The organism is Micromonospora sp. LOL_025, assembly GCF_048060285.1.
Taxonomy (GTDB): domain Bacteria; phylum Actinomycetota; class Actinomycetes; order Mycobacteriales; family Micromonosporaceae; genus Micromonospora.
Map to the genome: position 1 here is coordinate 115,343 of NZ_JBHMIR010000013.1, position 41,950 is coordinate 157,292.

At 68.0% G+C, this 41,950-nt stretch carries 28 protein-coding genes and 2 pseudogenes (1 of these 30 only partly in view); 18 read left to right on the forward strand and 12 right to left on the reverse strand.

What is annotated here, in order from left to right:
- The 5 genes from ACFHW0_RS18100 to ACFHW0_RS18120 all read left to right on the forward strand — a co-directional run.
- Positions 1 to 134: the final stretch of a hypothetical protein gene (locus ACFHW0_RS18100; protein WP_416609115.1), read on the forward strand. 748 nt of this gene lie to the left of the window's left edge; the window shows 134 of its 882 coding nt (coding positions 749–882); its start codon lies beyond the left edge, outside the window; it ends in the stop codon at positions 132 to 134.
- 150 nt (positions 135 to 284) lie between these two features.
- Positions 285 to 884, forward strand: coding sequence for an endonuclease domain-containing protein (locus ACFHW0_RS18105; protein WP_416609118.1), 600 nt, complete (start codon positions 285 to 287; stop codon positions 882 to 884).
- A 525-nt stretch (positions 885 to 1,409) separates the two neighbouring features.
- Entirely contained in the window at positions 1,410 to 2,681 is a 1,272-nt protein-coding gene (locus tag ACFHW0_RS18110; RefSeq protein ID WP_416609120.1) for an HsdM family class I SAM-dependent methyltransferase, read from the forward strand.
- A 6-nt stretch (positions 2,682 to 2,687) separates the two neighbouring features.
- Positions 2,688 to 3,851 (forward strand): hypothetical protein, encoded by a 1,164-nt coding sequence (locus ACFHW0_RS18115; RefSeq protein ID WP_416609123.1) that lies wholly within the window; start codon positions 2,688 to 2,690, stop codon positions 3,849 to 3,851.
- A complete protein-coding gene (locus tag ACFHW0_RS18120) occupies positions 3,839 to 4,795 on the forward strand; it encodes a hypothetical protein (RefSeq protein ID WP_416609125.1) in 957 nt (318 codons plus the stop codon). Before ACFHW0_RS18115 ends, ACFHW0_RS18120 begins: the two co-directional genes overlap by 13 nt.
- Before the next feature lie 260 nt (positions 4,796 to 5,055).
- Here ACFHW0_RS18120 and ACFHW0_RS18125 read toward each other — a convergent pair whose 3' ends face one another.
- Positions 5,056 to 9,705: a sacsin N-terminal ATP-binding-like domain-containing protein gene (locus tag ACFHW0_RS18125; RefSeq protein ID WP_416609126.1), complete on the reverse strand. Its 4,650-nt coding sequence runs from the start codon at positions 9,703 to 9,705 to the stop codon at positions 5,056 to 5,058.
- Between the two features lie 149 nt (positions 9,706 to 9,854).
- Between ACFHW0_RS18125 and ACFHW0_RS18130 the strand changes: the two genes are divergently transcribed.
- The 5 genes from ACFHW0_RS18130 to uppS all read left to right on the forward strand — a co-directional run bounded on the left by ACFHW0_RS18130 (position 9,855) and on the right by uppS (position 19,439).
- Entirely contained in the window at positions 9,855 to 12,584 is a 2,730-nt protein-coding gene (locus tag ACFHW0_RS18130; RefSeq protein ID WP_416609166.1) for a zinc-ribbon domain-containing protein, read from the forward strand.
- Between the two features lie 560 nt (positions 12,585 to 13,144).
- Positions 13,145 to 17,056: a hypothetical protein gene (locus ACFHW0_RS18135; RefSeq protein ID WP_416609128.1), complete on the forward strand. Its 3,912-nt coding sequence runs from the start codon at positions 13,145 to 13,147 to the stop codon at positions 17,054 to 17,056.
- A gap of 17 nt (positions 17,057 to 17,073) precedes the next feature.
- On the forward strand, positions 17,074 to 17,328 hold the full coding sequence (locus ACFHW0_RS18140) for a DUF2326 domain-containing protein (RefSeq protein WP_363898747.1): 255 nt from the start codon (positions 17,074 to 17,076) through the stop codon (positions 17,326 to 17,328).
- A gap of 96 nt (positions 17,329 to 17,424) precedes the next feature.
- Positions 17,425 to 18,399 (forward strand): hypothetical protein, encoded by a 975-nt coding sequence (locus ACFHW0_RS18145; protein WP_416609130.1) that lies wholly within the window; start codon positions 17,425 to 17,427, stop codon positions 18,397 to 18,399.
- 260 nt (positions 18,400 to 18,659) lie between these two features.
- Positions 18,660 to 19,439: a polyprenyl diphosphate synthase gene (gene uppS / locus ACFHW0_RS18150; RefSeq protein ID WP_416609168.1), complete on the forward strand. Its 780-nt coding sequence runs from the start codon at positions 18,660 to 18,662 to the stop codon at positions 19,437 to 19,439.
- A 268-nt stretch (positions 19,440 to 19,707) separates the two neighbouring features.
- Here uppS and ACFHW0_RS18155 read toward each other — a convergent pair whose 3' ends face one another.
- Positions 19,708 to 19,878 carry a hypothetical protein gene (locus ACFHW0_RS18155; protein WP_363898753.1) on the reverse strand — a complete coding sequence of 57 codons (171 nt, stop codon included), beginning with the start codon at positions 19,876 to 19,878 and terminating at the stop codon, positions 19,708 to 19,710.
- Positions 19,879 to 20,050: 172 nt separating this feature from the next.
- On the opposite strand from ACFHW0_RS18155, the pseudogene ACFHW0_RS18160 reads away from it, so the two are divergent.
- Together ACFHW0_RS18160 and ACFHW0_RS18165 are read left to right on the forward strand one after the other, a co-directional pair.
- Positions 20,051 to 20,415 (forward strand): annotated as a pseudogene (locus tag ACFHW0_RS18160) (transposase); the annotation flags it as partial.
- Between the two features lie 1,284 nt (positions 20,416 to 21,699).
- Positions 21,700 to 21,951, forward strand: a complete 252-nt coding sequence (locus ACFHW0_RS18165; RefSeq protein WP_416609132.1) for a hypothetical protein — start codon at positions 21,700 to 21,702, stop codon at positions 21,949 to 21,951.
- Positions 21,952 to 22,304: 353 nt separating this feature from the next.
- Here ACFHW0_RS18165 and ACFHW0_RS18170 read toward each other — a convergent pair whose 3' ends face one another.
- From ACFHW0_RS18170 to rhaI, 8 genes and pseudogenes are all read right to left on the reverse strand, one after another.
- A complete protein-coding gene (locus ACFHW0_RS18170) occupies positions 22,305 to 22,934 on the reverse strand; it encodes a recombinase family protein (protein WP_416609134.1) in 630 nt (209 codons plus the stop codon).
- A gap of 266 nt (positions 22,935 to 23,200) precedes the next feature.
- A pseudogene (locus ACFHW0_RS18175) lies at positions 23,201 to 23,581 on the reverse strand (recombinase family protein); the annotation flags it as partial.
- Between the two features lie 486 nt (positions 23,582 to 24,067).
- Positions 24,068 to 24,577 carry a LutC/YkgG family protein gene (locus ACFHW0_RS18180; RefSeq protein WP_416609137.1) on the reverse strand — a complete coding sequence of 170 codons (510 nt, stop codon included), beginning with the start codon at positions 24,575 to 24,577 and terminating at the stop codon, positions 24,068 to 24,070.
- Between the two features lie 104 nt (positions 24,578 to 24,681).
- The gene (locus ACFHW0_RS18185; protein ID WP_416609170.1) at positions 24,682 to 26,091 is read right to left on the reverse strand and encodes a LutB/LldF family L-lactate oxidation iron-sulfur protein; all 1,410 of its coding nucleotides are present in this window, start codon (positions 26,089 to 26,091) and stop codon (positions 24,682 to 24,684) included.
- A 79-nt stretch (positions 26,092 to 26,170) separates the two neighbouring features.
- Positions 26,171 to 26,899, reverse strand: coding sequence for a (Fe-S)-binding protein (locus ACFHW0_RS18190; protein ID WP_416609139.1), 729 nt, complete (start codon positions 26,897 to 26,899; stop codon positions 26,171 to 26,173).
- Between the two features lies 1 nt (position 26,900).
- On the reverse strand, positions 26,901 to 28,298 hold the full coding sequence (locus tag ACFHW0_RS18195; RefSeq protein ID WP_416609140.1) for a rhamnulokinase: 1,398 nt from the start codon (positions 28,296 to 28,298) through the stop codon (positions 26,901 to 26,903).
- Entirely contained in the window at positions 28,295 to 30,361 is a 2,067-nt protein-coding gene (locus ACFHW0_RS18200; RefSeq protein ID WP_416609142.1) for a bifunctional aldolase/short-chain dehydrogenase, read from the reverse strand. Before ACFHW0_RS18200 ends, ACFHW0_RS18195 begins: the two co-directional genes overlap by 4 nt.
- Complete coding sequence (gene rhaI, locus ACFHW0_RS18205) at positions 30,318 to 31,493, reverse strand: L-rhamnose isomerase (RefSeq protein WP_416609144.1); 1,176 nt, start codon at positions 31,491 to 31,493, stop codon at positions 30,318 to 30,320. The genes ACFHW0_RS18200 and rhaI overlap by 44 nt, the downstream gene beginning before the upstream one ends.
- Before the next feature lie 107 nt (positions 31,494 to 31,600).
- Between rhaI and ACFHW0_RS18210 the strand changes: the two genes are divergently transcribed.
- From ACFHW0_RS18210 to ACFHW0_RS18235, 6 genes are all read left to right on the forward strand, one after another.
- A complete protein-coding gene (locus ACFHW0_RS18210) occupies positions 31,601 to 32,596 on the forward strand; it encodes a LacI family DNA-binding transcriptional regulator (protein WP_416609172.1) in 996 nt (331 codons plus the stop codon).
- A 190-nt stretch (positions 32,597 to 32,786) separates the two neighbouring features.
- On the forward strand, positions 32,787 to 33,920 hold the full coding sequence (locus ACFHW0_RS18215; protein WP_416609146.1) for an FAD-dependent monooxygenase: 1,134 nt from the start codon (positions 32,787 to 32,789) through the stop codon (positions 33,918 to 33,920).
- Between the two features lie 70 nt (positions 33,921 to 33,990).
- Entirely contained in the window at positions 33,991 to 34,929 is a 939-nt protein-coding gene (locus ACFHW0_RS18220) for a VOC family protein (protein ID WP_416609148.1), read from the forward strand.
- Positions 34,839 to 35,843, forward strand: a complete 1,005-nt coding sequence (locus ACFHW0_RS18225) for a fumarylacetoacetate hydrolase family protein (RefSeq protein ID WP_416609150.1) — start codon at positions 34,839 to 34,841, stop codon at positions 35,841 to 35,843. The genes ACFHW0_RS18220 and ACFHW0_RS18225 overlap by 91 nt, the downstream gene beginning before the upstream one ends.
- 97 nt (positions 35,844 to 35,940) lie before the next feature.
- Entirely contained in the window at positions 35,941 to 37,086 is a 1,146-nt protein-coding gene (locus ACFHW0_RS18230; protein WP_416609152.1) for an alpha/beta hydrolase family protein, read from the forward strand.
- Positions 37,083 to 38,042, forward strand: a complete 960-nt coding sequence (locus tag ACFHW0_RS18235; protein WP_416609154.1) for a cyclase family protein — start codon at positions 37,083 to 37,085, stop codon at positions 38,040 to 38,042. Before ACFHW0_RS18230 ends, ACFHW0_RS18235 begins: the two co-directional genes overlap by 4 nt.
- Before the next feature lie 41 nt (positions 38,043 to 38,083).
- Here ACFHW0_RS18235 and ACFHW0_RS18240 read toward each other — a convergent pair whose 3' ends face one another.
- Positions 38,084 to 39,103 carry a LacI family DNA-binding transcriptional regulator gene (locus ACFHW0_RS18240; RefSeq protein WP_416609156.1) on the reverse strand — a complete coding sequence of 340 codons (1,020 nt, stop codon included), beginning with the start codon at positions 39,101 to 39,103 and terminating at the stop codon, positions 38,084 to 38,086.
- Positions 39,104 to 39,176: 73 nt separating this feature from the next.
- The gene (locus tag ACFHW0_RS18245) at positions 39,177 to 41,699 is read right to left on the reverse strand and encodes a glycoside hydrolase family 78 protein (RefSeq protein WP_416609158.1); all 2,523 of its coding nucleotides are present in this window, start codon (positions 41,697 to 41,699) and stop codon (positions 39,177 to 39,179) included.
- Positions 41,700 to 41,950 lie beyond the last annotated feature (251 nt).

Genomic DNA, 41,950 nt, shown 5'->3' on the forward strand with positions numbered 1-41,950 from the left:
TCCTGGACCCGGTGGCCCACTCCTCCGAGCTCGGTTCAGGCGACGGCCTGGTCATCGGCGGGCTGGCCGGCCTGCTGGTGGGCTCGGCGCTCGGCCTCGCCGCGGCGTTCCGCCTTCGCCGCCGGACGCCGTAGCAGCGTCAGGCTGAGTTGACCCGGGGGCGTCCTGTGCGGGGCGCCCCCCTTTTACCCGCGGCAAGCGGGCCGCGTACGACGTGCCGGACGTCGGCGCGCAGCTACGCGCCGAACGGCGGGGCTGCCACCTCCACTGCCAGAATCCGGCGTGTGGCCCTTGTCGACGCCCGTCTACTCGGGTTGGTTGCCCCTCACAGCACCTTCGATGTGTGCTGCCTAGACACCCCGAAGAAGGCGCTGCAGCGGCACCGCATCACTGCGGCTCGGTATCGGGAGTTGCTGCGGGCGCAGGGCGGCGGGTGCGGAGTCTGCGGCACGTCGGCGTGGCGCCACCCGGTCGGGTTGGTGCCCCTTCCAGTTGACCATGATCACTTGTGCTGCTCGGGCCGTGATTCGTGCGGCCGGTGCGTACGGGGACTGTTGTGTGCCGGCTGCAACGGGTTCCTCGGCCTGGTCGAGCTCCACGGCAACGCGATGCTGCGGCCGAGGACGTGGATCGAATCTGCCCGCGCTTACCTGACCTACGCCGGCGTTGAGCCGTGGGAGATGGACCGGTTCGTCACCAAGGGGCGCATCCACCGAGACCGGCGAATCAGAGCTGGGATGGACTGCGGCTGCTACCACTGCACCGGTGATCCCAAGGGAGCGGGTGGATGGATCGCTGCGGCGATCGCCGCCGGTGAACCGGTGTGGGACGAGATCATCCGGCGATCCGCGCGGCAGCAAGCGAGAGCCCGCGCCTCGGGTTGACCTTTGCCGACGACGACCTGTGAGCCGCCTCCGCTATCCCCACCTGGCTGACCGGGACATTCGTTGTCGCGGATCTTCGCTCCTACCCGGTCGCCTCTTCCCCACGATGCGGAGGTGAGGAGTGTTCACACTCGGCGGGCGGTGAGTCCGGCCCGGCGCCGGGCCAGCGCGGCCGCGGACCCGGTGCTGCGCCGGCCGGTCGCGCCGATGCTCGCCATGCCAGTCGAACAGGTGTCCGAGGACCCCGACCTATCCACGAGCCGGTCGTATCGGTCAGCACCGTCTTCGACCGGATCCTGTCGCGGATGCTGCCCCGCCGGCGCCAGCCCGATCGTGTTTCCCGTAGCCGAGGTGTTCGGTTATCTCCTCGTTAGGCGCCATCACCCTCCGACGGGCCGAGGTTGCGTCGCATGTGCGTGATGGACTCCCCAAGGCGGAACTCAGCCCCCATGATCTCCGTTGCCGAGCGGCAGATGTGCCGTGATACGATCCCCGGCTTGCTTGAGCCGGGAGGAGGGGGATCGGATGGCTAAGGAACGGGGAGGTCGTACCGACATCCGCGCCAAGCTGCAGGCTGCTGGCTATCGGCTGGTCCAGCTCGATCCCAAGATCGACCGTTACTCGAACCGCCGCCTTGACGCTCTCGCGTACGCCGCGAACGCTGACGGCGACCTCGTCCCGTGGCTCGCTGTTGAGGTTAAGAACGGCGCAAACATCAAGCCGGCGGTGATGCTCTCACAGCTGCGCAAGTGGCGTGAGCTGCTCGGCACGGTGGAGCACTATGGGGTTATCAACGGCCAGTGGTTCCGTGCCGACCGCAGTATGCGTTCGATGGATCCGGTGGATGGTCCGGTAAATCCCGCCTACGGTGACTTTGGGTTCCTGACGGATCCTTCACTGGCCACCTCACTCTTAATGGATCGTCTGTGGTTCGAGGCGGAGAAGGCCCGCGACAAGGGTCATCCCGTCGGCTTCTTCTTCCCGCCGGCCGACTTGCTGGCGCAGACACCGGTGCCCGGGATCGAAACCGCCAGCGGCGATTTCCTTCCGGTCCGTCACGACGTGCTTTGGAAGGCTCGGCGCCGAGCACTCGCGTCGTTCGCGCTGAGGGCGCCACACCCCGGCGAGCACACGACCGCTCCGGTGATCGCCGACGCTGTCGGTAGCCTCACAGGCAAGAAGCTCGGCGGCACAGTCCTTGATCCCTTCTGCGGTACAGGCAACTTTCTCTGGGCCGCGATGGATCGCGCACGGGAACTGGATGGCCCGGTCGAATTTGTTGGGCAGGAGATCAACACTCAGCTGGCCGAGCTTGCCGAGCAGATCGCTCGGACTGCGCCGGCGCGGGCCAGGATCACCACTGGTGACTCCTACAACATGAAGCTCCCCGAGGCGGACATCATCGTGACGGCCCCGCCATTCGGACGCCTTCAGCAGCCGTGGACCTTGCTGACAGGGGTGCCCGCGCGCGATTTTGAGGTTGCTGCGATCGACCTGTGCCTGCGCAAGCTGCGCCCCGGTGGTCGCGCGGTGTTCCTGCTGCCCAACAACATCACCTTCAGCCAGTCGCTGGAGTCGTATCGCCGATACCTTGCGAGCGAGTACCGCGTCGGTGCCTTGATCGGCCTCCCGGCGGGTGCGCTCGAGGGCACCATCATCCGCGTTGTGCTGCTGGTGATCGACCGTGCCGAGCCAGGGGAGACGTTTGTCGCCCAGCTTGGCGAGGACTGGGCGGCTCAGCTTTTTGAGACTGGCGCGGCCATGAACGCGGCGCTTGAGCACTTGGACGGCGAGTAGATCGCCATGTTCACCAGTGTGGTTCTCGATTTGCGGCTCGAGCGGAGCTGGGAGCCCGGTCGCCTCACCGCCGAGGCGTTCCGCTGGCCCACCTCTGATCGGGCGGTTCCGCTCTGCGACGTCGCGACCCGTCTCGCCCCCCGGTCATTTGCGGCCTCCGGATCACCGGTGGTGACCCCTGCGAGCCTTGACGCCGAGAGCGGCGGCATCCGGCGACGAAGCAGGAAGTACCAGGGCTCGGTCTTCCAGGTCGGTGCCGAGCTACGTGCCGGAGACGTGTTGGTGCCTCGCGTCGGCCTGGGCCCGGCCGTGCTGGTCTCTGAACACCTCCGCGGCGCACTAGTTTCCGCGCGCTTCACAGCACTGCGTCCGCTCGACTCGGAACTCGGCTTGTGGCTCTGGGGCGTGCTGAGCAGCGAGAGCGGGCGTCGCCTGCGGGCAAGTCTTTCGCAGGGTGCCGCCATCGCTGCTGTCGAACCGTCGTCGCTTCTTGATGCCATCGTCCCAGTCCCGCCAGTCGAACGATTGCGCCGGGTCAACGGCCCCCTCCGTGCCGTCGAGGACTCGACCCACGTCGATGAGGAAGAGGCGGTCGAGACCTGGTGGCAGACGACGGATCTGCGCACGACCGATTGGCGCATCGCGCTCGCGACGCCAGACCCGTCGATCCTGACCGCAGGCGAGCCGCTGGCCAACTTTTGCGGCGAGATCGTGCACGGCAGGAACACCCGCGGGCTCGCTATTGAGGAGGAGGCACCAGGCTACTTGCCCGTCGCCGACGTTTCGATGCTTGGCGGAAAGGCTCCACGTCGGTGGGTGCCGGAGGACCAGGGGAACGCGACCGTCGCGCAGCCGGGCGATCTCCTGGTGGCGGCCCTCGGGAATCTGCCGCACGCTCGCATTGCCGATGCTCGTGCGGTCGCTGACACCAACGTCCTGGTACTCCGGCTGCGAAATCCCTCGTTCGGCCCCGCGTTGGCGCACTACCTCAACGGGCAGGATGCGTACCGGGTGCGACAGGTGTTCACCGTCGGGGCGACGGTCCCGTCGATTTCTGCGACCGACCTTGGGCGCATCCCGGTGCCCGCGGCGGCTCTGGAGCCGGTCGAAGCGCCGGCAGTCGTCCTTCCGCTGGCCCAGCGTCTGGAGCTGCTCCTGTGGGAGAGCTGACCTGCCAGCTCTCGCCGCTGGTTTTCGCCGAGCTCTATTACCTGCTGTTAGCGAACGGCGACCTTGGCGGCGAGCTCGGCGAACGCCTCGGGGAGATCGGATGCGACCTGGAGTGGCTCGAGGCCCGGGCACAGGACTACGACGCCAAGTGGTGCTTCGATGCGCCCTCGCTCGAGACGGAGACCGCCGATGACTTGGCCTTGCCCGTGGAGCACTCCGTACTCGCCACCTGGCTGCTCGCCGGCCTCCGGAACACCGGGTTCTCCGATGAGCTCTCCTCAAATCTGGTAGACGCGGTCCAGCGGCGCATGGACACCGATGCACCCCAGCTGGACGTTCGTCCCCAGTCACTCTCACCAATCATTCGCGGGTGGACGCTCGGCATGGTGGCCGGCACGCTCGATCCGGCACTGCCGATGGTGCTGGCCTGGTATCCGGCGGACCCGCACATCAGAGCGGCCTATAAGGGACTTGTTGAGCAGGTTCTACACCTTCAGGACATCCCCGAGCCCTGGCCGGAGCTGGCAGGCACCGCGCTCTACGTGCGGACCGGTGGCCTCGCCGAGGCTCTCCGGCCCGCCCCCGAACCGGCCTTGGGCGGGCGAAAGCGTGGCCTCCAGTATTCCATCGACCTACTTATGGTCGAGGCCAAGCCGCAAGCGCCGCCCCATGTGTGGGACCGCCTCCGCGGCAACTGGATGAACTGGGTCAGCCGGCGGAACATTCTCACGCACGTCAAATCAAGCGAGGACTCCACCACGACGTTCGAGGACCACGCGGCTCAGGTGCGTACCTGGTATGAGATTTACCCAACGGTTCTCGGGATCACGCAGTTCACCTGTCAGGAGGTCTCGCTCGAGCTCCAGGAGGCCGTCCCGCCCAGTCTGCGCACCAACGACCCGTGGGAGTACCTGCAATACGACGTGAAGACCAAGTGGGACTGACAGGCGGATTCTGGCGGACGCGGCGGATCCATCTCACCGCTCGGTGAGGGTATGCTGACGGCCCGCCATTCAGGTCACTTCGGGGCGTGCGCCCAGACAACCTGTACATGCCTCTAGCACGCCGGGGTGCCCGGTCAGCGGCTATGAGAGTAGGCGAGGTCGGGTATCTGCCTACGACTTGCGCTTACTCCTCTACGGCCGCGATCACGCCGCAACGAAGCTGCCGTTGGTTCGCGGCCTCGGTGCTTCTCACCCGTCCATCACGACTCGAACGTGAAGCGCAGCGCCTTGGCGTCGCGGATGCCTCCCAGGTTAACGGAGCCCTGCGGAAGTACGCTGAGGTGGTTGAGCGGATCCGTGATGATCCGGACCTCCGGGGCCTTGCCGCCTTCCTCAACGTTTCCGACCACGACGAGGAAGAACTGCTCGGTCTCCTGCGCACGGCGGAACTCGGAGCTGGTCAGCGAGATTGTCTCGGGGATCTGCCCGGCATAGACCTTGAGCTCGAAGAAGTTCTTCAGATCGTCGATCGCGTCAGCGCCGACGTTGCGCTGGTGCCGGATGTCGACAATCTGTTCCTCGTCGCCGCCGAGCACACGCCGTACCAACGCTAGCCCGGCAGATTCGCGCTCGAACTCGGTGTAATTCTTGGGACCTCGTCCGCCATCCACCGATGGCTTTTTAGGGTTTGAGGCGTCGGGGTCGCGAGGCTTACCGGACGACGTCGTCGACCTTTTGCCAGTGGGTTCACCGTCTCCGGCAGGCGCCCCACCGATGATCTCGCCGTCCTCGTTCTTCAGCTTCAGGCTGTCGGGGTCGACCAACTGTCTGGTCGTCTTCGGCTTGGCCTCGGTAGCCTTGGTCGCGGTAGCCGCCTTGCTGCCCTTGGCGTCTGAAGCGCCCTTGCTTTTCGAGCGTCGGTTCTTGCCCTGCTCGGCCAACTCCCGCAGGAGTTCCTCACTGCGCTCGTCGCGTTCCTTCTTACGCTCGGCGTCCAAGCGCGCCGCCGTCGTGACTTCTTCCTCGCGGTGCCCTTCGAGGGCGACCGACCAGGCGGCTACCCAGTCGTGAGCGATGCGACGGGCGTCGCCGTCGAAGACGGATGCGATGGCGTAGGCACCCGAACTCGGGGAGCCAATCGCCCCTTCGTCAGCGACGTAGAATACGCCGGCGGGTAGGTCGAGCCAGGTGTCAAGCTCGACGGTTTCGTCGAGGCCGTAGGTTGGCTCGACCAACCGGACCCGGAGCCGAGGCGACTGCTTGATGCTGACTGCCTCCAGCTCGCCCCACGAGACGTGCAGGCTCTGCTCAGCCTTGGGGTCGCTCAGCGCAAGGTCGGCCCGGAGATTGGCGACAGCGCGGGAGAAGACCTGCGTGAGTTCAGCCTGGTAGGTCGCACCGTCCGGGTCGAGCACCTGCCCGTGGGGAGCGTCGAGTCGCGCCAGCTTGTATGCGTCAACCAGCGGATCAAGCTGGGCCAGTGACCCGCCGGGGCTCCAGATCGGCACTCGGCCCTTGAGCACCTGAGCGATCAGCGCATTGCGCGTCGCGTAGACCGGTCGCTTTCGCTCCCACCGATCACCGACCCAGACAGCCGCCTTCCTAAACTTGGCCAGTTCGCTCTCAGGCACTCCGATTAGCAATCGAAGTGCTTCGAGCATGATCAGCTTTTCATCGGGCTTCAGCGACTTCTTGCGGGCAAGTTCGCCAAGTACGCCGCGCGCGTCCTGAGCGGTTGGTCGTTGGATGGCAAGCAGCGCCCAGAGCGCGTCAGTGCCCGAGACTGATGGCACGAAGTCGCGCATGTCGCCGAAGATTGGAGGACCAGCAAGCACCACGCTCGGTCGGCGCCAGCCGGCCCGGGTTGCGATCAGGCCGTCGCCGCGACCGAAGGCGTTCCGGGCTGCGATTGCCGGCTGCCCGCCGAGTCGCTGGCCGCGGACCTGGGCAGCGAGCGCCTGGTAGAGCGGTGCCGCGAGGTCCTCAGCGGTCTTGGGCGTCGAGTTGGTCTCGGCGCGTACTTCCTCGAGCTTCTGGATCAGTTCGGTCACGGCCGGATCGCAGGCGACGCCGAGGCGAGCGAGAATTTCGCGGTAGGCCTCGTTGTCGAGGGCCGGGCTCAGGTACCGCTCCGGGTCGTCACCGTAGAGCGCCATGGTCGCCGAGCTCTTGATTCGGAGCTGTTCGGGCGCCGTCGCCCTGCCTTTCTCGGACGGCAGCCACGCGATTGAGGCGGCGCTGTTGATCCACCAGGCATCGACCACGCCCTGGTTCTCCCAACCGTAGTAGGGCGTGGCCGCTATGACGCGCGAGTGTTCGCGCAGACGATCCCAGGCCCGCGCGAGGGCGCCGAGCACAGCGCCCGCTCGCCGGCGCCGTTGGCGTGGGTCCTTCTCCGTCGCAATGCTCTTCAGGACCGCATCGAGGTCCGGTGCGATCCAGTCCTCAAGGGTGTAGGTCGCCTGCAGCTGCCGCAGTGCCTCGCGACGGCGTGCCGGTGACCCGGTAGCCGAGGCAGGTACGCCGGGGCTGTAGTTCGCATACCGCCATTGGTTGGCCGGGTGGCTCTTGATGCGTGGCGCTACCTCTGCACCGAGCAGGCGGAACAAGCGCTGGGCGCCGATGCCATCACGGCCGCCGTCGGTCCGGATCTTGTCCGAGTAGCGCCGGTCAATCCAGATCAGGCCCGGCGTCTTCCCGGCAGCCACGATCCAGGTGTTGACCTCGCGCTCGATAAAGTAGGCATCGCACGGACGGGCATGGGTGCCCTGCCGCTGACCATTCGCGTCGTGCACGACAGCATCGACCTTCACCGCCCGGCCAAGGCCAGCGCCGAGGGCTGGGCGCTCGGCCTCTGGGATCGCTTCGAGTGCCCGACGAAGCCCGTCGACCTGCGCATCGGTCAAGGGCCGTTCCAGCGCGGTTCCCGCCTTGCCAGCGCCGGCCAGGACGAACAGCGCGTCCGCACTCGTCGCCGAAGACCGCAGCCACTTCCTCTCCTGGAGCCAGTCGCGGATCACGGCCCAGTGCGGCCGACCCATGAACGCCGGGTGTAGCCGTGCCCCGATTCCCAGCAGCTCCCACACCGCATCGGGCTCCGCCGGGAGCAGGACCGCCAGGCCCTTGCGACTCGCTGGTGGCACGCGGACGCCGCTGTCAAGGACCAGACAAGCTCGTGAATCGAGGGCGGTGCCAAGGCCCGCTTCGACCGCGACTGCCAGCAGATCGGCGACGAACTGTGGCGATCTCTGACCGTCATCCAGCAGGACGCTCGCGTCCTCAACCCTCACGAATGTCGGCGTAGTGGTTCCTACGGCACGAAGGTCGTCAAGTACCTCGCGCCAGCGGTCGTCACTCGATCGCGCCGACTGGGCCAGCACGCCTGGCTGTCCTGACACCAAGCGAACATCCTCGGGCGAGAGGACCGCAGTGAGTTCGGCCGCCTCGTAGGCGAGTTCGTCCAGCCTGTGCGTGGTCCCTGCGTGGGTGAGGGTCAGGGTTGCAGCGAACTCGATGCGAGCCCGGCGTAGTAGATGCTCCTTGAGGCAGGCCCCGAGCCGACCGGTGGTTCGTTCGTCTGCCTCGAACTCGGCCGTCGTCGGGACGATCGCCCAGCCCTGCGCCGGCGCCAGTTGGAAGACGTCGAGCGCCGCGTCGCGCCAGAGATCGCTGAGCAATGGGACGAGAGCCAGGTTCCAGTCGGTGTCGGCGATGTCGCGACGAGAAGGTTGGGGATCGAACTGCGCGAGAAGGCGGAAGGGCAGGCCGATTGGCCGAACTGGCAAGCCGACGTGGATGTGCCCGGTGTCGCCTTCGTGTAAGGCGAACGCGAAGGCCAGTGGTGTACGAGCGCCTTGCGCCTTCCCCACCCGCTCCACCTCGGCGGGTGAAGCGGCACTGCGGCTGTAGACCAGCCACTGACGGCCGTCGGCGGCCGCGACGCGGCGCCGAGACGTGCGACCGCCGGGAAGCTCCAGTGCGTCCTCAGCGCCGTACTCAAGCTGCATTCGAACAATCTCGCGCTCCGACTCGTCGACCAGCCGGACCGTCGAGAGGTGGCGGAGGAAGACCAGGCCCGCGTCATCCCAGTGCCTGAGCCACTTCGCGGCGTCGTCGCTCTCGATAGCGCCAGAGAGGAAGGGGACAGCGAACGTAGTCAACGAAATGTCGGCCCGCGGCCAGGCGATGTGCTCGTTCAGCGGCCGAATCGTGTCGGCACCGAACCGCACGCGGAAGTGGCCTTGGTAGACCTCGAGGACGTCCGAGAGCGAGTGGAGCGTCTTGAGCCCGATGCCGAATCGGCCGAGCTTCTCTTCGTCGGCGGCCTTGAGGCTGAGCCACGGGATGGCCAGAGCCCAGACGTCATGCAGGGTGAGTGCGGCGCCGTTGTGCGAGAACAGCAGCCGTGAACCGAGGCTGTCGACCGCGATAGTGGCCTCGGTTGCGCCGAGGTCGTCCGCGTTTTGAATGAGCTCAGCCAGCCCCTGAAGGCGGTCATCGCTGAGGTAGGCGGCACTGTCGCCCGCCCGCCTCAGGGCGGACCGGATCGACTTCGGCAGGCTGTGTAGGCGCTCAACCAGCGCGATGACGCCCGCGTCGGCCGCCGACTCGTCCTCGGGCAGGAGAGCGGCCGTGCGCGGCGTCTCGGGGTCATGATCGGCAACGAGGTGGGCCACCTCGGACGCTTCGTGGGCAGCGAAGATGCGCGGCGTCAGCTCACTCGCCATATTCGCTCCCCATTCACGTTGGTCCAGCGGTGCCTCCTCATCCTCTCGCACCGTACCGACAAGGAGATGGGCCTTACGGGTACGGATGACCACGTCAATGGCACGGCAAGCCTCGCTCGGGTTCTTTGTCCGATCTGGCGACGAACTCGCCCGCAAGGTGAGGTTGATGAAGGCGAGCTCCACTCGGTGATCAGTCTGGGCCAGCGGGGCGGCGTCAGCCGCTGAAGCATCGGAAGGGTGTCGTACTCGGCTGGGATGGTGCCGGCGTGGCTACAAAGACCCGGGAGACGGTGGCGAGCGCCCATCCGGAACTCCTGCCGGAACTGCTCGAGGTGAAAGGTTGGACGGGGGCTTTGGGCGACCTTCCCCGGGGCTCGAACCGTGAGGCGCGGTGGAGGTGCGCGACCTGTGAGCACGAGTGGTGGCAGGCCGCCGCCGTGCGGGTGCGAGCGGCACCCGGTTGCAAGGCTTGCCGGAGCCGTCTGCGGCGCAAGGCCGAGACGCCGGAGCCCGGCCGTAGCCTGGCGGACGTCATGCCGGAGCTGGCCGCGGAGTGGCTAGAGTGCATCACCTACCCCACCGCCACACCCGAGACCATCAGCGCCCAGTCCTCGGCCGAGGTGCGGTGGCGCTGCTCGGCCTGCGGCCACTGCTGGGTGGGGCCGATCGTCCGGCGGACCCGGTCCGGGGGCGGCGGTTGCAAGCCGTGCGCGAGCAAGCGCCGCTCCGAGGCCAACTCCCGGCGAGTGGCCAACCGGGTCGGCGACGCGCGCCCGGAGATCGTCGAGTTTTTCCTGCGCTGGGAGGACCCGGCTGAGCAGGCGCCGGTGGCAGAGGTGAGCGTCCGCTCCGACAAAGTGGCCTGGTGGCGCTGCGCCTGCGGCAACGCCTGGCACACGAGAGTTCGGCTCCGGGCCGCCGGAAGCGTCTGCCCACGGTGCCGGGCCGCGAACCGTCGGCCGCGTACCACAGCGCCATTGCGCAGCACCCACCCCAGGGTCGCCGACATGTTTGTCCGCAACCTCACCCATCCGCAACGCACCCCCGACTCCATGCCGAAATCCGCGACTGATCGGTGCCGATGGCGGTGCAGCGCCTGCGATCACGAGTGGGAGCAAACGGTGTTGAACGTGGTCGGCGCCGGCCGGCCCTGCCCTCGATGCGCCGTCTTGATGGTCGGCGCGCCGCGGCCCGGCCGATCGCTCGCTGACCTGTACCCCGAGATCGCGGCCCAGTTCGTCGCCAACCAGCGGCGTCCCGAGCGCGGCCCCGCCCTTCTGCGTCCGAGCTCGGTCGACCGGTGCTTATGGCGCTGCGGCGACTGTGCGCACGAGTGGGTGTCCACCGTGACGAATCGGACCGCTGGCCGCGGCTGCCCGCCCTGCGGGCGCCGACGAGCGGGTGAGCTGCTGCGGGATCCTGGTGAAGCCGCTTCGTTCAGCAGCACGCATCCCGAGCAGGCCGCCACGTTCGTCGCCAACAAGTCCCACCCTGGCCGGGGCCCGCAGAGCTTCACCGCAGGGACCAACGACATCTGCGTCTGGCGCTGCCCAGAGTGTTCCCGGCACTTCGAACGCTCGGTCGCCACCCATGCAACCCGGCTGCTCTGCGCCACATGCGCGTACCTGGCTCTGGGCGCCGCCAAGCGGATCGCCCCTCAGAAGAAATCGCTCGCCACGCTCATGCCGGAGGCCGCTTCGTCCTTCGTGGCGAACCTCTCCTGGCCCGGGGAGGGACCGGCGACGCTGTACCCGCGAGCCGGCGCCCTCTGCTCTTGGCGCTGCCGGTGCGGTGCGCTCTTCGAGGCGCGCGTGCGCGATCGCGCGAAATCGCCCGACTACGGCTGCGGCCGGTGCCGCCGCCGTGGCCGAAGCCTCCTCGAACTGGAGCTCGCCCACCTGCTGGCGGCCGCTACGGGCGAGGAGGTGGAAGTTGACGTCCGCATCGACGGCGGCCGGCGCTCGGCGGAGCGGCTTGACCTCTTCCTGCCCAAAGCCGAGATCTACATCGACCTGGACCCGGCCCAGTGGCACGCCGGCACTGCCGCTCACGCCCGGGACCTGCGCAAATCGGAGGTCATGGCCAAGCTGGGTGTGCGCTATGTGCGGGTTCGGCAGCCCGGCACTCCGCCGGTTTTAGGAGAGACCGTGGTCGCGGGCACCAAGGACGCAACGGAATGGTTTCTGGTCCTCGCAAAATGGCTGCAGACGCAGTCCGTTCCGTGTCCGCCCCTGTCCGCCGACCGGATCGCCGCATGCCTCGCCGCAGCGCGCGAGGAGTGGAAGGCTTTCCAGATCACCCCACCCAGCGAGAGCCTGGCCGCCGTGCTTCCCGAGCTGGCGAGCGAACTGGTCGAGAACCTGACTCGTCCGGAGATGGGCGCGCAGTGGCTGCTTCCCGGCTCCGCGGACCGGTGCGTCTGGCGGTGCCGAACCTGCCAGCACGTCTGGCGCACCCAGGTGGTCAGCCGGACCCGCAACAAAACCGGCTGCCCGAAATGCTCCCGGCGGGAACACTCCTACCAGGCACGCCTGAGCCGGGCCAAACTCCGGGTCCGTGACGTCGCTCCCGAACTGCTCACCCAGGCCGTGCGCATCCTCGACGTCGAAAAGGCCCGCGACATCGAGCTGCTCGACCTGGCCCGCGGGTCGACCATCCGCGTGCTCTGGCGATGCCCCGACTGTGCACACGAGTGGGTGGCCCCGGTCGTAAGCCGCACCTCCGGGCGCGGTTGCCAGCCGTGTGGCATCCGCCGGCGCACCGCGTCCCGCCGAGAGCCGCCGCCCGGTGGATCGCTGACCGACCTACATCCCGAGATCGCGCGCACCTTCCTGGCGAACCTGGACCATCCTGATCGGGGGCCAGATCGGCTCCGCCCAGGATCCCACGACCGTTGCCGGTGGCACTGCCCCTGCTGTGGATCGACGGAATGGGTGACAACGGTCTCAGCCCGAATCCAGCGGCAGGGCTGCGGAGGGTGCCGCGGTCTGAGGACCGGCAGGCGGAGCGTCATCGCCAGCAAGGACGAAAAGCTGCAGTTCGATGCGCTTCTACTGTTCTGATGGCGGCCGGTCGCGCAGTTTCGCAGCACCCGTGCGATGCCGAAACCGGTTACAAACACTGGTTGACGAAATTGCTCCCGCCCCGTCCGGTACCTCGATCTCAAGAACACGCACGTACCGCTCGATGTCCACCCGCCCGGCAGCCAGCGGGTCGAGACCCTAGCCGGTACACGAGCGTAGGAAGATCCGCAGGTCGCATGCGGAAGCAGGAACGGCAGCCATACAGCACCGTGCGTCACCAGCGGCGATGAACGCCAGCCCACCCAGAGCGGCATGAGCGGATACGCCGCGGTCAGCGTTAGCCACCAGCGTGGCGACGGGTCGGGAGCAGTCGTGACGCGGACGCAGCGCCGCGACGGCGACAACGTGCCGTCTGGATGCCGTAGTGCGAGGAAGGCGAGCGCCGCCCGGCTTGTCACACGCGGGTGCTACGACTGCCCTGTGACCCACAGCCTCGGCCTCATCGATGCGCTCTGGTTCGTGCTGCCGGCATTCGGGTCCCCAAATCCCGAGACGCCACCAAGGTGCTCGCCCAATCTCGAGACGGTACGGGAGGTCCGATGACCGAGTTGCTGACCGCGACCGATCTAGAACAGTGGTCGGAGCGCAACGACTCGCGCGAGCACCTGCCGACGCTGGTCCGGCGCCTCATCCTCGCGGTGGCCGCTCCTGACACACTCCGCATGCCCGCCGCCGAAGCCGTCGGGCTGCCCGGCCTTGACGGCGAGGTCACGAGCTCATCCGGCGCTCCGCCGTTCCTGCCGCCGGGCCGCTCGGTGTGGGAGCTGGGAACGGGGCGCGAACCCCAGGACAAGGCTCAGCGCGACTACCGCAAGCGGGTCGACGGGTCGACCCGGGACGAGCGCGCAGGCGTCGTCTTCGTGTTCGTGACGAGCCGACGGTGGCCCGGCTCGCAGGATTGGGTCGATCGCCGCATGGAAGACGACGATGGCTGGGCGGGTATCCGGGTGCTCGACGCGGAGGACCTCGCTGCGTGGCTCGCCCTGTGCCCTGGAGTGCACCGGTGGCTGGCGTCCGAGCAGCTCGGGCGGGATCCGCACGGCGTGATCGGTCTTCGCGACTGGTATCGGAACTGGGCCGAGCGCACTCAGCCGGCTATCCCGGCAGCGCTGCTACTGGCGGGCCGCGACGACCAAGTTCGCCGCCTTCGGGGCCACCTCCGGGCCGAGCCGGGCGAGCAGGTGGTGGCTTCGGCGAGCCGGGATGAGTCCGTGGCCTTCGTTGCGGCCAGTTTGATGGCGGAGCCGCCGCAGGACGCGACCACGACACCGCGCCAGACGTCAGAAGATCCGCCGGTGGACGCGCCCAGCGGGTCGGAGGTACCGGTCGGGGCTGTTGCGGATGCGGAACCGACCGAGCCCCTCGGATCATCCGCCGCAGAGGAGGGCGACGCCGCAGCAGGGCTCGCGCGCGCCACCGGCGCACCGGCCGAACTCGAAGCGCTCCTCGAACGGGCTCTCGTCGTCGAGGACCTGCGGGCATGGCGGCGAGTGGCCGCTCACGAGAGCCCGATGGTGCTCGTGCCTGTGTTCGCCGAGCCTGAGATCGGCGACGCTCTCCGCGCCGGTCACCACGTCGTGCTGCCCCACGCCGGCCGGCCCGCCGACGACCGGCTCCCACGGCTGCACCGGCACCTCGCACGGGAGGTCTGGATCGCCGCCGGGCTCGACCGTGACCGTGCCGACGAGTACGCACGGGCGGCGAGACGGAGCTTGACATCGCTGCGTCGGCGCATCGGCCGGTCCGGCTGGCTTCGCCAGCCGCCGTGGGCCTCGGACACCACGGCGAACCTGCTCGCTCCGCTGTTGCTCGCCGGTGCCTGGGCCGACGACGTTCAGGGCGACCTAGAGGCGCTGCAGAGCTTGACCGACCGCGGCTGGCGGGCGACGGCCCGGGACCTGAGCACGCTGACGTCAGGCGAGGACGCACCGCTGCTCTTGAGGGACCGCCGGTGGGAGTTCGCCGATCCGGTGGATGCATGGGACGCCCTCAACCACGCGCTGACGGCTGAGGATCTGGATGCGTTCCAGTCACTGGCGCCGGGCGTGCTGGGCGAGAGCGACCCCGCTTCAGGGCTAACCACACGAGACCGCATCGCTGCCTCGCTCAGCGAGACCGGCGCGCCGCGTCGACGGCACTCCAGCACGCTTCGCCGCGGGATGGCCACGACCACGGCGATCCTCGGCGCGGTCGTCGGCGACCGTGAACTCCCCGGCGGTCTCACCGGTCAGCAGCGTGCGTCCCGAGTCGTCCGCGAGTTGCTCCATGACGCCGACGCCGCACGCTGGCACGCGGTCGCTGATCTGCTGCCGCTGCTGGCTGAGGCCTCGCCCGAGGGCTTCCTCGCGTGCGTCGAGCGGTCCCTCGACGGAACCGACCCGCCGGTGATGTCGCTGTTCGCCGAGACGCCCGACGACTTCGGGCTGGGCAGCCACAGCGCCCACTCCCCGCTGCTGTGGGCACTGGAGAGCCTCGCCTGGTCTCCGGCACTGCTGTCTCGGGTAGCTGTCGTGCTCGGCCGCCTCGCCGATCGGGACCCGGGCGGGCGGCTCGCCAACCGGCCCAGCGCCTCTCTCGCTGCCGCCCTGCACCTGCGCATCCCGCAAGGCGCGGGCGACGCGGCGACACGTATCGCTGCGTTCGACGCCGTCCGGACCGTCGCGCCGATGGCAGCTTGGCGGCTCGCGCTCGACCTCGTTAGCCACGCCAACCGAGGGATGATCCTAGTCAGCGGCCCGAAGTTCCGAGATTGGCCTCGGCCGCCGCACGCCACCGTCAACGACATCGTCGACGCACTGGACGCCCTGGCCCGACGCATCGCCGATGATGCCGGCGCCGACCCGGACCGGCTCGCCGCCGCACTCGCTCTCATCGATCGGTTTCGAGAGCCCGGCAGGCTCGCGCTACTCAACGCAGCCCAGACCGCATTACAGGAGCTGCAGGAGGAGGGCCGTCGCACCGTCCTCGCCAGCCTCGCGGAGAGGGTTGCGATGCACCGCCGGCACCCGGATGCGGGCTGGGCGCTGCTCGACCAAGCCCTCCAGCCCCTTGAGGCGTTCCTGGACGCCCACGCCCTCCCGGGGAGCCACCCCGACGATGCCGAGCTGTTCTCGTGGCTGCCTTTTCGACGCGGTCTCAACCTAGAATGCGAGGACCCCGACCCAGAGGCGCTCGCGTCCGCGAGGGCCGAAGCGGTCCGACGTTGCCTCAACGACGGGCTCCTAGGGGTCCTACGCCTGGCCGAGGCGTCCGAGAACCCGGCAGCCGTCGGCGACGCCCTGGCTTCAGTAACGACCGATCACGACCCAGCGGTCCTCGAGCATCTCGCGGGCTCGTCGCAGCCCCTGCACGCGATGGCCGCCGGCCTAGCGGTGCACCGGCAGCGGGAGGACGCAGGCTGGCTCGCTGCCACGGCAGCCGCCAGGCCCGCCCAGGCCGCAGCGCTGTGCCGGACCGCGACGATTAACGAAGCTCTGCTGACGCTCGTGGACGGCCTGGAGCCGGACACGCAAGACGAGTTTTGGCGCGACATGCAACCGCTGGGGGTTCCGGACGACCTGACGCCGACCGTCGCGCGGTGCCTGCTCGAGCGCGGCCGGGCCTGGGCCGCGATTGACTTGCTCAGCCACGCCGGTTTCGGCGCTGACCTCGACCTGGCCATCCAGGCTCTGAAGGCGCCGGCCCTCCTAGCCACCGAAGATATCTCGCGCGCGCGGTCGCCGGAGTACACGGTCGGACGCCTGCTCGACCGTCTCGAGGAAGCAGGCGCGGACGACACGCTGCTCGCAGACCTCGAGTGGTTCTACCAGCCGCTCCTCGACCACAGCCGCAGACCGGCAGCTTTGCACCGCGAACTCGCCCGCAATCCCGCCCGCTTCGTCGGCCTCGTGTCCTTGATGTACCGGCCGGACCCGGACACCGGCGCGAACTCAGCCGACGAAGAGGTGAGGGACAACGCTGCTTCGTCGCAGGCAGCGGCTTGGACCGTCCTGCGGGAGTGGCGCACGCCGCTCCCGGGCTCCGTCGACGGACAGTTACCGACAACCGAGGATATGTTGCGATGGGTGGAATCGGTACGCGAGATGCTCACCGCGTCCGGCCGCGCTCGGGCGCTGCCCGTCGTTCTGGGCGATGCGCTGTCCGGCGCCGTCGCAGACGAGGACGGCACGTGGCCCAGCGAGCCAGTCCGGGATGTCCTCGAGAGCCTCGGAGACACAGACCTCGACGAGCATCTCGCTGTCGCGAGGATGAACCAGCGCGGCGTCACAAGTCGCGGTGTCTACGACGGCGGAGTGCAGGAGCGCGCGCTCGCCGAGCAGTACAGCGCGGCGGCGGACCGTGTACGCGGCCGGTGGCCTCGTTCGGGAACGCTGCTCGACGGGCTGAGCCGGTCCTACCGCGATGACGCCCGCCGGGAGGACCGCTCGGCTGAGCGCCAGGGCGATCGTTGACGGCTGGTCAGCCCGTAGTGCACGACAGCTACCTGTTCGACGGCGTCGATGACCGCCAACTCGCCGCAGCCCTAGGCCTAGCCGCTGAAGTCACAGTCCGTGAAGGACTCCAGTACATCATCACGCTCAACTCCGACGACCTCGATAAAGCCCGCCGACGAGGCTTCGACGCAGACCCCCACCTGCTGCCCCAACGCCTCACCAACCGTACGACGAAGGAGCGCTCTTCGGATTCCGCTTCTAGCTCGATCACCATCATCGACATCCGCTGATCGTGGCCACCCTGCGATGCAGGCCATGACAACGTTGGCCGGCTGTGGCTGGGTCGGCCAGATGTGGTGTGGTGTTGCCCCGATATGGTCCAAGCCGTGGCGGACATGAGCAATGACTACGTGCTGACACTCGTGCAGCGGGCGCTGGACGAGATCGATGATCGGCCAATCGATGCGACAACCCGGCGGGCCGCCCGCATTGCTTCGCTACTGGGCGAAACAGAATTTGCTGTCTATCTCGGCATGGAGCTCAAGCCGGCCGGCGGCCATCCGCCTGCCAACGCTGCAGACACTAGGCGCCTGATGGCGGACCCGTCGTTGTGGGATGACCCCGATGGGCCGGTCGAGGCAGCCATGACGCGTTACCTAGCCTCGCGAGCCGTCAAATCAGGACCCGATAAAGGAAAACATGCTTCTCACGGCCTGGGCGAAGTGGAAAGCCTCATCCAGATGTTCTCTGAGAATCCACCGAACTACGAAATAGCGCTCAGCGGGAAACTCATGCGAGACGTTAAAGACAGGGTGAAACACACCGTGTTCGTCGCCCTATGCGCGTGGGAACGGCAGCTTACCTACGCCAACGTCAACGAACGCATCTTCGATCGCTTCCGATCCCAAGTCGACGCAATGCTGGCGCAAGGTGCCCCGACCTTGCTCGATCAGTTCTCCGCCGTGTACCGGCGGCTGCGGGCAGCAACCAACGACCCGGCTGCGCTGGTCGCAGAGGAACTCTCGCAAGCCGTTACCACGTGCCGGCGCATACTCAAGGCGGTCGCCGACCACGTGCTACCCGGCGTCCCAGGCGCTAAGACCGACACCGGCCATTCACTCAACGACGCCGCCTACCGCAACCGTGTGTACGAATACGTCAAGACCAACACGCCCAGCGACACTACGGCCGCGACGGTAAACGCAGCAGTGGGTGGCTTGATCGAACGCTTCAACGCAATCGACAAGCTAGCCAACAAGGGCGTGCACGCCGACGTTGGCGCGCCGGAAGCCGAGCTCTGCGCCATCCATACCTACCTGGTCGCCGGCGAACTGCTTGCCCTCGGGCGAGCGACGGAGTAGATCGAGAGGCTCAATGCCTTGCAGCAGGGCATCCGCAACGGCCGGCAGGGGAGCCGAGCGGCGTCAGCGCACCAGCGCCCAGGCGGTTTCCCCGTCGAGCAGCGGTTTGTCAGCGGGACGGCGATCGGCCTGATCAGGGATGGCGTGGTCGCATCTCGCGATCGCCTCGTCAAAAGCTTCTCAAGATCGTGTCGCTTTTCCTGGTCATCCGTCTGGTGGGGCAACGTCGATCGGCGACGAGATGGTTGGATCGGATCATGATGAAGCCGTTACTGGACGCGGGATACCGGCTCTATGCCCGTCGTCTGCGTGCCCAGCTCGCTGCGGGCGACCTGCCACGCCATGTGGCGATGGTGATGGACGGAAACCGACGGTGGGCTCGGCAGATGGGGTTCGACGATCCCAAGGTCGGACATCGTTACGGCGCCGAACATCTTGATGAGGTGTTGGGTTGGTGTGCCGAGGTTGGCATCTGTCATGTCACCGTGTTCGTTGCCTCCGTGGATAACGTGCGCAAACGCGCTTCCGACGAGGTCGACAACCTGATGAGGATGATCGAGAGCGTGGTCGCAGAGCAACTGTCGCGCCCGGAGAACCTATGGCAGCTGCACCTTGCCGGCCGGATGGATGTGCTGCCCGACTCGACACGGCACGCACTGAAACTCGCCGAAGAGGCGACCCGAGACCGGGTGACCGAGTTCCACCTGAATGTGGCGATTGGCTATGACGGTCGCGAGGAGATCGTTAACGCGGTTCGTTCGTTGCTGGAGGACATGTCGTCGGACGGAGCAACGATCGATGACGTTGCCCAGCGTCTGACCGCCGACCAGATAGCCGCGCACCTGTATACCGGTGGGCAGCCGGACCCGGACCTCGTCATCCGCACCAGTGGAGAGCGGCGAATGTCGGGCTTCCTTTTGTGGCAGGCTGCCTACTCGGAGCTTTACTTCTGTGACGTGCATTGGCCGGGGTTCCGGAAGGTCGACTTCCTGCGAGCCTTACGCTCGTACGCCGCCCGCCACCGAAGGTTCGGCGCATGACCTGGGAGGGTCAGGTCGCCGGGCCAGTACGGGATCGTTCAGACCGGCGTGGGTCATCGGGGACGCCAGCCGAATAGAGGTCTTGCGAAGCGGTCGAGCAGCTTCCCGATGTGAGGCTGCTGGAGGAGGTCGGGCGGGGTCTGGCTGTGCTCCGTGGGGCCCATCGGCCGGTAGGGTCGCCTGCGGGGCAGTAGCGGCTTGCCATGCCGACGCCTACTCGCATTCATCTCGCAAGCGACATCGACGGTGACACGATCTTGAGAAGGCGTCATCGAGGATGAGAACCTACAGTGGGACTGGGCAGGTCGTCGGCATCGATCAGCTGCAGGTTCTCGACCGTCAGGCTCAGCGCCGCAGCGATCACGATGTCGCACATCTGTGGCGTCAGGACGTACAACTGGGCGCCGGTCAGGCAGCGGGCTTCGTCGGTGACGACCAACTCGACTGCCGCCGGCCAGGCGGACGGGCGCGCCAAGGGATCCCGCCCAGGTCTAGCTTGACCTTTAATCCCGGGGTCGGTTGCATCGACCCTGGTCGACCATGGCCGCAGCCCGCGATCGATCATTCCTCTTGTCTAGGGAAAGAAGATCAGGACCGAGGGCTGCGGGACGATCAGTGTGCATGACGTCGATCGTGGAAGCGTGGTTGGGGACCTCGCGACGTTCCGTACGGAACTGCATCGCTGTCTGAGCGCCAGGGCTGATGCGCTGTTCGAGTTGGCCGACGCGGTGCTGTGCGCGGATGGGCCGGTGCGGTCGCTGCCGGCTTTGTCCCTGGTGGCGGAGCATCGTCGAGGTCACGGCGCGTTGTACGACGCGCTTGGCGCCGGTCGGATGGATGTCCAGCGGTTGCGGACCGTGGTGGCCTCGATGCCGATCTCACGGGCCGCCGACGGGGGATCGTCCTGGTCGTGGATGTCACCTGCTGGCTGCGGCCGGAAGCGCACACCATGCCGGAGCGGATCCTGTGCCACAGCCAGGACGTCCGGTTCACCGCGCGGTCAAGCCGCGCGGCTTGGGACGGAGTGAAGCGAGGGTGATGGTGGCCGTGAGAGAGTGCATGCTTCCGAAGAGGGCTGCGCCGTTACGGCCCCCGGCGCCAGGCTCGTGGCCAACATCCGAGGGACATCGCGGCTCTCGGTGCAGACCGGGTGGTGCTCCGATGGTGCTCGGATGTTCGGCACCGGACGAGCACGAACGCATCAAATCCAGCACGCCGACATCGCCATCAGCCGGCCGCCCACGCTTGCCGTCGACGGCAGCGCGCGGACCAGCCGAAACGAAAGCCCTCCGCGTGGACGAAGGGCTTGCAAAACAGCACGAGGTATGAGACTTTGTATGTGGTGGGGAAGGTTAGCCACCCTCCCGACTACGGATCAGATGCTTCTGCGAGGCCCGCAGTTGCGGTGGGAGTGCGTGTAATGACTCTGGAATCCTGAGAGCGCTGTTCGCAAGTTTGGCCGAGGACGCCGGCATGATCCGCAGATAGGAACTCCGCACGGCCGACACGTGGCGCTGCGGCTCCAACCCACCCCGCCCGCCCGGCGACATCAACAGCATGAGCGACCTCGTCGCTGATCGGCAGGCCTGAGCGCGGCGTGGGCGGGCCGAGCGGTGGCGGAAGGTTCGGTCATGCCTCGCCGCTTGGGCAGGTCAGTCTCGTGCCGCCCGGGTCGCCGCGTCCGTGGCCTGGGCCTGCGGTGCGCCGCCGGCCGGTGTGGCGAAGCGGCTGATGCCGGGCGGAAACCGGCCCGTCCTGGCGGTGTAGACCGTGCCGTTACCCTTGTCAGGTACGGCTCTTCAACGGCGCGGACCTGCAGCTGGGCTGAGGCCAGGGCCACGCGGCTGGCTTCACCGACCTGCACCCCGCCGAGGTCTGGTCGGTGGGACCACTTCTCCAGATCTCCCTGCTGTTCAGTGTTCTGCCGCGTCTACCGCTCGATGTCATCGAACCCGCCTCGGCCACCGTCATCGACCTCGTCGGGAGGTAGCCGGTGCAGACGGACATGATGCGGCCGTTGTTACTGCCCGAGATGCTGCTCGTGGTCAGAGCGCTTAGCGCGCGGCTCGGGGCTCGTTCGTCCCCTGACACCAGCAGTGAATCATCGGTTCCTCAACGCCGCCGTCCTCGTCGCGGTCACCGTTACCGCCGCGATCGGAATGGTCGGGCCGACGCGGACCGCCTTCGACGACAGTTTCACCATCGACACCGCCACCGACGTGCCCGGACCCTCACCGCCGTCGGCGCACTTCTGGTGCTCATGCTGGCCACCGACGAGATCGCCGAAACGGCCCGGGAGCGACTGCTCGGCGTGACGATCCTGTCCGGACTCACCGTCAGCACCGGCTACGCCGAGCTCACCAGCAGGCTGACCGACGCGCCACCCGCGGCCGTGATCGGCGCAGCCGTCGCGTTGGTCGCCGGGTTGATCTTCAAGGCCGGCGGGGTATTCGGCCACTTCTGGTGCCCGACGCGGCGCAGGGTGCCAAATGCCACTGCGGCACGTTCCTGACCACCATGCCCAAGATCGGCGCTCTGGTCGCGGTGTACCGCCTGACCGCCCTCTCCTCTGCTCCCAGGATGGCTGGCGTCAGCTGCCGGCACTTGGCCGCCCAGTATCTCAGTAAGAGACGTGGTGTAGATCGATGTGCAGCTTCTGGTCGGCCGTGCGAGGGTTGTCAGCGACTCCGCCGGTCCCACGAGCCGGGCCTTGACCCGGCTCTTCGGCTTGGTGACCTCTTCGGCGATCCCGAAGAGGTCACCAAGGCGGCTAGACTTGCGCGAGCTTCAAGGTGTTGCCGATTGTCATCGGCGGTGGGGCAATGGTTCGTGTCGCCCTTCGGACACATCATTACCACATATCGATCACGGATCGATTGAGTTTACCTGCATGGATGTTCCTGTGGTCGGTGTGCAGCGCTCCTGATCGCAGACGACGGTGATCTTGTTCCCGCGCAAAAGCGCGGCCAGGTCGTGTGGACTCTGTGTGCCGCTGGCGAGGCGGGAATGACCGGCGAGTCTTGCGATGATTCGGTCTTCCCTGAGGTAGAGGATCTTGCGCCGACGGTTGGTGGGCTGTTGGGTGCTGCTGGTGTGGCCGTGGCGGCATCGGTAGCCAGGGCGTTGGTTGATCCAGTGGGATTCCATTTTCCGGCCGCATGGTCCGCAGCGCAGTAGTCCGGTGAACAGGTAGTGGCGGGTGGTGCCGTCGTGGGCGCTCCAGTGGGAGCGGACGGCCTGAGTGGCGACGAAGTCCTGCTCGCTGACCAGCGCGGTGTGGGCCCGTTGTGTGGAGACCACCCAGTCCGCGGTCGGGTTCCGTCGGATGGGTTCTCGCTCCGGGCGGCTGGCGTCGGTGTCGGTGTGCGCGGGTTGCCGGTTCCAGACCTGCCGGCCGGTGTAGCGGGGGTTGGCGAGGATTGCCGCGACCGTTCGCAGGGTCCACCGGTCGCCACTGCGGTGGGGATTGCGGTCGGATCGCTGCCCGACGGGCATGGTATGCCGGCGTCGTTGAGGGCACGCGCGATGCTGGCGAGACTCTGGCCATCCAGGCGTTGGGCGAACATCCACCGGACGTGTCCGGCCGTTGCCGGATCCGGTTCGAGGCGCCGAAGCCGGCGACCCCAGCGCGCGTGCGCGGCGTTCGGATGAGGGCCGGCGTCGACGAGTCGGTAGCCGTAGGGTGGCCGGCCACCGAGGTAGCGTCCCTGCTCCCGCGCTTGGGCCCGCATCGCCGTGACGACCCGGAACCGGGCGCGCTGCACCTCACGTTTCGACTGGACGCCCAGCATCATGATCAGCGCCTGGTGGGTGGGGTCGTGGTGATTGACGGGTCCGTCCGTCTCGGGCAGCCACAGCTGCACACCGTGCTGTTCGAGCACGGATGCCAGGCGCTGCAGCTGGTTGGCGGAGAACGCCCGCTCGTACTCGCCGACCACGATCGCGTCGAACCCGCGATCTGGATCTTCGAGCGCGGCCAGCAGCGCGGCGGCCTGCGGGCGCTGCCGCCAGCCGCGGCGGCGAGAGCAGCCGACGTCGAAGTACTCGGCGACGATCACCCCGTGACCGGCGACGAGCTCGCTGGCGCAGTCCCGCTGCCAGTGCCGGGAGGTCACCCGGTCCTGGTGCTCTACGGTCGACATCCGGCTGTAGAACGCGAATCGCAGGCCAGGCTGCCGTTGGATAGGTGGTTGTGGAACGGTCTGCGGCTGGCTGTTGAGCCATCGGGTCAGGGGATCGAGACCGTCACTCTGGTTGTCCGACACGCCGACATTCCTACGAAGAATCCTCGTGGTCGAGTCGGACAGGCAGTCCGCTGACGGTGGTTGAGAGACTGCCGGGCCGGGCCGGGCCGGGCCGTGCCGTGCCGGGCCGGGCCGGTGGTGGTCAGTTCAGTTGCGTGCGCTGCTGCGGCAGGACCCACGGCACACGCCGGTGCCGGATCCGGTCAACCGCCAGTTCACCGCGATCGGGCCGAACCGGCTCTGGTCGCCGACGCCACCCGCATCCCGTGCGGCGAGGGCGTGTGCTGGTTGGCTGCGATCCGCCGGCGCGATCTCCCGCCGGATCGTGGCAGCGCTGGACGCCCTTTCGCCTGGACAGGCTCAATACGGCAGAGCCTGTCGTCCTCAACCGACCAGCACGACGCGTAGGGTCCGTGGGCCATGAACGCCTTCGACTCGGTCGAACTCGATGTCGCTGGTGGCCGACGGACCGCTGATCCAGGTGAGGGGCCGGTGCGGGCCGAGCCGGTCGATCGCGTCCGGCACCGAGGCGACCACCTGGTCGGCGCGGACAACGCAGACGTGCATGTCCGGCAGTAAGCTGAGCACGCGCCGGCCCTGGTCGGCTGCCGCGTCCAGCACGATGGTGCCGGTCATCGCGACCGCGACGGCCGCTGCGGTGACCGCTGCGTCGGCACCACCAATCTCCTCATGGGTGAGCCGGCCGTCGTCGCGCCGCACGCATACGCCCGGTGGGAGCCAATCGGCCGGCAGACCGGGCGGCACCACCACGGTACGGGCGTGGAGCAGCTGCCCGACAGCGGCGGCGATCCCATCCGGTGCGCAGCGGTGCACGGTCGCCCGGTAGTCGATCAAGCGCTCGGTGAGCAGCTCCAGATCACCGGCTCCGGTCATCCCTCGATAGTGACGCGGCGTTTCTGGCGTGTCTGCCGGCTGACTGCTGAGCACGGCCCGGAGTCGGCCGAGCATGAGGTCGCGGCTGCCTCGTGCGGAGGATGTCATCGCTTCGCCCACCATTGACGGAACGTCTCGGCGGGCAGGTCCGGCAGGTCTCGCTCTGCGGTCCAGCCAGTCAGCGGCGGGGGCAGGCCGCGTCCGCGCCGTCCGGCGAGCCGTGCGGTCCGGGCGGCGCGCTGCGCTGCCGCGTACAGTGTTGGATGGTCCATGACGTAAGCGGCTGCGGCCATCGCTGCCCTCTCGGCTCGTGGGTGCGGGGCCTGGTTGCGCAGGTGCACCAGCATCGACGGAATGTCGATCTTTACCGGGCAGGCGTCAAAGCAGGCGCCACAGAGTGACGACGCGTACGGCAACGACGCGTTGTCGGCGATCCCGGTGAGTTGTGGGGAGAGGACCGCGCCGATCGGTCCGGGGTAGACCGATCCGTACGCGTGGCCGCCGGTGCGTTCGTAGACCGGGCACACGTTGAGGCACGCTGAGCAGCGGATGCAGTGCAGCGCCGCCCGTCCCGCCGGATCAGCGAGGACCGCGCTGCGTCCGTTGTCGAGCAACACCAGGTGAAAGTGCTGCGGTCCATCGCCTGGGGTGACCCCGGTCCACATGGTGGTGTATGGGTTCATCCGCTCACCGGTCGAGGCCCGCGGCAGCAGTTGCAGGAAGACCTCCAGGTCACGCCAGGTTGGCAGCACCTTCTCGATGCCCATCACGGTGATCAGGGTGTCCGGCAGGGTGAGGCACATCCGGCCGTTGCCTTCGGACTCGACCACAGCCAGGGTGCCGGTCTCGGCGATCGCGAAGTTCGCACCGCTGACCGCCACCTTGGTCGTCAGGAACATCTCACGCAGATAGCGGCGGGCTGCTGCTGCCAGCGCCTGCGGCTCATCCGTCAGCGAAGGATCCACGTCCGGCATCGTGCGTAGAAAGATCTCGCGGATCTCCGAGCGGTTACGGTGGATGGCCGGCACCAGGATGTGGCTCGGTTTGTCCTCGCCGAGTTGCACGATCAGCTCGGCGAGATCGGTCTCTACCGCCGCGATCCCCGCCGACTCCAATGCCTCGTTGAGGCCGATCTCCTGCGTCGCCATCGACTTGACCTTGATGACTCGGTCGCTGCTGGTGGCGCGGACCAGGTCCGTGACGATCGTGTTGGCCTCGATGGCGTCGGCGGCCCAGTGCACGACGCCACCGGCTTCGACGACCCTCGCCTCGAGTTCTTCCAGCAGCGAGGGCAACCGCGCCATGACGTCCGCCTTGATCGCTGAACCGGCTTCCCGCAGTTGCTGCCAGTCGGGCATTTCCCCGATCACGGCGGCGGACCTGCTGCGGATCGTGGTGGTGGCGTGACCCAGATTACGCCGTAGCTGTGGATTCTCCAGCGCAGTGCGAGCCGCAGCCGGAAACGGTTCGCCCTCACGTAGGTGCCCGACCCCCCGCGGTGCCCGGGCCGGCATCCCGAGAAACGTCAAGACACTTCTCCGTTCTGAATGTCCTGGAAGGCCGCCTCCAGCGGCTTCTCCTCACGTACCGAGCTCAGGCGGTTGCCGCCAGGATCTCGGCAAGGTGCACGGTTCGCACCGCGGTACGCAGCCGCGATAGTCCTCCGCCGATCTGCATCAGACAGGACGTGTCTCCCGCCGTGCACACGTCGGCCCCCGTCGACAGCACATGGCGCATCTTGTCCGCCAGCATCGCCGTCGACGTCGCTGCGTTCTTGATGGCGAATGTGCCACCGAACCCGCAACACTGCTCAGCTGCCGGCAGCTCGACCAACTCAAGGCCGCGCACCTGCCGCAGCAACCGCAGCGGCCGGTCTCCCACCCGTAGCATCCGCAGAGAGTGGCAGGTCGGGTGGTAGGTGACCCGGTGCGGATAGTACGCCCCAACGTCTTCGAGGCCGAGCACGTCGATGAGAAACTCCGACAGCTCGTAGGTCCGCGCTGCCACCGACGCGGCCGCGTCGGCGAGGGCCGTGTCGCCGGCCGCCGCTGCGACGATGGCGTGCTGGTGCCGGATCGACCCGACACACGAACCCGACGGCGCCACGACCACCTCGGCCTCGGCGAACGTCCGCGTGTAGCGCCGGACGAGCGGCACCGCTTCCCGCTGATAGCCGGTGTTGACGTGCATCTGAGCGCAACAGGTCTGCTCCGGCGGGAAGACCACCTCATGGCCGAGGCGCTCCAGCAGCCGTACTGTCGCCTTGGCCGCCTCCGGATAGACCGTGTCGGCCAGGCAGGTGGCGAACAACGCGACACGCACGTCAGCCCTCCAGCCGTTCTTCGGCCGCCCGCCAGGCATCCTCGTCGCCGCGTGGCTCGTATCGAACGAGGTGCTGGGTGTCCCGCACCAGCGTGCGCAGGTCTGCGAGGCCGCCGCGGACCGTGCCGGCGGCGCGCGCCTGCACCAGCACGTTCCCCAGGGCGGTGGCTTCGACCGGCCCGGCAACGACCGGCAGGCCACAGGCATCGGCGGTGAGCTGACAGAGAAGCTCGTTACGCGCTCCGCCGCCGACGATGTGAATCACCTCGGCGTGCCGCCCGGACAACTGCTGCGCCTGTCGCAGCGCGCGACGGTGGGCCAGGGCGAGACTGTCGAGGATGCACCGGACAATCCGGGCCGGCGCGGCATCGGTGGCGAGACCGGCGGCGCGGGTGACCCTCTCCACCATCCCACCGGTTGGCAGGAACGCGGGGTCGTCCAGGTCCACGACCTGGCTGAGCGCCGGCTCGTCCCCCGCCGCTCTGAGTAGCCCACCGAGGCTGGGGTTGTCCCACGCGCGCAGGCATTCCTGTAAGGGCCACAGGCCCATGACGTTACGCAGGTAGCGGATGGTGCCGTCGACGCCAGCCTCGTTGGTGAAGTTCGCCTGCCTCGACTCGTGGCTCAGCACCGGGTGGTCCAGCTCCATGCCCACCAGCGACCAGGTGCCACAAGAGATGTACGCAAACCGGGCGCTGCGTGCAGGCACTGCCACCACGGCGGAGGCCGTGTCGTGTGAGCCGACCGCGACCACCGGAGTCCCGTCGTAGGCACCGATCCGGGTGCCCGGTTCGACCAGCGGCGCGAACAGTCCTGCGTCGATCCCGGCGTCGGTCATCAGGTCGGTGGCCCAGGTGCGGCGGCGTACATCGAAGAGTTGGGTGGTCGACGCGTTGGTGAGTTCGGTGACCATCTCACCGGTGAGCCAGTACGCGAGCAGGTCCGGGATCATCAACAGCCGCCGGGCCGCCGCTGACTGCGGGCTGCCCGCCGTCGCCACCAGCTGGTAGAGCGTGTTGAACGGCAGCTGTTGCAGTCCGGTGATCTGGTAGAGCCGCTGCTCGCCCACCTTCGCGGCGACCTGTTCGAGCACCCCGTCGGTGCGCGAGTCGCGGTAGTGCACCGGGTTGCCGAGCAGTGCCCCGCTCGCGTCCAGCAGACCGTAGTCGACGGCCCAGGTATCGATGCCGATGCTGTCCACCGGTCCGGCCGTGTGCAGGCCGCGCAGCACACCTCGGTACAGGGCGAGGATGTCCCAGTGCAGGGTGCCACTGGTCCGGACCGGCTCGTTGGCGAAGCGGTGCGCCTCGCTGAGTTCCAGCAGATCGGGCCCGGCGCGACCGACCATGACGCGTCCGCTGGACGCGCCCAGGTCGACTGCGGCGAAGGTGCCGGTCACCGCAGGAACGCCGCAGCGACACCGGCGTCCACGGGAATGTGCAGGCCGGTGGTGTGGGTGAGATCGCCACCTGTCAGGGCGAACACGGCGTTGGCGATGTGCTCGGGCAGCACCTCCCGCTTCAGCAGGGTGCGCTGGGCGTAGAACTCGCCAAGCTTCTCCTCCGGCACCCCGTACACGGCGGCCCGGTCGGCTCCCCAGCCGCCGGCGAAGATGCCGGAGCCGCGCACCACACCGTCCGGGTTGATGCCGTTGACGCGTACGCCATGAGGGCCGAGCTCGGCGGCGAGCAGACGCACCTGGTGTGCCTGGTCGGCCTTGGCGGCACCGTAGGCGACGTTGTTGGGACCGGCGAAGATCGAGTTCTTGCTGGAGATGTAGATGATGTCGCCGCCCAGTCCTTGGGCGATCAGCACCCGCGTGGCCTCCCGAGACACCATGAACGAGCCCTTGGCCATGACATCATGTTGCAGATCCCAGTCGGCATCGGTCGTCTCCAGCAGCGACTTGGACAGCGACAATCCGGCATTGTTGACCACCAGGTCGACACCGCCGAAGGCGAGGACGGCTGCGCGGACCGCGGCGGCGACCCCGTCGGAGTCGGTGACGTCGAGCGCCACTGCCACAGCGGCGTCACTGCCGCCGATCTCCGCGGCGACCTTGGTCGCCGCCTGGAGATCACGGTCGCTGACCACCACGCAGGCGCCCTCGGCCGCCAGGCGCAACGCGATCGCCCGGCCGATGCCCGATCCGGCCCCGGTGACCAACGCGATCCGGGTCGCCAGGGGCTTTGGCTTCGGCATCCGCTGGAGCTTGGCTTCTTCCAGAGCCCAGTACTCGATGCGAAACTTCTCCGACTCGGCGATCGGAGCGTAGGTCGACACCGACTCGGCGCCGTGCATCACGTTGATCGCGTTGACGTAGAACTCGCCAGCCACCCGAGCGGTCTGCTTGTTCGTGCCGAAGGAGAACATGCCCACGCCTGGAACCAGCACGATCGCCGGGTCCGCTCCGCGCATCGCCGGGCTGTCAACGGTCGCGTGCCGCTCGTAGTAGGCGCGGTAGTCCTCGCGGTAGGCGGCGTGCAGTTCCTTGATCCGGGCCACAACCAGATCGAGCGGCGCGTCCGGGGCCATGTCCACGACGAGAGGCTTGACCTTGGTGCGCAGGAAGTGGTCGGGGCAGGACGTGCCCAGGGCGGCGAGGAAGGGCATCCGCTCCCGGCCGACGAAGTCGAGGACGACCTCGGAGTCGGTGTAGTGGCCGACCTGGCGACGATCCGTGCTGGCCAGGCCCCGAAGCACCGGGAAGAGCGCCGCCGCGCGCTCGCGGCGTACCGAATCTGACAACGGCTCGTGGACCAGTGCGCCGAAGGGCGCGCTGTGGCCGTGTGCGGCCAGATAGGCCGCAGCCGTTTCGATGATCTCCCGAGAGCGCGCCTCGCACTCCTGGCTGGTGTCACCCCAGGCGGTGATACCGTGACCGCCGAGAATCACGCCGATCGCCTGCGGATGTGCCCGCTGCACGGCGGCTATGTCGAGGCCGAGCTGGAAGCCGGGGCGCCGCCACGGCACCCACACCACCCGCTCGCCGAAGATCTCCTTGGTCAGCGCCGGGCCGTCGGCTGCGGTCGCGATCGCGATCCCGGCGTCCGGGTGCAGATGATCGACGTGCGCGACGTCGATCAGACCGTGCATGGCGGTGTCGATACTCGGAGCCGCGCCACCGCGACCGTGCAGGCAGTAGTCGAAGGCGGCGACCATGTCGTCCTCGTGTTCGACGCCTGGATAGACAGCCGGCAGCGCCCGTAGCCGGGCCAGACTCAGCACCGCGAGACCAGCCTCGGTCAGCGTGCCCAGGTCTCCGCCGGACCCCTTGACCCATAGCAGGTCGACCGGCTCACCGGTGGCCGGGTCGGTTCCGGTGCCCTTGGCGGAGGTGTTGCCGCCGGCGTAGTTGGTGTTACGCGTGTCGGCGCCGAGCCGGCGGGAACGGGCGATCAGATCATCAACGGTCATCTCAGGCTCCCCAACCGGCCTGGATGCCGCCGGCCCGCTCTGCACGAATCTTGTCGAAGTAGCCACTACGGTGATAGGCGGCGATCGGGTCGGGATCGAGCCCCTGGCCCGCCCGGAAGTCGGCCAGCATCGGCCGCACGTCGGTGTTGAAGGCGTCCATGATCACCGCGTTGGCGGCGAGCACGTCACCCTCCTCCTGTGCCCTGCCGAGCGCCTCGCGGTCCACCAGCAGCGCCTTCGCGGTGGCCTCTTGCACGTTGAGCACCGAGCGGATGATCGCCGGGATCCTCGCCTCGATGTTGTGGCACTGGTCGAGCATGAACGCGATCCCGGCCTCAGGCGAGAGGGCGTCACCACGAACGATCTCGTACATGATCCGGAACAGTTGGAACGGGTCGGCCGCGCCGACCATCAGGTCATCGTCGGCGTAGAAGCGCGAGTTGAAGTCGAACGCGCCCAGCTTGTTCTGCCGCAGCAGGAACGCCACGATGAACTCGATGTTGGTGCCCGGCGCGTGATGTCCGGTGTCGATCACCACTTGCGCCTTCGGGCCGAGTTCCAGGCAGTGCGCGTAGGCGGTGCCCCAGTCGGGCACGTCGGTGGTGTAGAAGGCCGGTTCGAAGAGCTTGTACTCAAGCAGCATCCGCTGGTCGGTGCCGAGCCGCGCGTACACCTCCTGCAGCGCCTCGGCGAGCCGGTCCTGCCGGGCCCGGATGTCGTCCTGGCCGGGGTAGTTGGTGCCGTCGGAGAACCACAGCTTCAGGTCCCGCGAACCGGTGGCGTCCATGATGTCGACGCATTCCAGCAGATGGTCCGTCGCCTTACGGCGCACAACCGGGTCTGGATTGGTGACGCTGCCCAGCCGGTAGTCGTCGTCCTGGAAGACGTTCGAGTTGATCGCTCCGAGGTTGATGCCCTGTTCTTTCGCATAGGCCGAGAGCGCGGCGAAGTCGTCCACCCGGTCCCATGGGATGTGCAGGGCCACCGTGGGTGCGATTCCGGTCAGCCGGTGCACTACCGCAGCGTCAGCGATCTTCTCGAACGGATCTCGGGGCACGCCCTGCTGCGGGAACACCTTGAAGCGGGTGCCGGAGTTCGCGTACGCCCAGGACGGCGTCTCGACGCGCTGGCTGCGGAGCGCATCGGAGACGCGGCCGTGAAACGTTTCATTTACCACGGGGACAACCTAAGGGGCGAGCGAGCGCTGGTCAACCCATACGATGCGGTGTGACGTTTCAAGCGGGAAGGAGCAGCGTGACAGCACGCAACGGCCGGGCGCCTTCGGTGAAGGAGGTCGCCGCCGCAGCCGGTGTCTCCCTGGGCACCGTCTCCAACGTGCTCAACCGCCCCTCGATGGTCAGCACCGTGACCCGCGAACGAGTCGAGCGAGCCATGACACAGCTCGGATTCGTCCGCAACGAGTCGGCCCGCCAGCTACGCGCCGGCACCAGCCGCACGCTCGCCTACGTGATGCTCGACAGCGCCAACCCGTTCTTCCAGGACGTCGCCGCCGGAATCGAGTCCGCCGCCGAGGACGTCGATCTGTCGCTGGTCGTCTGCAACTCCGGCGGCCGGATCGAACGCGAAGCCAAGCACCTGGACCGGCTGATTCAGCAGCGGGTGCAGGGCATCCTGCTGACTCCGGTCGACCCGGACGCCCCCCACCTGGCCGAGGCGGCCCGCAGCGGGACCCCACTGGTGTTGGTGGACCAGCCCGGTGTGCACTGCTCGGTCGCCGTGGACGACGCACTCGGGGGCCGCCTCGCGGTGGAACACCTGGCAGATCGCGGGCACCGGCGAGTGGCCTTCGCTGGCGGGCCGGACTCGATCGGGCAGGTTCGGGACCGGCTACGCGGCGCACGCCAGGCATGGGCCGAACTGGGTCGGGCTGCCGAGGACCTGATCGAACTGCCCACCAGCGCGCTGACCGTCGCAGCGGGCCGTACCGTCGGCGAGCGGCTGGCGGGGCTGCCGGCGCGGCGCCGGCCGACCGCCGCCTTCTGCGCAAACGACCTGCTGGCGCTCGGACTGCTGCAACACGCGGTGGGGACGGGCGTACGTGTACCGGACGACCTCGCAATCGTCGGTTACGACGACATCGACTTCGCGGCCGCCGCGGCGGTCCCGCTCACCTCGGTGCGTCAGCCGCGCCAGGAACTGGGCCGAACCGCCGCCCGGCTGGTACTCGACGAGGCCACCGATCCCGGGCACCGCCACGAGCAACCAACCTTCGCGCCAGTGCTGGTGGCGCGCGCCTCCACCGCCCAGCCGCACCGCTGAACGCAACAGTGGGGGACACGGCACCACCATCGGTACCGCACAGGCAACGCCGAGGTTGAGATCGAGATTCGTCAGGACGTCGGCAGCACTATAAGCGGAGCCGATGACGGGCATCACAAAGTTGGGCTTCCCCAGGAGCGCCGCTGACGACGACAGTGGTCGCCATCACAGGCGTAACGGGGAGGAAACTGTGGCGCCAGCAGTTCGAAACGTTCTGGTCGTCGGAGGCGGCGCGGCTGGCATGGCGGCGGCGATCCTACTCGCCGAGGGCGGGGTCGCCGTGGACCTGGTCGACATCAAGCCCGAAGCCTCGACCCGCGGCTCCGGCATCACCCTGCAGGGCAACGCGTTGCGTGTCCTGCGCACCCTGGGCGTCTGGGACCGGGTACGCGAAGACGGGTACGCGTTCGACTCTCTCGGCCTGCGCGCCCCCGATCCTGCCGGGACACTGCTCGCCGAGCTACCGGACCTGCGCACCGGCGGCCCGGATCTGCCAGCCACGCTCGGCATGCACCGTCCGCGGTTGGCCCGGATCCTGCTCGATCGCGCGGCCGAAGTTGGGGTCAAGATCCGCTTTGGCGCCACCTACACGACACTGGGCCAGGACGAGACCGGCGTCGTGGTGACCTTCACGGACGGCTCGACGGGTCGCTACGACCTGCTGATCGGTGCGGACGGCATCCGATCCTCGACCCGCCGCACGCTCGGCATGAATCTGCAGACGCAGCGCATGGGAATGGGCATCTGGCGCGCCTTCACCCGGCGGCCGGCGAGCGTCACCCGCACCGATCTCTACTACGGCGGCCCCAGCTACATCGCCGGCTACTGCCCCACGGGTGAGGACTCGCTCTACGCGTACGTCGTGGAGGACGCACAGGACCGTAGCGCGCTGAGCCCGGAGGAGGCGCTGGCGGTCATGCGTGAGCGGACCGCCGCGTATCACGGGCCGTGGGACGAGATCCGGGAGTCGCTGACCGACCCGAGCAGCGTCAACCACACATCATTCGAGACGCACATGCTGGATGCACCGTGGCACCGCGGTCGGGTGGTCCTGATCGGCGATGCTGCGCATGCCTGCCCTCCCACCATCGCCCAGGGCGCTGCCCAGGCGCTCGAGGATGCCGCTGTCCTCGCCGAACTACTGCTCGCTGCGGAGCACCTCGGCGCCGGTGTTTGGGACGTGTTCTACGCCCGGCGCTTCGAGCGCGCCAGGGCCGTGGTGGACGCCTCCGTACAACTCTGCCGCTGGTTGCTCGACCGCGAACGCGGCGATGTCCCCGGCCTGATGGGCCGCATCTCCCACCTGCTCGCCGAACCAGCCTGAGAGCCGACACTCCCTGACGTCGTGGCAGGCCCCCCCCACGAGCGGCGAAGAGCACGATTGGAGACATCTCATGCGTGAACGCCTGATCACCCACCTGCGGCACGTCGACCTGGCCGTGCCCGACTACGGCAGGCAGCTCGAGTTCTACACCAACATGTGGGGCCTCTCTCCGCAGGCCACCGAGCACGGGCTGGCGTTCCTCGCCGCCGCGGGTTCCCCGGAGCAGTACTCGGTGCGGCTGCGCAAGGCGGCCGACAAGCGCCTGGACCTGATCGCCTTCGGCGCGAGGACTCCCACCGACGTGGACACCTTGGCCGAACGCCTGGGCGCTGCCGGGAGTCATCTGATCACCGAACCCGGCGAGCTGGCAACACCAGGTGGAGGCTACGGCTTCCGGTTCTTCGACAACGACGGCCGCACGGTTGAGGTCTCCTCCGATGTCGTGGTGAGGCAGCACCGCAAGGTCGAGGAGGGCGAGCCGGTACCCGTCAAGCTTTCGCACGTCGTGCTCAACTCGCCGAACCCGGAAGCAACCGTCGCGTTCTACCAGCGGCATCTCGGTTTCAGGCTCTCCGACACGCTCACGCATCCGCGGATGGGGGAGATGATGTGGTTCCTCCGCACCAACCGGTGGCACCACAGCCTGGCCATCGCCCGCGGCCCGCACACCTCGTTGCACCACGCCTCCTTCGAGATGAGAGGCATCGACGAGTACATGCGCGGCACCGGCCGGCTGCTGCGGGGCGGCATCGAGAAGGTGTGGGGTCCGGGCCGGCACATGGCCGGCAACAACACCTTCAGCTACTTTCTCGATCCGCACGGCAATACCGTCGAATACACCACGGAACTCGAGCAGCTTGACGAGGACACGTGGCACCCGCATCTGTACGACTTCACCGACCCGATGGTGAGCGACCAGTGGGGCACCGCGAATCCGATGACCGAGTTCGTCGCGCAGAAGTCGTTCAACGACCCCGACCGTGGCGTATTCGTCGCGCCGCCGGTCTGATGCGCCTTGCCACCTTCCGGCACGACGGCCGGGACCAGACCGGGATCGTCGACGGTGAACGGGTGCACCCCTTCCTCGGCGACCCCGACATGCTGGCGGTGATCGAGACCGGTCCGGAGAGTATCGGCACGGGTCCCGGATTACCTCTGCGGGAAGTTCGCCTGCTGGCACCCCTCCAGCCGAGGTCCATACGCGACTTCGTGGCCTTCGCCGAGCACGTGGAGGGCGTGCGCAGGGCCGTCGACGGCGGCAACGGAGTGCCGAACGCCTGGTACGACGCGCCGACCTTCTACTTCTCCAACCCACACACCGTCATCGGCCCGGAGGACGATGTGGCGTTCCCCGCCAGATCTCTGACCCGCGACTTCGAACTGGAAGTGGCCGCGGTGATCGGCCCGGACGAGCACATATTCGGTTACACCATCTTCAACGACTGGTCGGCGCGTGACGTGCAGAGCCGGGAGATGCAGGTCAACCTGGGCCCGGCCAAGGGCAAGGACTTCGCCGGTAGCCTCGGCCCCTGGATCGTCACCGCCGACGAGCTGGAACCGCTCCGCGACTCGGACGGCTTCCTGAACCTGTGGTGCCATGCGCTGGTCAACGGCGTCGAAGTCGGCCGTGACCTGCTCAGCAACATGGGCTGGACGTTCGAGACAATGGTCGCGTACGCGGCTCGGGACAGCCGTGTCGTCTCCGGTGACGTGCTCGGATCCGGCACGGTCGGCAATGGCGGCTGTCTCGCCGAGTTGTGGGGCCGACGCGGTGAGCACGAGCCACCGCCGTTGTGCGACGGCGACGTCGTCACGCTGACCGTCGAAGGCATCGGGAGCCTCACCAACCGGGTCGTCTCCGGCCCGGTCCACCCGGAGTTGCCGCCGGTCCGGCGCCGCGATCCCTCGGCGGCCCGTCGATGACGGTCGTCACCACCGCCACCTCGGAGATCGGCGCTGCCGCACCGGGTCTGACGTGGCACCGGTACCTCACGCATGACACATCTGAAAGGCAACCCTGATGTTCGAGTACTTCCCCGGCAACTACGTCTGGAACCTGGGTGTGGTCGCGACGCTCAACAGCGGCGGCCTGATCGACGAGGTGGACCGTGCCTGCCGCCCGATCCGTGACCTCGCCGCGCAGGGGTCCGACGTCGGCACCAAGGAGTTCATGGCCTCGTGGGCTGCGGTCGCCGAGAGCCTGGCCGAACAGGCCGCCGCCGAGGAGGCCGCCGGCCGCAAGCGCAGTGCCGGGCAGAAGTACCTGCGCGCCACCAACTACCTCGCGCAGGCCGAACGGATGCAAAGTGCCAAGGCACCCGACCGCAATGCCTTCTACCAACGATGCCTGGACCTGCAACAAAAGGCGTTCGACCTGCTCGATCCGGCCACCACGCGAGTCGCTGTACCGTTCGAGGGAGCGCTGCTGCCGGCGTACTTCAAGAAGGCCGCCACCGACAGCCCGGCGCCGACCGTCGTCATGTGGAACGGTTTGGACTCCACCAAGGAACACATGTACGCCTCCGGCTTCGCCCACGAGTTGGCCGAGCGGGGCATCCACACGCTGCTTGTCGACTGTCCCGGTAGCGGCGAGGCGCTGCGTATGCACGGCCTGACGAGCCGGGTGGAGACCGAGCACTGGGCAACCGCCTGCGTCGACTATCTGCTCAGTCGCGACGACGTGGCAGCCGACCGGATCGGTCTGGTCGGTTGGTCGCTGGGCGGCTACTACGCGCCCCGCGCCGCCGCGTTCGAGAAGCGGCTCGCGCTGTGCGTCGCCTGGGGCGCCAACCACGACTGGGGCGCGGTGCAGAAGCGCCGCCTCGAACGCGAGGGCGAAAACCCCGTGCCGCACTATTGGGATCACGTGCTGTGGGTGTGGGGAGAGACTGAACTGGACACGTTCATCAAGAAGGTCGAGGCCGTCAACCTCGACGGAATCGTCGAGCACATTTCCGTGCCGTTCCTCATCGCACACGGCGAGAACGACCGGCAGATTCCGCTCGCCTACGCCCGTCGCTCGTACGAACAAGCGGTCAACGCCCCGAAGCGTGAACTCAGAATCTTCACCGCGCAAGAGGGTGGCGCCGAGCACATCGGCCTCGATCACCTCTCCCATGTCAGCGTCTACATCGCCGACTGGATCGCCCGGGAGTTCCGCGCATGATCGATCGAGAGAACCCGGAAGGGGCCATTGCGGCGACGGCCAAGCGGGTCTCGAACTGGGGACGCTGGGGCGCGGACGACGTTCGCGGGACCATGAACTTCCTGACGGCGGACAAACGCACGCAGGGCGCGGCGCTGGTGCGCCGCGGGGTCGCGTTCTCGCTGTCGCAGTCCTTCGACATGAACGGCCCGCAGAAGGGCTGGCGGCGGCGCACCAACCCGGTGCATACCATGCTCGACACCGGCACCGACGCCGCCGCCGGCATTCAGGGCTTCCCGCACGGCATCGGCGGCGCCGACGACGTGATCGCGATGCCACTGCAGTGCTCCACTCAGTGGGACGGGCTGGGCCACATCTTCGACCACGGGATCGCGTGGAACGGCCGCCCCGCCGGTGAGGTGGTGACCAGCCTCGGCGACGCTGTCACCGGCATCGAGACGGTCGCCGACGTGATCGCCGGACGCGGCGTGCTGCTCGACGTCGGCCGCGTCATCGGCACGGACGGCGAACTCCCGGATGGCTTCGCCATCACGGAACAACACTTACGGGCCAGCATCGCTGCCCACGCAGTGCAGGTTGGTCGCGGCGATCTCGTTCTCGTACGCACGGGTCAACTGGCCCGTGCCCGTCGCGATGGATGGGGCGACTACGCCGGCGGGCCTGCCCCCGGGTTGTCCTTCACCACGGCCGACTGGCTGTACCGCACGGAGATCGCCGCTATCGCGACCGACACCTGGGGTTTCGAGGTGCGGCCCAATGAGTTCGACAACGCGTTCCAGCCGCTGCACCAGGTCGTCATTCCGCACATCGGCCTCTTCATCGGCGAGATGTGGGATCTGGAAGCCCTCGCCCACGACTGCGCCGAGGACGGCATATACGAGTTCTGGCTCACCGCCGCGCCGCTGCCGGTAACCGGCGCGGTCGGCTCACCGGTCAACCCCATCGCCGTCAAGTAGCAGACGTCCCTGGGACGAGACCTGGGCTCCAAGCCCTTCCATCAGCCAGCCGACCAAGTGGCCGTCGTGGATTCGCGGATCGCCAGTTGCGGTTCGAAGACGACGTCCTCGGCGGCCCGATGAGGGTCGTTCATCCGGTCCAGGATGAGACGGACGGCGGCGGCACCCATGTCGACGGCGGGCTGACGCACGCTGGTGAGTTCCACGGCGCTCGCGGCGCTGGCCAGGTCGGTGTCATCGAAACCGACGACCGCGAGGTCGTGGGGAATGCGCCAGCCGCGCCCAGTGACGACCTGGACCACGCCAGCGGCGATGAGATCGTTGGCGCAGAAGACAGCAGTCGGCCGCCGGTCCGGATCGAGGCTGGTCAGATGGTTTCCGGCGGTCAGTCCGTCGGTGAGTCCGGCACCGGGGGTACCGATCCAGGTGATGGTGGCACCCGCTTCGACGGCGGTTCGTCTCGCGCCCTGGTAGCGCTCGTCGTGACGCCACCCGGCGAAGGCCAACTGCCGGTGGCCGTTGTCCAACAGGTGGCGTGCGGCCAGGACACCGCCGAGGAAGTCGTCACCGCGCACCGCGTCGCGGCAGCGGCCGGAGACGGCGCGGGCGAGGACGACCACAGGGGTACCGCCATGCTCAATTGTGTCGAGCATGGCGTGGTCGACATCGTTGGGGGTGATGATCAGTCCGTCGAGGCACCGTTCGGCGAGGCGGTGCAGCAGCCGTTGTTCACGGGCATGCTCGCCGAGGCCGGTGTGGAACAGGGCGATGTCGGCGTCGGCCCCTCTGGCGGCCTGCTCGGCGCCAGCGGCGACCTCGGCGAAGAAGGGATTGCCGAGGTCGAGGACGACCAGCCCGATGGTACGGGTGCGGCCGACGCGCAGGGCGCGCGCCGCGGCGTTGGGCACGTAGCCGACGGTCTCCATCGCCTGCCGGATCCGTTCGCGGGTCTCCGCGCTGACCAGGTGCGGGCGGTTGAGGGTGTTGCTGACGGTGCCGTCGGAGACGCCGGCCACGCGGGCGACGTCCCGGATCGTTGCACGCGCCACCGTCGTCCCCACTTGTCTGCCATGCTGTTGGCGGCCACCGCCGTAACGGCTTTCCGGACCTGAGCGTACGGGAGCGCCTACGGCCTCAGAAATGCTCGGGCGCTGGGAGCGGAGCGATCGGATCCTCCGCGGCGGTCCGGTGCACGCAGGTGAAGGTGTGTTGGCCCGCGCCCACGGTGACCGGCTCCTTGCCCGGCAGTTCGACGACGGCGTCGCAGCCTGGCGGCACGGTGACGTCGACGTGCAGGGTACTGTCGTCGCGTCGCCATTGCACGGCAGCGACACCGTACGGCGTCCGATGCTGTGCGGCGGCCGAGGTCAGCCCGCCACCGGGCTGTGGGCGGACGTGGATGCTCCGATAGCCCGGCGCGGCCGGTGCCAGTCCGGCGACTACGCGGTGCAGCCAGTCAGCGACGGCACCGAGGGCGTAGTGGTTGAACGAGGTCATGTTGCCGGGGTTGACGGACCCGTCGGGCAGCATGCTGTCCCATCGTTCCCAGGTGGTGGTGGCACCCATGGTGACCGGGTAGAGCCAGGACGGGCAGTCTTTCTCCAGCAACAGCCGGTATGCCTCCTCCAGGTGGCCGGTGGTGGTGAGGGCGTCCAGGATGAGCGGGGTTCCGGCGAACCCCGTGCCGATGTGGAACTCGCCGTCGCGTACGAGTCCGGCCAGCCGACGCCCCGCGTGTTCGCGCTGGTCGTCGCCGTCGAGTAGGTCGAAGCACAGGGCGAGGGCGTGGGCGGTCTGGGTGTCGGAGACGCACCGTCCGGTGGCGGTGACGAACTCGCGGCGGAAGCCGGCGGTGACCCGGGCGGCGAGTTGCTCGTATTCGACGGTGTCCTCGGCCCTGCCGATCAGCTTCGCCTGGCGGGCGAGTAGCCGCGCGGAATGAGCCAGGTAGGCGGTGGCGACCAGGTACGGGTCGGTGCGTGCCTGCTGCGGACGGTCCGGTGGGGCCGCCGGATCGAGCCAGTCACCGAGCCGGAGCCCCTGGGCGATGACGTCACGGTCGTTGAGTAGGCGACGGCAGCCGTCGACCCATGCGCGGGCGGCGTCATAGCCGCGCCGCACAGGTCCGAGGTCACCGGCCCGGTCGAACAGAACCAGCGGCACCACCGTGGTGACGTCTCCCCAGACCGCGCAGTGGAACTGCGGGAAGCTGGTGGGGATGTGAGGGACGTAGAGCGGGACGAGACCGTCGTCGCCGGTCTCGAACGCCACATCGGTGAGCCAGTCGGCGATGCTGCCGCATGCGTCGTAGAGAAACGCGGCGGTGGGAGCGAAGACCTGCAGGTCACCGGTCCAGCCGAGGCGTTCGTCGCGTTGCGGGCAGTCAGTGGGCACGGAGACGAAGTTGCCGCGCATGCTCCACCGCACGTTCTCGTGCAGGCGCGCGATCAGTGGATCGGAGCAGGTGAAGGTGCCTGTCTCGGTCATGTCGTCGTGGCAGACGACCGCGACGACATCCGCTGGGTCGAGGTCGCCGGGCCAGCCGGTGATCTCCGCGTAGCGGAAGCCGTGGTAGGTGAATCGCGGTTCCCACATCTCGGTGCCGGTGCCGGCGAGTACGTATGTGTCGTGGGCTACGGCGGTGCGGATCGGCCGGGTGCAGAGGCGCCCGTTCTCGAGGACTTCGGCGTGTCGAATGCCGATCTCGGTGCCGGCCGGTCCGGTGACGGTGATGCGCAGACGTCCTGCGAGATTCTGCCCGAAGTCGATCAGATGGGTACCGTCGTCGAGACGGGCGATGCTGCTCGGTGGCAGGGTTTGCATGCGGCGGACCGGTGGTCCTGCGGGTGCGGTCAGGGCACCGACCCGCACGGTTTTTTCTTGTACGCGACGCCAGCCGGCCGGTTCGATGCGGGCATCGTGGTGTTCGCCGTCGTAGATGCCGGCCCGCAGGATAGGCCCGTTGGCCCAGGTCCAGGTGCCGTCGGTGACGACGTGTTCGACAGTGCCATCGACATAGTGCAGTTCGAGCTGGGAGAGCAGGGCGGTGTCAGCGCCGTAGTGTTCACCAACCCGGTTCCACCCGTATTCGCCGCGCCACCAGCCGTCGGCCAGCCATGCGACGATCGTGTTGGCACCGGACCTCAACTGGGCGGTGACGTCGTAGGTCTGGTAAGCCAGCCGGTGGTGGTAGCTGGTCCAGCCGGGCGCGAGCACGTCGTCACCGACCCGTGTGCCGTTGAGTTCGATTTCGTACAGGCCACACGCGGTGGCGTACACCCTGGCTTTGCGCAGCCCCGGCCGTACCGTGAAGTCTCGGCGCAGCAGGACCGGCCGCCGGTCGCCTTCGGTGGTGTCGGTGGAGCCCACAAAGGTCGCTTGCCAGTCGGCGGATTCCAGTAGACCGGCCTCGACCGTGGTCGCGTCGCTCCACGCGGTGGGCTCCGTCTCGTCGACGGCCCAGACCCGAACACGGACTTCGGCCTGTTGGCGGGACGTCAACGCCGCACCTGGCCACGGAACCAGCACACTGTCGGCGGAGTCGATCCGGCCGCTGCCGTGACCGTTGATCTGAATCTCATATGCCTGCTGTCGCCAGCCGGGTCGGTCGGTCTCCACCCGCCAGGTCAGGCGCGGGGTGCGTTCGTCGATCCCCAACGGGCGGTCGTGGTGTTCGATTCGGGGCGGGCACACGCGCGTACCCGTGTCGTTCGGGACAGACAACAGTTCAGCCCTTCACCGCGCCGGCGGCCAGGCCGCGCATCACTCGCTGGTTGAGGAAGATGTAGATCGCCAGGATCAGCAGCACGTTGATGCAGATGGCCGCGAAGGTGGGACTGTCAATCCCCTGGAATCGTGGAGGACTCGGTTATGCGGCCTGGTTCTCCAGGACGTGTGTAGTTGATCGT

What these genes read in the sequence shown, in the direction of transcription:
- ACFHW0_RS18220 (WP_416609148.1), top strand. Translation starts at nt 33,991, where the DNA reads ATGCGTGAACGCCTGATCACCCACCTGCGGCACGTCGACCTGGCCGTG.
- ACFHW0_RS18180 (WP_416609137.1), bottom strand. Translation starts at nt 24,577, where the DNA reads ATGACCGGAGCCGGTGATCTGGAGCTGCTCACCGAGCGCTTGATCGAC.
- ACFHW0_RS18230 (WP_416609152.1), top strand. Translation starts at nt 35,941, where the DNA reads ATGTTCGAGTACTTCCCCGGCAACTACGTCTGGAACCTGGGTGTGGTC.
- ACFHW0_RS18165 (WP_416609132.1), top strand. Translation starts at nt 21,700, where the DNA reads ATGCTGGCCACCGACGAGATCGCCGAAACGGCCCGGGAGCGACTGCTC.
- ACFHW0_RS18115 (WP_416609123.1), top strand. Translation starts at nt 2,688, where the DNA reads ATGTTCACCAGTGTGGTTCTCGATTTGCGGCTCGAGCGGAGCTGGGAG.
- uppS (WP_416609168.1), top strand. Translation starts at nt 18,660, where the DNA reads ATGAAGCCGTTACTGGACGCGGGATACCGGCTCTATGCCCGTCGTCTG.
- ACFHW0_RS18170 (WP_416609134.1), bottom strand. Translation starts at nt 22,934, where the DNA reads ATGCCCGTCGGGCAGCGATCCGACCGCAATCCCCACCGCAGTGGCGAC.
- ACFHW0_RS18185 (WP_416609170.1), bottom strand. Translation starts at nt 26,091, where the DNA reads ATGCCGGCCCGGGCACCGCGGGGGGTCGGGCACCTACGTGAGGGCGAA.
- ACFHW0_RS18135 (WP_416609128.1), top strand. Translation starts at nt 13,145, where the DNA reads ATGACCGAGTTGCTGACCGCGACCGATCTAGAACAGTGGTCGGAGCGC.
- ACFHW0_RS18235 (WP_416609154.1), top strand. Translation starts at nt 37,083, where the DNA reads ATGATCGATCGAGAGAACCCGGAAGGGGCCATTGCGGCGACGGCCAAG.
- ACFHW0_RS18110 (WP_416609120.1), top strand. Translation starts at nt 1,410, where the DNA reads ATGGCTAAGGAACGGGGAGGTCGTACCGACATCCGCGCCAAGCTGCAG.